51 protein-coding genes (2 of these 51 cut by a window edge) are annotated in these 57,028 nt (G+C 69.9%); 24 read left to right on the top strand and 27 right to left on the bottom strand.

Annotated elements, in window-relative coordinates; translation table 11 throughout:
- From ACFY3V_RS27690 to ACFY3V_RS27655, 8 genes are all read left to right on the top strand, one after another.
- Window positions 1-597 carry the 3' portion of a maleylpyruvate isomerase family mycothiol-dependent enzyme gene (locus ACFY3V_RS27690; protein WP_362904953.1) on the top strand. It extends 261 nt beyond the left edge of the window, so the window shows 597 of its 858 coding nt (coding positions 262-858); its start codon lies off the left edge, out of view; it ends in the stop codon at window positions 595-597.
- Window positions 598-833: 236 nt separating this feature from the next.
- Entirely contained in the window at window positions 834-3,071 is a 2,238-nt protein-coding gene (locus tag ACFY3V_RS27685; protein WP_389777604.1) for a glycoside hydrolase domain-containing protein, read from the top strand.
- Entirely contained in the window at window positions 3,068-4,342 is a 1,275-nt protein-coding gene (locus tag ACFY3V_RS27680) for a glycosyltransferase (protein WP_389777558.1), read from the top strand. The genes ACFY3V_RS27685 and ACFY3V_RS27680 overlap by 4 nt, the downstream gene beginning before the upstream one ends.
- 163 nt (window positions 4,343-4,505) lie before the next feature.
- Window positions 4,506-5,324, top strand: coding sequence for a trypsin-like peptidase domain-containing protein (locus ACFY3V_RS27675; RefSeq protein ID WP_362904949.1), 819 nt, complete (start codon window positions 4,506-4,508; stop codon window positions 5,322-5,324).
- 79 nt (window positions 5,325-5,403) lie between these two features.
- On the top strand, window positions 5,404-6,393 hold the full coding sequence (locus ACFY3V_RS27670; protein WP_389777555.1) for an AAA family ATPase: 990 nt from the start codon (window positions 5,404-5,406) through the stop codon (window positions 6,391-6,393).
- A 6-nt stretch (window positions 6,394-6,399) separates the two neighbouring features.
- Complete coding sequence (locus ACFY3V_RS27665) at window positions 6,400-7,500, top strand: DUF58 domain-containing protein (RefSeq protein WP_389777551.1); 1,101 nt, start codon at window positions 6,400-6,402, stop codon at window positions 7,498-7,500.
- Window positions 7,501-7,552: 52 nt separating this feature from the next.
- Window positions 7,553-8,503, top strand: coding sequence for a VWA domain-containing protein (locus ACFY3V_RS27660; RefSeq protein ID WP_389777548.1), 951 nt, complete (start codon window positions 7,553-7,555; stop codon window positions 8,501-8,503).
- Window positions 8,504-9,568: a VWA domain-containing protein gene (locus tag ACFY3V_RS27655; RefSeq protein ID WP_389777545.1), complete on the top strand. Its 1,065-nt coding sequence runs from the start codon at window positions 8,504-8,506 to the stop codon at window positions 9,566-9,568.
- Between the two features lie 42 nt (window positions 9,569-9,610).
- Here ACFY3V_RS27655 and ACFY3V_RS27650 read toward each other — a convergent pair whose 3' ends face one another.
- A complete protein-coding gene (locus ACFY3V_RS27650; RefSeq protein ID WP_389777542.1) occupies window positions 9,611-10,762 on the bottom strand; it encodes a saccharopine dehydrogenase NADP-binding domain-containing protein in 1,152 nt (383 codons plus the stop codon).
- A gap of 101 nt (window positions 10,763-10,863) precedes the next feature.
- On the opposite strand from ACFY3V_RS27650, the gene ACFY3V_RS27645 reads away from it, so the two are divergent.
- Window positions 10,864-11,811 carry a helix-turn-helix domain-containing protein gene (locus ACFY3V_RS27645; RefSeq protein ID WP_389777539.1) on the top strand — a complete coding sequence of 316 codons (948 nt, stop codon included), beginning with the start codon at window positions 10,864-10,866 and terminating at the stop codon, window positions 11,809-11,811.
- A 152-nt stretch (window positions 11,812-11,963) separates the two neighbouring features.
- Here the strand turns inward: ACFY3V_RS27645 and ACFY3V_RS27640 are convergent, their stop codons facing one another.
- Window positions 11,964-13,418 (bottom strand): arabinofuranosidase catalytic domain-containing protein, encoded by a 1,455-nt coding sequence (locus ACFY3V_RS27640; RefSeq protein ID WP_389777536.1) that lies wholly within the window; start codon window positions 13,416-13,418, stop codon window positions 11,964-11,966.
- Window positions 13,419-13,654: 236 nt separating this feature from the next.
- Between ACFY3V_RS27640 and ACFY3V_RS27635 the strand changes: the two genes are divergently transcribed.
- Entirely contained in the window at window positions 13,655-13,816 is a 162-nt protein-coding gene (locus tag ACFY3V_RS27635) for a hypothetical protein (RefSeq protein WP_389777533.1), read from the top strand.
- Between the two features lie 32 nt (window positions 13,817-13,848).
- On the opposite strand, the gene ACFY3V_RS27630 is transcribed toward ACFY3V_RS27635, so the two are convergent.
- Both ACFY3V_RS27630 and ACFY3V_RS27625 read right to left on the bottom strand, forming a co-directional pair.
- Window positions 13,849-14,901 (bottom strand): LacI family DNA-binding transcriptional regulator, encoded by a 1,053-nt coding sequence (locus ACFY3V_RS27630; protein ID WP_389777530.1) that lies wholly within the window; start codon window positions 14,899-14,901, stop codon window positions 13,849-13,851.
- Window positions 14,902-14,955: 54 nt separating this feature from the next.
- Entirely contained in the window at window positions 14,956-15,312 is a 357-nt protein-coding gene (locus tag ACFY3V_RS27625; protein WP_389777527.1) for a hypothetical protein, read from the bottom strand.
- A gap of 457 nt (window positions 15,313-15,769) precedes the next feature.
- Between ACFY3V_RS27625 and ACFY3V_RS27620 the strand changes: the two genes are divergently transcribed.
- Window positions 15,770-15,913 carry a hypothetical protein gene (locus ACFY3V_RS27620; RefSeq protein ID WP_362899639.1) on the top strand — a complete coding sequence of 48 codons (144 nt, stop codon included), beginning with the start codon at window positions 15,770-15,772 and terminating at the stop codon, window positions 15,911-15,913.
- Between the two features lie 125 nt (window positions 15,914-16,038).
- Window positions 16,039-18,045 carry a cellulase family glycosylhydrolase gene (locus tag ACFY3V_RS27615; RefSeq protein WP_389777524.1) on the top strand — a complete coding sequence of 669 codons (2,007 nt, stop codon included), beginning with the start codon at window positions 16,039-16,041 and terminating at the stop codon, window positions 18,043-18,045.
- A 147-nt stretch (window positions 18,046-18,192) separates the two neighbouring features.
- Here ACFY3V_RS27615 and ACFY3V_RS27610 read toward each other — a convergent pair whose 3' ends face one another.
- Window positions 18,193-18,717, bottom strand: a complete 525-nt coding sequence (locus ACFY3V_RS27610) for a hypothetical protein (RefSeq protein WP_362899635.1) — start codon at window positions 18,715-18,717, stop codon at window positions 18,193-18,195.
- 126 nt (window positions 18,718-18,843) lie between these two features.
- Between ACFY3V_RS27610 and ACFY3V_RS27605 the strand changes: the two genes are divergently transcribed.
- The gene (locus ACFY3V_RS27605; protein ID WP_362899633.1) at window positions 18,844-19,866 is read left to right on the top strand and encodes a hypothetical protein; all 1,023 of its coding nucleotides are present in this window, start codon (window positions 18,844-18,846) and stop codon (window positions 19,864-19,866) included.
- Between the two features lie 47 nt (window positions 19,867-19,913).
- Here ACFY3V_RS27605 and ACFY3V_RS27600 read toward each other — a convergent pair whose 3' ends face one another.
- On the bottom strand, window positions 19,914-21,092 hold the full coding sequence (locus tag ACFY3V_RS27600; protein ID WP_389777519.1) for an alpha/beta hydrolase family protein: 1,179 nt from the start codon (window positions 21,090-21,092) through the stop codon (window positions 19,914-19,916).
- Between the two features lie 242 nt (window positions 21,093-21,334).
- Between ACFY3V_RS27600 and ACFY3V_RS27595 the strand changes: the two genes are divergently transcribed.
- Complete coding sequence (locus ACFY3V_RS27595; protein ID WP_389777516.1) at window positions 21,335-22,093, top strand: SDR family NAD(P)-dependent oxidoreductase; 759 nt, start codon at window positions 21,335-21,337, stop codon at window positions 22,091-22,093.
- Window positions 22,094-22,235: 142 nt separating this feature from the next.
- Here the strand turns inward: ACFY3V_RS27595 and ACFY3V_RS27590 are convergent, their stop codons facing one another.
- The 4 genes from ACFY3V_RS27590 to ACFY3V_RS27575 all read right to left on the bottom strand — a co-directional run bounded on the left by ACFY3V_RS27590 (window position 22,236) and on the right by ACFY3V_RS27575 (window position 26,120).
- A complete protein-coding gene (locus ACFY3V_RS27590) occupies window positions 22,236-23,720 on the bottom strand; it encodes a DUF1996 domain-containing protein (RefSeq protein ID WP_389777513.1) in 1,485 nt (494 codons plus the stop codon).
- 446 nt (window positions 23,721-24,166) lie between these two features.
- Window positions 24,167-24,523, bottom strand: a complete 357-nt coding sequence (locus ACFY3V_RS27585; protein WP_362899625.1) for a hypothetical protein — start codon at window positions 24,521-24,523, stop codon at window positions 24,167-24,169.
- A 141-nt stretch (window positions 24,524-24,664) separates the two neighbouring features.
- Entirely contained in the window at window positions 24,665-25,186 is a 522-nt protein-coding gene (locus ACFY3V_RS27580; protein ID WP_389777508.1) for a hypothetical protein, read from the bottom strand.
- 67 nt (window positions 25,187-25,253) lie between these two features.
- Entirely contained in the window at window positions 25,254-26,120 is an 867-nt protein-coding gene (locus tag ACFY3V_RS27575; protein WP_389777505.1) for a hypothetical protein, read from the bottom strand.
- A gap of 570 nt (window positions 26,121-26,690) precedes the next feature.
- Here ACFY3V_RS27575 and ACFY3V_RS27570 point away from each other — a divergent pair.
- Window positions 26,691-28,124: an aldehyde dehydrogenase gene (locus ACFY3V_RS27570; RefSeq protein ID WP_362899555.1), complete on the top strand. Its 1,434-nt coding sequence runs from the start codon at window positions 26,691-26,693 to the stop codon at window positions 28,122-28,124.
- Window positions 28,125-28,384: 260 nt separating this feature from the next.
- On the opposite strand, the gene ACFY3V_RS27565 is transcribed toward ACFY3V_RS27570, so the two are convergent.
- The 3 genes from ACFY3V_RS27565 to ACFY3V_RS27555 all read right to left on the bottom strand — a co-directional run bounded on the left by ACFY3V_RS27565 (window position 28,385) and on the right by ACFY3V_RS27555 (window position 32,564).
- Window positions 28,385-29,572, bottom strand: a complete 1,188-nt coding sequence (locus ACFY3V_RS27565) for an acetate kinase (protein WP_362899553.1) — start codon at window positions 29,570-29,572, stop codon at window positions 28,385-28,387.
- Window positions 29,569-31,614, bottom strand: a complete 2,046-nt coding sequence (gene pta, locus ACFY3V_RS27560; RefSeq protein WP_362899551.1) for a phosphate acetyltransferase — start codon at window positions 31,612-31,614, stop codon at window positions 29,569-29,571. Before pta ends, ACFY3V_RS27565 begins: the two co-directional genes overlap by 4 nt.
- Window positions 31,615-31,787: 173 nt before the next feature.
- On the bottom strand, window positions 31,788-32,564 hold the full coding sequence (locus ACFY3V_RS27555; protein WP_389777500.1) for an alpha/beta hydrolase: 777 nt from the start codon (window positions 32,562-32,564) through the stop codon (window positions 31,788-31,790).
- Window positions 32,565-32,917: 353 nt separating this feature from the next.
- Here ACFY3V_RS27555 and typA point away from each other — a divergent pair, with 353 nt between their 5' ends.
- Both typA and ACFY3V_RS27545 read left to right on the top strand, forming a co-directional pair.
- Complete coding sequence (typA, locus tag ACFY3V_RS27550; RefSeq protein WP_350949322.1) at window positions 32,918-34,771, top strand: translational GTPase TypA; 1,854 nt, start codon at window positions 32,918-32,920, stop codon at window positions 34,769-34,771.
- A gap of 392 nt (window positions 34,772-35,163) precedes the next feature.
- Entirely contained in the window at window positions 35,164-35,697 is a 534-nt protein-coding gene (locus ACFY3V_RS27545) for a superoxide dismutase family protein (RefSeq protein ID WP_362899546.1), read from the top strand.
- Between the two features lie 403 nt (window positions 35,698-36,100).
- Here ACFY3V_RS27545 and ACFY3V_RS27540 read toward each other — a convergent pair whose 3' ends face one another.
- Together ACFY3V_RS27540 and ACFY3V_RS27535 are read right to left on the bottom strand one after the other, a co-directional pair.
- The gene (locus ACFY3V_RS27540) at window positions 36,101-37,249 is read right to left on the bottom strand and encodes a HAMP domain-containing sensor histidine kinase (RefSeq protein ID WP_362899544.1); all 1,149 of its coding nucleotides are present in this window, start codon (window positions 37,247-37,249) and stop codon (window positions 36,101-36,103) included.
- Between the two features lie 2 nt (window positions 37,250-37,251).
- On the bottom strand, window positions 37,252-37,908 hold the full coding sequence (locus tag ACFY3V_RS27535) for a response regulator transcription factor (RefSeq protein ID WP_362899542.1): 657 nt from the start codon (window positions 37,906-37,908) through the stop codon (window positions 37,252-37,254).
- A 151-nt stretch (window positions 37,909-38,059) separates the two neighbouring features.
- Between ACFY3V_RS27535 and ACFY3V_RS27530 the strand changes: the two genes are divergently transcribed.
- A complete protein-coding gene (locus ACFY3V_RS27530; RefSeq protein WP_389777494.1) occupies window positions 38,060-39,493 on the top strand; it encodes a phospholipid carrier-dependent glycosyltransferase in 1,434 nt (477 codons plus the stop codon).
- Here ACFY3V_RS27530 and ACFY3V_RS27525 read toward each other — a convergent pair.
- The 4 genes from ACFY3V_RS27525 to ACFY3V_RS27510 all read right to left on the bottom strand — a co-directional run bounded on the left by ACFY3V_RS27525 (window position 39,435) and on the right by ACFY3V_RS27510 (window position 42,380).
- A complete protein-coding gene (locus ACFY3V_RS27525) occupies window positions 39,435-39,887 on the bottom strand; it encodes a hypothetical protein (RefSeq protein WP_389777491.1) in 453 nt (150 codons plus the stop codon). The two genes, ACFY3V_RS27530 and ACFY3V_RS27525, sit on opposite strands and share 59 nt — an antisense overlap.
- The gene (locus ACFY3V_RS27520) at window positions 39,884-40,402 is read right to left on the bottom strand and encodes an RNA polymerase sigma factor (protein ID WP_389777488.1); all 519 of its coding nucleotides are present in this window, start codon (window positions 40,400-40,402) and stop codon (window positions 39,884-39,886) included. The genes ACFY3V_RS27525 and ACFY3V_RS27520 overlap by 4 nt, the downstream gene beginning before the upstream one ends.
- A gap of 91 nt (window positions 40,403-40,493) precedes the next feature.
- Complete coding sequence (locus ACFY3V_RS27515; protein ID WP_389777485.1) at window positions 40,494-41,510, bottom strand: polysaccharide deacetylase family protein; 1,017 nt, start codon at window positions 41,508-41,510, stop codon at window positions 40,494-40,496.
- A 291-nt stretch (window positions 41,511-41,801) separates the two neighbouring features.
- On the bottom strand, window positions 41,802-42,380 hold the full coding sequence (locus ACFY3V_RS27510; RefSeq protein WP_362899534.1) for an XRE family transcriptional regulator: 579 nt from the start codon (window positions 42,378-42,380) through the stop codon (window positions 41,802-41,804).
- An 85-nt stretch (window positions 42,381-42,465) separates the two neighbouring features.
- Between ACFY3V_RS27510 and ACFY3V_RS27505 the strand changes: the two genes are divergently transcribed.
- Both ACFY3V_RS27505 and ACFY3V_RS27500 read left to right on the top strand, forming a co-directional pair.
- The gene (locus ACFY3V_RS27505) at window positions 42,466-43,302 is read left to right on the top strand and encodes a DMT family transporter (protein ID WP_362899532.1); all 837 of its coding nucleotides are present in this window, start codon (window positions 42,466-42,468) and stop codon (window positions 43,300-43,302) included.
- A 59-nt stretch (window positions 43,303-43,361) separates the two neighbouring features.
- Window positions 43,362-44,300 (top strand): anti-sigma factor RsbA family regulatory protein, encoded by a 939-nt coding sequence (locus ACFY3V_RS27500; protein WP_389777480.1) that lies wholly within the window; start codon window positions 43,362-43,364, stop codon window positions 44,298-44,300.
- Between the two features lie 173 nt (window positions 44,301-44,473).
- On the opposite strand, the gene ACFY3V_RS27495 is transcribed toward ACFY3V_RS27500, so the two are convergent.
- Entirely contained in the window at window positions 44,474-45,070 is a 597-nt protein-coding gene (locus ACFY3V_RS27495) for a sigma-70 family RNA polymerase sigma factor (protein ID WP_350949333.1), read from the bottom strand.
- Between the two features lie 504 nt (window positions 45,071-45,574).
- Window positions 45,575-46,594, bottom strand: coding sequence for an ABC transporter substrate-binding protein (locus ACFY3V_RS27490; RefSeq protein WP_389777476.1), 1,020 nt, complete (start codon window positions 46,592-46,594; stop codon window positions 45,575-45,577).
- A gap of 100 nt (window positions 46,595-46,694) precedes the next feature.
- On the opposite strand from ACFY3V_RS27490, the gene ACFY3V_RS27485 reads away from it, so the two are divergent.
- Genes ACFY3V_RS27485 through ACFY3V_RS27475 form a run of 3 tightly spaced genes read left to right on the top strand, consistent with a single transcriptional unit; the run spans window position 46,695 to window position 49,614 of the window.
- A complete protein-coding gene (locus tag ACFY3V_RS27485) occupies window positions 46,695-47,747 on the top strand; it encodes a FecCD family ABC transporter permease (RefSeq protein WP_389777473.1) in 1,053 nt (350 codons plus the stop codon).
- Window positions 47,744-48,820, top strand: a complete 1,077-nt coding sequence (locus ACFY3V_RS27480) for a FecCD family ABC transporter permease (RefSeq protein ID WP_389777470.1) — start codon at window positions 47,744-47,746, stop codon at window positions 48,818-48,820. The genes ACFY3V_RS27485 and ACFY3V_RS27480 overlap by 4 nt, the downstream gene beginning before the upstream one ends.
- The gene (locus ACFY3V_RS27475; RefSeq protein WP_350949337.1) at window positions 48,817-49,614 is read left to right on the top strand and encodes an ABC transporter ATP-binding protein; all 798 of its coding nucleotides are present in this window, start codon (window positions 48,817-48,819) and stop codon (window positions 49,612-49,614) included. The genes ACFY3V_RS27480 and ACFY3V_RS27475 overlap by 4 nt, the downstream gene beginning before the upstream one ends.
- Before the next feature lie 132 nt (window positions 49,615-49,746).
- Here ACFY3V_RS27475 and ftsY read toward each other — a convergent pair whose 3' ends face one another.
- The 5 genes from ftsY to ACFY3V_RS27450 all read right to left on the bottom strand — a co-directional run bounded on the left by ftsY (window position 49,747) and on the right by ACFY3V_RS27450 (window position 53,326).
- The gene (gene ftsY, locus ACFY3V_RS27470) at window positions 49,747-50,934 is read right to left on the bottom strand and encodes a signal recognition particle-docking protein FtsY (RefSeq protein ID WP_362899522.1); all 1,188 of its coding nucleotides are present in this window, start codon (window positions 50,932-50,934) and stop codon (window positions 49,747-49,749) included.
- Window positions 50,935-51,075: 141 nt separating this feature from the next.
- On the bottom strand, window positions 51,076-51,465 hold the full coding sequence (locus ACFY3V_RS27465; RefSeq protein WP_362899520.1) for a VOC family protein: 390 nt from the start codon (window positions 51,463-51,465) through the stop codon (window positions 51,076-51,078).
- On the bottom strand, window positions 51,462-51,824 hold the full coding sequence (locus ACFY3V_RS27460) for an ArsR/SmtB family transcription factor (RefSeq protein ID WP_389777464.1): 363 nt from the start codon (window positions 51,822-51,824) through the stop codon (window positions 51,462-51,464). Before ACFY3V_RS27460 ends, ACFY3V_RS27465 begins: the two co-directional genes overlap by 4 nt.
- The gene (locus ACFY3V_RS27455) at window positions 51,811-52,245 is read right to left on the bottom strand and encodes an SRPBCC domain-containing protein (RefSeq protein ID WP_389777461.1); all 435 of its coding nucleotides are present in this window, start codon (window positions 52,243-52,245) and stop codon (window positions 51,811-51,813) included. The genes ACFY3V_RS27460 and ACFY3V_RS27455 overlap by 14 nt, the downstream gene beginning before the upstream one ends.
- Before the next feature lie 121 nt (window positions 52,246-52,366).
- Window positions 52,367-53,326, bottom strand: a complete 960-nt coding sequence (locus tag ACFY3V_RS27450; protein WP_350949342.1) for a GntR family transcriptional regulator — start codon at window positions 53,324-53,326, stop codon at window positions 52,367-52,369.
- Between the two features lie 216 nt (window positions 53,327-53,542).
- Between ACFY3V_RS27450 and ACFY3V_RS27445 the strand changes: the two genes are divergently transcribed.
- Window positions 53,543-54,910: a carotenoid oxygenase family protein gene (locus tag ACFY3V_RS27445; protein ID WP_389777456.1), complete on the top strand. Its 1,368-nt coding sequence runs from the start codon at window positions 53,543-53,545 to the stop codon at window positions 54,908-54,910.
- 201 nt (window positions 54,911-55,111) lie between these two features.
- Here ACFY3V_RS27445 and smc read toward each other — a convergent pair whose 3' ends face one another.
- Window positions 55,112-57,028: the 3' portion of a chromosome segregation protein SMC gene (gene smc, locus ACFY3V_RS27440; protein WP_389777453.1), read on the bottom strand. The gene runs 1,779 nt beyond the window's last position; 1,917 of the gene's 3,696 nt are visible here — the last part of the coding sequence; its start codon lies off the right edge, out of view — the gene reads right to left on this strand; the stop codon is at window positions 55,112-55,114.

The following is a 57,028-nucleotide window of genomic DNA, read 5'->3' as shown; positions in this document are numbered from 1 at the left end:
GGATCGTTCGATCCCGCCTCGACTCCCGACCTGTGGCTCCAGGACTCCGCGGGCCGGTCCCCCGAGCAGACGGTCGAGGCGTTCCTGAGGGTGACGGAGGACGAGTACGACAGCCTCGGTGCCCGAATCGAGAAGGGCGACGCCTCCCTGGAGCGCAACGTCGCGGGTCGCGAGACCCTGTGGTCGGTGCGGTCCCTGCATGTGCTGTGGGACACCTGGCTCCACGAGCGCGACCTGTCGCGGACCCTGCGGACGGACGGCCCGCCGGACGTCACCGTTCAGCGCCTCGCCGCCCTGTACGGCCTGCTGTTCGCCGGAGGTGTCGCCGCGCTGATCGGTGACCTCCCACAGGTGTCCTTCCAGCTCGTGGGCAGCCCCGACGGCGTGTACGAGATCTCGGGGCGTCAGGACGACGTCAGGGTGACCGCCGCGAGCGCCTCGCCCCCTGACCTCGACGGACCGTTCGAGGCGGTGATGGGGAGCCTCTCCGGGCGCGGCCCCTCCCTCGCCGAGATCGTCGGGGTCTCGAACGCCGCCGTCGAGGGCCTTTCCAAGCTGTCCACCGTCATGAGGCCCAAGGATCCCGAAGACACGTGATCCCGAGCATGCCCGGGCCGAGGTGAGAGACGCCGGTTCGCCGAGCGTGTCCCGGGCCGGGGGAAGGCGCGGGTTCGCCGAGCGGACCCGCGCACCGTCGCGGTGCTCCCGAGCGTCGCGGAAGATCACAGAAGATCACGGAAATCATCGGCCGATCCAGGTCTTTTGTGACTCCGGACACAGGATTTCACCTCACCGAAACCTACGGCGGTATCGCGTCTGGGTAGAGTCCCGCCATCCTCGACAATGTTGATCCCTTCATCGGCACAGCGGCCACCGACCTGCCTCGGGCACACGGTCTGGCCGCTACTTGGTGGTGGCCGAAACCGCAGGTGGGCAACACCCATCCGGGCGCCACGTCACCGCTGGGCATGGTGTCGGCCTGCGCCTACTCCGGCGCGTACCCGACGGGCTACGGCAGATACACCAAGAACACCGAGGGCGTCCCCGAGGAGATGTTCGAGCGGCTGCAGGCGTCCGGGTTCACCCACTTCCAGCAGTCGGGCACCGGCGCGATCCGCAAGTACTACAACTACGTCCGGGTCACCCCGATGGTGCAGCCACTGGACGCGCTGGGCGAGGCCTGGCCGCTGCACGACGAGGTGGCGGAGGCGGGCTACTACGCGGCCACCCTCGACACCGGGATCCGCTGCGAGCTCACCGTGGGCACCAAGGTCGCCGTGCACCGATACACGTTCCCCGGGCACAGCAGTGCCCGCGTGGTGGTCGACCTGTCCTGCGGCGGCCTCGCCATCGAGCACGGCCGCACCGTGCCGTTGCGGGCGCAGGTGGAGAGCATGGGCCACGGCCGGGCCCAGGGCACGGTGGCGATGGAGGGCGTCCCGCTCTCGGTGTACCTGGACGTCGACGCTCCCGGCTGGCGGCAGATGCTCTGGTACGACCGGCGGCTCATCGACGGCGGCACCCGCCTGGACTTCGACAGCATCCGGCACACCACGTTGCGTCCCTTCGGCATGCTCTTCATGGGTCCCACCGAGCCCGGGCAGACGATCGAGGTGCGGCTCGGGTTCTCGCTGCGCGGGTGCGACCAGGCGCGGGAGAACCTGGAGCGCGAGTGCGGGACCCGGCCGGCGTTCGACGTGGTGCGGTCCAAGACCAGGGTCCGCTGGGGCGACCATCTCGACCGCGTCCAGGTCGAGGGCGGCACGCCGGCCCGCCGCACCGTGTTCGCGACGGCGCTCTACCACTCGCTGATCAAGCCGTGCTTCGCCGACGACGAGAGCCCGTTCTGGCCGACCTCCGGACCGTTCGCGTTCGACGTGTGCACCATGTGGGACATCTACAAGACGCAGTTGCCGCTGCTCGCGGCCATCGTCCCCGACCGGGCCGCGCATCTGCTGGAGTCGCTGATCCGGGTCTGTGAGGAGGAGGGCAACTTCCCCATCGGCTACCGGATGGCTCGCGGCGCCGACCGGTTCTACCGCCAGGCGAGCGCGCTCGCGCACACCGCGCTGGCCGACGCCCACGCTCTCGGCCGGGCGGGCCTGGACTGGAACTGGGCGCTCGTGCACATGGTCGACGACCTGCGTCGCCTGTACGGCGAGGAGTTCTTCGAGCACGGGGTGGTGCACCCGATCACCCACACCCTCGACCTCGCCTACGGCCACCACTGCACGGCGCAGGTCGCCCGGGCGATGAACGACCGGCGCCTCGCCGACGACCTCGACGACCGCAGCCGCCGGTGGGTGAACGCCTTCGACCCGAGTACGGGACTGCTGCGCGACTCGGAGTTCTACGAGGGCGGCAAGTGGAACTACTCGTTCCGGCTGCTGCACGACATGGCCGCGAGGATCGCCCTGGCGGGCGGCGACCGGGCCTTCATCGGCATGCTGGACAGGTTCTTCGGCTTCGACGCCGCACCGGTGACACAGCCGGGGCTGCGCCCCCAGGCTGCGGAGATGGCGGCCGGATACGCCCTGAACCGGTTCGAGGGGCTGAACAACGAGCCCGACATGGAAGCGCCGTGGGCGTATCACTACGCGGGACGGCCCGACCGTACGGCCGAGGTGGTCCAGGCGGCGCTGACCTGGCAGTTCGGCACCGGCTCCGGCGGGCTGCCCGGCAACGACGACTCCGGCGGCCTGAGTTCCTGGTACGTCTGGGCGTCGCTGGGACTGTTCCCGATCGCCGGCCAGAACCTGTTCCTGATCAACGCGCCCGCGTTCTCCGGGGCCGTGCTCAAGGCCGGCGGCAACGAGTTCGTCATCGAGACCAGTGGGCACCGCGAGACGCCGATCGGTGTCGACGGCGTCGACCGTGACCCGCCGGCGCAGTACGTCCAGTCGGCGACCCTCAACGGCGAACCCATGAACGCGACGCATCTGAGCGCCGCCACCGTGCATCGGGGCGGCGTGTTGCACCTGCGGCTGGGCCCGGAACCGTCCGGGTGGGGGCGGGAGGTCCGCCCCCCGTCTCTTTCAGATCCGCCCGCCAGAACGAAGGAAGCACGATGACCAACCCCCGCCGCCGTCTCGTCATCGTTGTCAGGGCCGACCCGGTCATCTGCGGCCATTCCGGCGAGGCCCGTAACCTCGCCGAGGTGGCGCTGACCCGCGGGTTCGACGACGTACGCCTGCTGACCTGGCCGATCCCCGCGCTGCAGGCGGCCGGGCTGCCGCTCAAGCCGCTCGACCGGCTGCTGCCGTACAGCGCCGGGATCACCGTGGAGCGTCCCGAGGCGGTCGGCGACTACCGGGTGCCCGACGGGCGCCACCAGGCGGGACTCACCGGACGTCTCGTCGAACTGCTCGCCGAACCGGTGCCCACGACCTGCCTGTCCATGTATCTCGTGCCGCACACCTCGGTGGTCATGGACGCGGTCACCTCCGCGCGCGCCGCCGGGTTCGCGCCCGACGTGCACACCGTCGCGAAGGCGGTCGGCTCCGACGTGACCAACGTGATCCGGTCGTGCCTGCGGGAGGGCCGGTTCGGCGCGGCGACCGTGCTGTTCACCACGTTCCTCGCCAACGACGAGGTCGTCGCGGTCTCCGAGTACACCCGGGAGGAGATCGTCGCCTCGGCCGAGCAGGTGGACGCGCACTGCGGCACCACGTTCGCCGAGCAGTGCCGGCGTCGCGTGACCGTCAGTTATCCGCCGATCGACTCCGCCGCCTTCCTCGACCAGGATCCGGCCGACGTGGACGCCGCGCTCGCGAAACGCGGTCTGGAGCGCGACGGATACATCCTGTTCCTGTCCCGGGTGACCCAGGCGAAGGGCATCCACGACCTGATGGCCGCCTACGGCCGGATGCGCTGTCGGTCGCGGATGAAGCTGGTCGTCGCCGGCACCGGGCCCGCGCTGGAGGAGATCCGGGCGCTGGCCAAGGATGACGACCGGGTGACGATCCTCACCGATGTGGACGACAACGAGAAGCCACTGCTCATGCGCGGCTGCGCGGCCTACGTCCTGCCCACCAAGCCCGAGCCCGACTTCGTCGAGACGTTCGGCATCGCCCTCGCCGAGAAGATGCTGGCCGGAGGCGGACCGATCGTCACGACCAGGACGGGCGGGACCCTGGAGGCGGTCGGCGACACCGCCGTCATCGTCGAGCCCAGGGACATCGGCGGCCTCGCCGCGGCCGTGGACCGGGTGGTCCTGGAGATGTCCGCCGCCGAGCGCCAGGAGCTGGAACAGCGCGCCCGCACCCGCGCGATGACGTTCGACCGGGCCGCGGTGTTCGACAACCTGTTCCCCCAGAAAGCTCTCACCGTCGGCGCCCTCTGACCGTGAGGATGGAGGTGAACGCCTCCCGGTGAGGTCTGGCTCGCCGTCCGGCCGACCGTGGTGTCTTCAACAGGATCTGCCGGCCCTCCGTCCGGCCCGGTTCCCATGGAGTTCCCAGGCAGAGTTTGTAGCACTTTCGACTGAGATTAATGAGTATGGGTAGATGGAGCCCATGCCGCAGGAGACCGACGCGGCCGGGGCTCGAAAAGCCGTGGCCGGAAGGACCGGGCGGTTCGTCGTCGGAGGTGGCGCGCTCGTCGTCGTCGCGCTGCTCGCGTACTGGCTGGGAAGCGGCGGCGGGAACGGCGAGGAGGCCGCGTCCGGGCCGAGCGCGACACCGACGCCCAGCGCGACGCTCACGGTGAACGACGTCTTCAAGAGGGTCGGGCCGTCGGTGGTGGTCATCCAGGCCGATAAGTCGCTCGGCACCGGGGTGATCGCCGCCGAGGACGGCACGATCCTGACGGCGCACCACGTCGTCAAAGGCGCCTCAGGAAAAGGCGGCTCCGGCGAAGACGCCGGAAAGGTCACCGTGACGTTCGCCGACGGCACCAGGACGAAGGCCGTCGTCGCGTCGTCGAACCCCAAGCTCGACGTCGCCACCCTCAAACCCGAGAAGCTGCCCGAGATCGTCGTCCCGGCGACGCTCGGCGGCACCGCGGCCGTGGGCGCGCCCGTCGTGGCGATCGGCAATCCGCTGGGCCTCACCTACAGCGTCTCCACCGGCGTCGTATCGGGCCTGAACCGGACCGCCAAGGACGGCGGCCCGGACGGGCTCATCCAGTTCGACGCCTCCGTGAACCCCGGCAGCTCCGGCGGCCCCCTCCTCGACGCCCGCGGCCTGGTCATCGGGGTCGTCGTCTCGATCGCCGACCCGGGAAACGACGAGGCGTTCGCCGGCATCGCGTTCGCGGTGCCGATCGGTACGGCCCTGGGCGGCGGCGAAGGCGACGGGCCGCCAGGTGACGGACCCCAGATCTGACCGCGACGCCACGAGAAGGAACACCATTCGCGTCCTCCCCACACCTCAAGGCAGGGGCCTCCACGCCGGAAGGAACACGATGACCTCGACCAGGTTCTCCGAGTCGGCCCACCCGCTCGAACAGGTGCTGTTCGAGGTCAAACGCACGATCGTCGGGCAGGACGTTCTGCTGGAACGCATGGCCGTCGCGTTGATCGCCGGTGGCCACCTGCTCGTCGAAGGCGTACCCGGCCTCGCCAAGACGCTCGCGGTGAGGTCGATGGCCGCCGCGATCGCCGGCAGTTTCCAGCGCGTCCAGTTCACCCCCGACCTGGTACCGGCCGACCTCGTGGGCACGCGGGTCTACCACCAGCACTCCGGGGAGTTCAAAACCGAACTCGGCCCGGTGTTCGCGAACCTGCTGCTCGCCGACGAGATCAACCGTGCCCCCGCCAAGGTGCAGAGCGCCCTGCTGGAGGTGATGCAGGAGCACCAGGTGACGATCGGCCGCGAGACGTTCCGGGTGCCCGAGCCGTTCCTGGTCATGGCGACGGAGAACCCGATCGAGTCGGAGGGCACCTACCCGCTGCCCGAGGCGCAGGTCGACCGTTTCATGATGAAGGTGGTCGTCGACTATCCGACCCAGGTCGAGGAGCGGGCGATCGTCGAACGAGCGCTGCGCCCGCCCGAGCCGCCGCAGCCGACGGTGACGGCCGAGGACCTGATCGCGATGCGGGCCCGCGCCCAGCAGGTGTACGTCGATCTGGCGATCGTCGACTACGCGGTACGGCTCGTCTCCGTGACCCGTTCCCCGGGGATGGCCGGGCTCGGCGAGCTGGAACGGTACGTCACCCACGGCGCGAGCCCGCGGGCGTCCATCGCGCTCGTCACGGGCGCCCGGGCTCTGGCGTTCCTGCGCGGCCGCGACTACGTCCTGCCGCACGACCTGTCCGAGATCGCGCTCGACGTGCTGCGCCACCGCCTCGTGCTGTCCTACGAGGCCCTCGCGGACGACGTCGACACCGACGCGATCATCACCGCGGTGCTCGGGGCCGTCCGTGCGCCCGACGTCGTCCTGCAGAACCGCTGACCCGCCATGGCCACCGCCCCCGAGAAACTCCTGCTCCGCCTGGAGTGGAAGGTCGTCCGCAGGCTCGACGGCCGGCTCCAGGGCGCCCACCGCACCGCGCACCGCGGCTCGGGAATCGACTTCACCGGGTTGCGCGCCTACAGCGAAGGCGACGACGCCCGGCACATCGACTGGAACGTGACCGCACGGCTGGACGAGCCGCACCTGCGAGTGTTCACCGAAGACCGCGAACTGACGGTGTGGCTCGTCCTCGACCGGTCGGCGTCGATGACGGCCGGCCGACCGGGACGCGGCAAGCACGACGTACTCGCCGAACTCGCGCTCGTCCTCGCCCGGCTGTTCGGCCGGGGCGGCAACCGCGTCGGCGCCCTGCTCTTCGACACCGGGAAGCCGCGCGTCGTGCCACCCGGCACCTCCCGGCGGCACGCGCTGCGGATCGGCGCCGAACTGGAACGCACCTCCGGAGTGCGCGACGGCGCAGGACCGAAACGCACCTCCGGAGTGCGCGACGGCGCGAAATCGGAACGCACCTCCACGACGCACGGCGGCACCGGACCGGAACGTCCTCCCAAGAACGGCATCGACGCGGAACCGGAACGTCCTCCCAGGCTCGGCGTCGGCGCCACGCTGAAACGCGCCTTCAAGGTACGCGCCGACGCCGAGCCGAAACGCGCTTCCACGACCCACTCCGGCACCACCACCGACCTGGCCGAGATGCTCGACGCGGCCGGACGACTCGCGCGCCGCCGCGCGCTCATCGTCGTCCTGTCCGACTTCATCGGCGACGGCGACTGGGAGCGTTCACTCCAACGCCTGGCCCGGCGGCACGAGGTGGTCGCCCTGCGGATCGTCGACACGGCCGACGACGTACTGCCCGAGGCCGGGCTGATCGTGGTCGAGGACGCCGAGACCGGTGAGCAACTCGTCGTCGACTCCGCCGACCCGCTGCTACGGGTCCGCCTCCGCGCCGCCGTCGACGCCCGCGACGCCCGGCTCAAGGCGGGCATGCGCCGGGCGGGGGTGCCCGTCCACCGCATCGACACCGACCGCGACCTCGGCGAGGCGCTCGTCGAGGTCGTCGCCCGGACCAAGGACCGGTCGCCATGACCGGGAACCGAGAGTCCGTCAACGGACGCCCGAGACCGGCGAAGGAGGCCTCGTGACGCTGTCCTTCCCGCCGCTGCTCGCCGTCGGACTGCTCCTCACCGCGGCGCTCGCCTGGGCGGCCGTCGTCTCGGCACGCCGCAGAACGGCCGCCCTCACCGCCGCCGGGGTCGCGGTGCCCGGCGGCCGCCAGGCGTACCTCGGCGTCGGCCTGGTGATCGCCGGCGTCGGGATACTCGCGGTCGCCGCGGCCGGACCCGCGGCGATGGTGCCGGTCCCGCGGACCGCGGGCACCGTCATCCTCGCCGTCGACGTCTCCAACAGCATGGGGGCCGACGACGTCGCGCCCACCCGGCTCGCGGCCGCGCAACGGGCGGCCCGCGCGTTCGTGGCGGCGCAACCCGACAGCGTCGACATCGGAGTCGTCGCGTTCGAACGCGGTGCGCTCACCACCGCGCGGCCCGACGCCGACCACTCCGTCGCGCTCAAGGCCATCGACCGGCTGAAGGTCGTCGGTGGCACCTCGCTGGGAACGGCCATCACGGCCTCCCTGTCGGCGATCACCGGCAAACAGGTGACCGTCGGCCGCGACGGCCCCGCGCCCGACATCGGCTACTGGCCGTCCGCGACGATCGTGATGTTCTCCGACGGCCAGAACGGGGGCGGGGACGTCGAACAGGCCGCCGCGGTGGCCCAGCGGGCGGGCGTCCACATCCACACCGTCGGGGTCGGCACCACGGCCGGGGCGACGGTGAAGGTCGACGGCTACCATCTGCAGACCTCGCTTGAGGAGGACACCCTCACCCTGATCGCGCAGACAACCGGGGGCGCCTACCACCCGGCCTCCGACACCGCGCGACTCGACGGGATCGCCGACACGATCGACCTGCGGGTCACCGTCTCCGACGAACCCCTGCCCCTCGCCGGCGGGCTGATCGGGCTCGCCCTCGCCATGCTCACCGCGGGCGCGACGCTCACCGTACTCCGAACCGGACGGGTGATCTGAATGTCGTTCTCGTGGCCGTGGGCGCTGCTCTCCTTCCTCGTCATCCCGCTGATCTTCGCCGTCCGCGAGTGGGCGCGCCGCCGCCGTCGGCGGGCCGCCGTGCGCGTCACCTCCATCGCGCTCGTACGCGGCGCCCTGCCCGGCCGTACGCTCTGGACGCGGAAGATCCCCACGGCGCTGTTCGCGGTCGGGCTCGCGCTGCTCGCGGTCGGGGCCGCGCGACCGCAGGCGTCGGTCCCGGTGCCGCAGACCTCGGCGACGATCCTGCTCGCGCTCGACACCTCCGGCTCCATGTGCTCGACGGACGTCGACCCCAACCGCATCACCGCCGCGAGGAAGGCCGCCGCCGAGTTCATCGAGTCACAGCGGGGCGGGCCGCGCATCGGCCTGGTCACCTTCGCTGGCACCGCGGGCCTGCTCGTCCCACCCACCGACGACACCGACTCGCTGATCGAGGCGCTGGACGATCTCACCGTGTCCCGTGGCACCGCGATCGGGCAGGCCGTGCTCACCTCGATCGACGCGATCGCGGAGGTCGACCCGTCGGTCGCCCCCACCGGGGCGGACCCCGGCGACAGCGGGTCGGGCTACGCCGGTGCCGCGATCGTCGTACTCACCGACGGCGCCAACATCCAGGGCGTCGACCCGCAGGTCGCCGCCCAGGAGGCGGCCCTGCGCCGCGTCCGCGTCTTCACCATCGGCTTCGGCACCACGGACCCGGCCCCGATGGTCTGCGAGAACTCGCAGTTCGACGGCCGCGGCTTCGGCGGCTGGGGCGGTGGCGGCTGGGGAGGCGGCCGTGGCGGATTCGACAGGGGCCGCAACCCCCGCACCATCGACGAGCCCGCCCTCAAACAGATGGCCCAGACCACCGGCGGCTCCTACCACCGCGCCGAGAACGCCGACCAGCTCCAAAGCGCCCTCGACGCCCTCCCCGGCACCTTCACCGTCATCCGCCAACAGGTCGACACCGCCGCCGCCTTCGCCACCGGCGGCGGCCTCCTCGTCGCCGCGGCCCTCGCCCTCTCCCTCTGGTGGAACCGCCCCCGGCCTCCGACCCGCTGACCGCACCCGCACCCGCACCCGTGGCCGCAGCCGCGCGAAACCTCAGCGACGACCGTCGAGCGGGGCGTACAGCGAGAGATGCGGGGACAGGGCGCGGAGGAAGTCCGGGGCATCGAAGACCGCGCCCGCGGAGGCGACGCCCGCACTCCCAGCGCTCCCGGTGCCGCCGGTGCTCCCTCTGCCCTTGGCATCGCCGGAACTCTCAGCGCCGCCGACGCCTCCGGTACCTCCGCTGGTCCCGGCGCTGCCGACATCCCTGGTCCGGCCGCTGAGGATACGGTCGACGGCCTCCACCGCGAGCGGCGCACTGATGGCGTAGATGTCCTGACCGGCGGCGGTCACCCGGCGTTCCGTGCCGCCGGAGCGGACGAGGACGTCGACGACGAAGGTCTGCGCGGAACGGCCACGCTCGTCGACGGCGGTCGGAGCCGGGGCGTCGGGAGCGGACAGGTCCGAGGCCGCCTTGGCGGTCATGTAGGTGCGCACCTCCGGGACCGCCAGGTGGCTGGGAACGGTGACGACGTCGGCCATGGTGAACTCTCCGATCACGCTCTGGGAGCCGAGCGGAGCAGGGAAGGGCCACTCCAGGGTCGGCAGGGCGTCGTCGTGATACTCCAGCCGTCCACCGGTGAAGCGAACACGGCGACCACCTCGCCGCTGCCCCGAGACCACGCCCGAGGCGAGCGTTCCGCCGGTGGGGTGCCAGCTGCTCAGGCCGTAGGCGATGTGCGCCTCGTCCGCCGCCGTCCAGTCGCCCATCGCGGTGGTGACCAGGAGATCGCCGAGCCCGCCGAAGAAGGCCATCGCCGGGACCACCAGGGTGCCCGCGGCGCGGGCGCGCTCCGCGAAGCGCGCGAACGTGTCGACGTTCGCCTCGATCTCGGCGGCCACGTCGACATACGGAATGCCGGCGCGCAATGCCGCCTCGATGAGCGGGGCGGCGGTCGTGGCGAAGGGCCCGGCGCAGTTGATCACGGCGACCGCGCCTTTCAGCGCGCGGTCGAGCGAGGCCGGATCGTCGACCGACGCCCGCCGCGTCTCAACTCCGGGGTGGGCCTCCGCCAGCACCGTCAGCTTGTCCTGATCACGGCCGAGCAGCAGCGGGACGTACCCGCGCTCGCGCAACTCCGCGACCACGAACCGCCCGGTGTGCCCGTAGGCGCCGAACACCGCCACGTTCCGACCCATTTCCATGCCTGCTCCCCCGTACTCGAAGTGATCCACCGCCGAAATCCTGTCCTCGTCGCCCCATCGAGGCCAGTGTCTGGAATGACATGACCCGTACAATTCCCGACATGAGTTCTGTCCCGCGCTCCGTCGCGGTCGCCGCCACCGACGGGATGCTCCACTTCGAACTGGCCCTCGCCTACGAGGTCTTCGGCTCCGCCCCCGCCGCTCTGCCCGGCCCCTGGTACGACGTCCAGGTGTGCGGCACGCACGCCGTCCGGGTCGGCCGGTTCCTGCTGGAGCCGGACTGCGGTCTCGACCGGCTGGCGCACGCCGACACCGTGATCGTCCCCGCCCTGGCGGACGTCGACGAGGACCCGCCGGCCGACCTGGTCGAGGCGGTGCGCACGGCCCACGCGTCGGGCGCGCGGGTGGTCTCCCTGTGCACGGGCGCGTTCGTGCTCGCCGCCGCCGGCCTGCTGGACGGGCTGCGCGCGACCACGCACTGGGCTCACACCGAGGAACTGGCCGCGCGCTACCCCCGGGTGGAGGTCGACCCGGATGTGCTCTACGTCGACAACGGCAGCGTGCTCACATCCGCGGGCAAGGCCGCGGCGATGGACCTGTGCCTGCACCTGGTACGCCGCGACCACGGCTCCGCGATCGCCAACGTGGTCGCCCGCCGCCTGGTCGTACCGCCCCACCGGGCCGGCGGCCAGGCCCAGTTCGTCACCACACCGGTGCCCGCCCAGGACGGCCACCCCCTGGCCGAGCTGCTCACCTGGGTGATGCGGCGACTGGACCAGCCTCTCACCGTTGAGGACCTGGCCCGTCAGGCGAACATGAGCTCGCGCCACCTGGCCCGCCACTTCCGCTCGGTGGTCGGCACCACCCCGCTGCAGTGGCTGTTGACACAGCGGATCCGCCGCGCGCAGGAGCTGCTGGAGAGCACGGACGACAGCGTCGAGACCATCGCCTCGGCCGCGGGCATGGGCACGGCGACGACCCTGCGCCGCCACTTCCACCGCACGATCGGCGTACCGCCGGACGCCTACCGCCGCACGTTCCGACCGTGAGACCACTCACCGACCTCGAAACCGTCCCGGCCGCGTATTCACGACAGCGGGCGAAGGCCCGTCCCGGGGAGCCGTAGCCCTCCCAGGTGTTCGGACCTCCGCCCGAGGCGCTTCACCCGATCGCTCTCATGCGCCGAACCGGCTGGTCGGCGTCAGCTGCGCAGGGTCCATCGCTGGTTGGCCTGGCCGTTGCAGGACCAAAGGATGATCTTCGTGCCGTTCGCTGTGGCGGCGGCGTTCGCGTCGAGACACAGGCCGGACTGCACGCCGGTGACGGTGCCGTTGGCGTTGACGTTCCACTGCTGGTTGGCCTGGCCGTTGCAGTCCCAGATGATCACCTGGGTGCCGTTGGCGGTGCCCTGCCCGTAGGCGTCCAGACACTTGTTGCCGTACACCTGCAACTGCTTGCCCGAGGTGTAGGTCCAGCGCTGGTTGGTGCCGCTGCCACAGTCCCAGATCTGCGTCTGGGTGCCGTTGGCGGTGCTGGAGTTCGGCACCTCGACGCAGCGACCCGACTGGCCGCCGACGATCTGGACGTTCTGCTGCGGGTTGCCGCCGCCCGCAGGCGCGTAGCCGGCGGCGGCGATGTTGGCCTGTACGGCGTCCTCGGTGGCGGCCGTCGGATAACCGGAGGTCAACACGCCCTCGAAGAAGGTGCCGCGGGCGGAGACGCTGTTGTCGCCGCCGATACCGAGCAGGATGGCGCCCTCCTTCTTCATCGGGTGATAGCCCTGGGGGCGCGGTCCGTCGAAGTAGGTCGTCAGACCGCCCGACTGCGCGTTCCCACCCCGGATCGCCCAGTGGTTCGGCTCGCCCTTGACGATGGCCGTGACGAAGCGGTGGTTGATCGACGGGAGGTTGTTGTAGCCCGCGTTCACCCCGGAGAAGAGTCCCCACTCCATGTCGGCCATGATCCAGGGACCGGCTCCGGCCCCGTAGCCCCACTGTTTGTTGGCGCCGAAGTAGACGGTCTCCATGATGCCGCGGGCGTCGGCCTGACCGTCCGTCTGCGCGTTGCCGTAGTCGAAGCAGCACCACTGGTTGTAGTGCGTGCCGTCGACGACGGCGTAGATGCCCTCGGGCTGGTCACCGGTCGCGACGCCGTTGGTGTTGTTGTTGCGGTAGCCGGTGCCGGGCTCCACGCGGACGCCGTACGCCTTCTGGCCGCCGATGGTGATCGGGGCCGCCTTCGCGTCGGCGAGGTTGTCCCATCCGCCGGGTCCCGGGCCAGGCCAGTAGCCGGGTGGCGCCTGGGTGAGACGGTTGTTGCGGCCCGACTGGTCGTAGATGATCGTGATGACGCAGGTCGTGTTGGCGCAGAACGAGTCCTGGGTGGCGGCGTTGACGACTCCGCCTGCGCTCAGCACGCCGATGTCGCGGGTGGTGTTGTCCGAGGCGCGCCTGACCTGGTACAACGGGCCGTTGTACGCGCCGTACAGCGCCCGGGTCGTGCTGTGCGCCGCCACACACGGCGTGCCGCCCGCGGCGTAGATGTCGCATGACTGCGCCGCCGCTGCCTTGGCCGTAGCGACGCCGACCGGCCACGTCATGGCGATCAGCACGCTCGCACCGATCGCGAGCGACCTTCTCAGGGTCCCGAAAAGCATCATGCCTTCTTCTCTCGATGAAGAAATCGCGATCGGACAGCGCCGGGACGACAGGCCAGGTCGTGATGTTAGCGCTAACATAAATGGCTCGTCTGACAGCGATTCGCGACTGAAGATACTGCGGAGTACATTCAACGGATGCCCTCGCGTCAATAGGGTGGGCTGAATTTCTCGGACATCCGACCGCCGTCGACGCATTACCTGGATCTCTGCCGTGACACACCCTCACCGTCACGATGAGCCATCGTGAAACTTTCATCCGTGGCACCCGCCAGACGGTGAGCCATCTGTTCGTCAAGGGCATCGTGCGACCGTCGAGCATCGGCCACACGGTGGGCGGCACGAAGCCGGGGCATCTCGCGTTGTACGGATTCATCGCGTTCCGAAAGCGCACCTGAGCGAACAGGCTCCCGATCTCCTCTCCCGGCGGTCAGTCACCTTGGTGCGGCGGGGCGGTGCTCTCCCGGATCGTCAGCGTGGTCGCCAGTTCGAGGCCGACCTGCTGCGTTTCCTCACCGCGGCCAAGAGCGAGCGCCAGCTCGGTGGCCGTAACGGCCATCTCGGTCAGTGGCTGGTGGACGGTGGTCAGCGGAGGGTCGACGAACGCGGCGACCGGCAGATCGTCGAAGCCGACCACGCTCAGGTCTCCGGGAATCCGCAGTTCCAGCTCGCGAGCAGCCTGGTAGACCCCGAGTGCCTGAAGGTCGTTGCAGGCGAAGATCGCCGTCGGCCGCTCCCGGCCTCCCAACAACCTGATCGCGGCCTCACGGCCGTCCTCTCTCGTGAGTTCGGTACGCACGACGAGGCTGTCGTCCATCGACAGACCCGCCGTCTCCAGGGCGGAGCGGTAGCCGTCGAGCCTGGCGCGGCAGCACAGGATGCGGTCCGGGCCTGCGATCATCGCGATGCGCCTGTGGCCAAGCTCGATGAGATGCCGGGTGGCCGACCGTCCGCCGGCCCAGTTGGTCGCTCCGACGAAAGGGACGCCGTCCGGTAGTTCGGTGGTGGGGTCGAAGACCACGAACGGAATGTCCTTGGCCCGCAACTGGTTCCGCTGTTCCTCCGACAGCTGGGCCACCGTCACGACGCATGCCGGACGGCGGGCCAGGGTCTCGTCGATCGGGTGTTCCGTGGAATCCTGGCGAGGGCCGAACTCCGTCAGCACGACACCCACTCGGTGCTCACGGGCCACCCGCTCGACTCCTCGGATGATCTCCAGACCCCACATGTCCTGGAGCTCGCCGAAGACGAGCTCCATCATGTTCTTACGGTTGGTCTTTCGATAGCCGTACTCGCTGATCAGCGCCTCTACTCGGGCACGGGTGTCGGCGGAAACGCCGGCACGACCATTGATGACCTTGGAGACCGTCGGAACGGACACTCCGGCGGTCTCCGCGATGTAGGAAATGGTCACGGGACGCGTGGGGTCGCCTGCGGGGTGCTCTCCGTCGGAGACCGGGCCGCCCGCCTCGACGTACGACAACGTGGCCCCCTTCTTCGCGTTTCGTTCTCGCCCGGTGAGCCGTCGCGGGCCTGTTCACGGCGCGAGGACAACCCGTCGGGTTTCGCTTGAACGGCGCCGTGCGTCCTCGTCGAGCGACTCGTCGTCGAACCAGTCGCACCGGACGGTGTCCGCCGCGGCGTAGAGACCTGTCACACGCCCGGTGAAACCGCCTGCGACCTCCGTCGACGGGTATCTGCCGTCGAGTTCGGCCAGCACGTCGACCCCACCGTCCGCGTCTTCGATACCGAAACGGAGCCTATCGGGTTCTTTCACGGGATGCCGCTCCTCGGGCCGGGGGGCGAGGATGTCGATTCGAAGCCGGACCGGCCCAGGGGCTGTGTGACGGATGGCCGCGACGGTGCGAAGCGAGCCGACCTGTGCCCAGTGCACCAGATCCCGGCGTGGAGGATCGGCCCCCCGGGGAAGTACTCGAGGCTGGAACAGGCCAGGAAGCAGTCGTCGCCGACCCTGCGGATGCTCGGATCCGGGTGCGTACCGGAGATCACCGAGTTGACGAACGTGCCGTTGGTCCAGAGCTCCGCCACAGGATTTCGTATTTCCGCTCCCGCTCCTCATCGAATGATCGTCGGCCTGAAACATTCAGGAACCGTAGCCAGAAACTTTCTTCATCTCTAGCCCTCTCGTCGCCGTGGGCGACCCTCGCGACGGAGCATACGTGGCTCTTGGCCTGCCTCTTTGCCTTCCTCATCCAGGCAGGGTCCGCCATGTCCGATCCGAGCCTTTCATCGAGCATGTCGTCAGGGGATGGACAGCACCACTCCACTCCCTTATTTAATGTTTCCGGTCAATATGACAGAAACTTTCTCAGCAACCGGATGGAGCGCGCATGGTGGCCGCCCTCGACTCCGGCACTTCCGCCGACACCGCCACACCGCCCACCGAGGCGAGCGAGACGGCTGTCGGCGTCCTCACCGTCGCGCCGATCGCCGCCTACCCGTTCGTCCAACACCACTTCATCAAGGAGTGCTGATCGGCGCCGTCAAAGGTCGACGCGCCCGAAGGAGGACAACCGTGAAACCGCACAGGTTACGAAGAGCCCGCTCACGGATCGGCGCCGCCCTCGCCACCCTGATCGCGTTATTGACAGTCAGCACGATGACGGCTTTCAACGCCCAGGCCGCCACCGGATGCCGCGTGGAGTACACGGTCTCGTCCCAATGGCAAGGCGGGTTCACCGCCAACGTGAACGTCACCAACCTCGGCGACCCGGTCAACACCTGGCGGCTCGCCTGGACGTTCCCATCGGGACAGCAGGTCACCCAGGCGTGGAACGCGACGGTCACCTCGTCCGGGGCGCAGACAACCGCCGCGAACATGAGCTACAACGGGACCGTGGCGACCAACGCCTCGGTCTCCTTCGGCTTCAACGGTTCATGGTCCGGCAGCAACACCGCGCCCGCCACGTTCACCCTCAACGGCGTCACGTGCTCGGGAAACGTCGGCCCGTCTCCCAGCCCGACCCCTTCCTCGACCCCTTCGCCGACGCCTTCCCCCTCGCCGACCCCGCAGCCGGGGGACGCGATGGCCACCGTGGCCGCGATGCAACCCGGGTGGAACCTGGGCAACACCCTCGACGCGATTCCCGACGAGACCGCCTGGGGCAATCCGCTGACGACCCAGACCCTGCTCCGGCACGTACGGTCCCAGGGGTACAAGAGCATCCGGCTGCCGATCACCTGGAGCAACCACCACGGCCCCGCACCGGACTACACCATCGACACCGCCTGGCTGAACCGCGTCCGCCAGATCGTCGACTGGTCGCTGGCCGAGGACTTCTACGTGATGATCAATCTCCACCACGACTCATGGCAGTGGATCAACGGCTACCCGGCCGACTCCACAACCGTGATGAACCGGTACAAGGCCCTGTGGCGGCAGATCTCCGGCACCTTCCGCAACCACTCGCCGAAGCTGGTGTTCGAGAGCATCAACGAGCCGCAGTTCGCGGGCACGTCCGGAGACGATCAGGGTGACCAGGTGACGAACACCTTCAACACGGAGTTCGTTCACCTCGTGCGGCAGTCGGGCGGGGGCAACGCCACCCGGCTTCTCGTGCTGCCCACCCTGCACACCAGCGGCGAGCAGGCTCGGCTGGACGCGTTGAACACCACCATCACCGCACTGCGTGATCCCAACCTGGCCGCGACGGTCCACTTCTACGGCTGGTGGCCGTTCAGCGTCAACATCGCGGGCGGCACCCGATATGACAGCAATGTCGAACAGGACCTCGTCGGTACCTTCGACCGGGTACGGACCACGTTCGTCTCCCGCGGAATCCCCGTGATCATCGGAGAGTGGGCACTCCTCAGCTGGGATCACACCAGGCCCGGCATCATCGAGCGGGGCGAGTTCCTGAAGTATCTGGAGGCGGTCGGATATCACGCCCGGATCCGGAACCTCACCACCATGGTCTGGGACGCGGGCCAGTTCCTGAACCGCAACGAACTGAAGTGGCGCGACCAGGGCGTCTACGAGATGTTCAAGGCGAGCTGGACCACACGCTCGGGGACGGCATCCTCCGATCAGGTGTACCTGCCACGGACCGGCACGATCACCAGCCGGACGCTCACGCTCAACCCCAACGGCACCACCTTCCAGGGCCTGCGGCAGGGCGGCACCAACCTCGCCCAGGGCGCCGACTACACCGTCTCCGGCAACACCCTCACCCTCACCGCCTCAGCCCTCACCAGGCTGGCCGGAAACCGCGCCTACGGCGTGAACTCCACCATCGAGGCCCGGTTCTCCCAGGGCACGCCATGGTCGATCAGCATCATCAGCTCCGACACACCGACCCAGTCCGCCGCGAGTGGCACGACCAGCTCGTTCACCATTCCCACCCAGTTCCGCGGAGACCAGCTCGCCACGATGGAGGCCAAGTACGCCGACGGCAGCCCCGCCGGACCGGCCAACTGGACCACCTACAAGGAGTTCTGGCAGAACTTCCAGCCCGACTACAACGCGAACAGCATCATCTTGAAGCCCGAGTTCTTCGCCGAGGTCAACGACGGCCGGATCACCCTGACCTTCCACTTCTGGAGTGGAAAGCAGCTCACGTACTACATCACCAAGTCCGGAAGCACCGTGACCGGCGCCACCACCTGACAGTGGCTCCCTGACAGCGGATGGAACAGGTATCGGTACCTGTTTTCGACCTGAGATTTCCACCGGTACCGGTACCTGTTCGAATTCACTCTCCCAGAGCATCGAGACCTGATCCGTCATCGCGGCCGACCTGCGGTACGGGACCGGTCACAGCGTGGCGTCCTCCCAGTGCGGGGTATGCGATTCGACGTCCTCCGGCACGCGAATCCGCCCGTCCACGAGAACGAGTGGCGCGATCTCGGTGCTCTCGTGAAAACGCAGGTAGCCGACGAAGGATTCGACACCGTCGACAGGTGCGCCGACCGAGCACCCGCCGAGCCAGTCCAGCAGTGTCCGGAGCCGGTAGAAGTCGTCGGGGTGGAGTTCTTGGCGTACCGTCAGCGCCCAGCCGTCAGGCCGCTCTCGCGCGACCAGATCGGCGACGAGCGCGCCTCCTACCCGCCAGGCGGCGCCGCGCCGCGCGAACACCGGCTCCACCTCCGCGTCCTCCCACTCGCAGTCGGGGTCGTCGGGATCACCGAGCGGATAGGTCTCCACGTATCGGTCAGAGCCGATCGGCAGGCGCTCGGGCCGCGGCCCCTGCCCCACGTGCCACCGCAGCTCGGCGAGCTCGTCGTCGGCCACGTCAGCGCGAATGTTCACCGACAGCACGAGTTCGTAAATGTCCCCCATCGGCACACCGTACCGTCGCGACACCTTGAGAGATCGTTCTGGGAGGAGTTCACACGGGACGAGACCATCGTCCGTTATCTGTCGCGTTCACCTTGTCCGCCCCGGGAGAATCGGTAGTCTGCGGCAATGCCATTCGATCATCGATCTATTGGCGCGGCAGCGCTGACGGCGGCCGTCGCACTCACCACGGCCGCCCCCTCGGCCGCGCGGGCGCACGAAGCGCCCACGACCTCGGCGGATCGCGTCCTACGGGTCTACAACAACAACATCGAGAACCTGGTCAGGAACAACGCCGACGGCTCGTGCACCCGGGTCTCGGGTCCGGACCACCTCACCTCGATGCTGGTCGACGACAACGGCCGAACCGGCACCTCGGGCGTGCAAGCACCCGACCTCCTGATCGTGCAGCAGGTGCGCGGCACCGGGCAGGCCACCGCGTACGCCGATCAGCTCTCGGCCAAATTCGGCTATCCGGCGGGCACCTACAGGGCGATCGTGGCCTGGGACGACCCCGAGGAGTGGGGCGGCACGCACAAGTGCAGTCAGCAATCGCTCGGCGACCTGAAGAAGAAGCAGACCAACGGGATCCTCTACAACACCAGAACGTTGAGCCTCGCGTCGGGCGACATCTCGAAATACTGGAGCGCGGGCTGGCTGAAGCCGGGAACGTCCTACCGCGACGGGGCCGGCTGCACGCTGTACAAACCGCCGAGCAACGACGCGAGCAGCGCCAACGAGCACAAGTGGAAGCGCACGAGCGCCATCGCCGCGAAGTTCACCGTCAAGGCGACGGGAACACCGGTGTTCGCCGCGACCATGCACCTCCCGGAAGAGAACGGGGCGAACGCCTGCGCGGGCGCCGGCTCCGCGGGCATCGCGAAATCCGGCATCCATATCGGCGCGGACGCCACGAGCCTGATGAACGCGTCGACGATCCGCGTGATCGGGATCGACGCCAACCGCACGGGCATCGCCCCGACGACGCTCGGCGGCTTCGGCATGACCGGTTACGGCACGAAGGCGACCTCCGGCTCCAGGAAGATCGACTACCTGTTCGTCAAGGGCACCGTGCGACCGTCGAGCATCGGCCACACGGTGGGCAGCACGAAGTCGAACCATCTCGCGCTGTACGGATTCATCACGTTCTGAACGGGTGAACCCGTGGGCTCCCTTGAACTGGAGCGCAGGCGTTCACATCAGCATTTCCTGGCCGACGGCACGCAGAATTGGACCTCGGGGTAGCGCGGGGAGGGCTTGCCCAGCAGGGATTGCGGCCTGCCGCGCAAGTGCAGGTCGAGGAAGGCGGCGACGTATCTGCGGGTGATGTCCATCGAGCGGGTTCCCTTCAGGCCGCCGCCGAGGTCCACGCCGAGCTGCTGGAGCAGCATGTCGTAGTCGGTGAAGGACGGGTGCAGCGCCCCCTTCACCACCAGCCAGCGTTTCCAGCCGGTCAGGTGCTCCCAGTCACGTTTCCAGGTGCTGTCGTCCGAGGGGGCGCCCATCAACATGAACGGTCGCGCCAGTCCGCTCTTGGGGATCGGGAGGAACATGCTGCCGTCCATGTTGATCCCGGCGCGCACCCGGGAATCCTTCAGCATGGTCTCCGGGGCGGCGGCCCCTCCGATGGACTGGCCCACCATCGCGATCCGAGCCGGATTGATCAGGGCGCCGCCCTTCCACCTGGGCCGCGGACCGGTCAACTGGTCGAGTACGAAGGGAATGTCGATCGTCCGGCCCCGGATCACCTTTTGGCCGAAGTCATCGTCGTTGACGTTCTCGCAGGCGGCGCAGGTGGCGACCCGCCCGCCAGGGAAGGTGGTGGCGAAGTTCTCGTAGGTGTGGTCAATGCCGGCCACCACATACCCTCTGCTCGCCAGGTCCTCGGCCAGACCCGTGAGCGAACTGCGAGGCCAGGTGAAGCCGGGCGACAGCACCACGAGCGGCAGACTGCCCCTGCGTCCCGACGGTTCGGCGTCGGTGAAGGCGTTCGTGCGCGTCCGGCTCAGCCCTTCTGACGGTACGTTCTCCAGCTCCTTTATCCCCGAGCCCTTCAAAAGCAGCTCCGACTCCTTGGGGGTGACGTACGGCGCGCGCCGTCCAGCACGCGCTGTCGTCGGGTACCACAGGGAGACCATGAGCTCCCTGGCCTTGGCCGCGGGGACCCACGGGTCGGGACGGGAGGTGTCGGTCAGGTGCAGGGATGTCGTGCCGACCCGGTGAGGGCCGGTCGGCTTCGGGAGATACGGCGTGCCGGGTACCGCGGCAGCGGCGGGGGCCGGCGCCCAGACGATGGAGGTCGTGAGAGCGAGCAGTCCCGCGACGGCGGCCAGAAGCACGGGGCTTCTTCGCGCTGGACAGAGGTTGTCGTGTGCCATGGGGTTGATCTTGCGGTTCCGGATCGGCGCCGGCATCGACCGTGAGTCCATAACATCCTCGGCCGAACGGTTGATCTTCAGGGTTGGGGCCGTGACTGTTCGGGCCCTTGTCGCCGACGACCAGCAAACTGAAGATTCAGTAGGAATGTGCAAGGCGTCGCGAGCTTTCTTCTACCTCCGCGCACGTGGAGCTGTTGTTATTACAGCTATCGAATCCACGAAACGAAACGGATGGTTCAATCATGCGCGTCGCCATCATCACCGGAGCCAGCTCGGGCATCGGGCAGAGCGCCGCCGTCCAGCTCGCGCGGCGCGGGACAGGCGTCATCCTGACCTATCAGGGCAACGAAGCCGGAGCTTTGGACACGGTCGCGACGATCGAGAAGGACGGCGGCACGGCCGTCGCGCTCCCCCTCGATGTCGGCCGCTCCGAGACGTTCCCGGCCTTCCGCGAATCGGTGGTCGCGGCACTGCGCGACACCTGGCAGCGAGACAGCTTCGACTTCCTGGTCAACAACGCCGGTGCCGGCCACATGGCCCTGTTCGAGGACACCACCGAGGAGATTTTCGACCGGCTCACGCGCGTACTCCTCAAAGGACCGTACTTCCTGACCCAGACGCTGCTGCCGCTGATGGTCGACGGCGGCGCGATCGTCAACACCACGAGCAGTTCGTCCCAATCCTTGGGCCTGGAGCCCGGCTACTCGGCGTACGGGAGCCTGAAGGGCGGTCTTGTGGTCCTCACCCGCTACATGGCCAAGGAGTTCAGCAAGCGGGGCATCCGCGTCAACTCCGTCTCGCCCGGCGTCACCCGCACCCGCATCGGCGACGACGCGTTCGCACGTTTCCCCGAGCTGATCCCCGGCATCGCCGCCCGTACCGCCCTCGGCCGGATCGGCGAGCCGGACGACGTCGGCATGGCCATCGCGATGCTGCTCGGCGAGGAAAGCCGCTGGATCACCGCACAGGACATCGAGACCTCCGGCGGGTACAACCTCTGACGACCGGGCCGCGTCGAGCTGTGGCCCGCGGCCACCGCACGATCACGGAACGCGGGATCACCGCCAGGCGAGCGTGCCGGTGGCCCCGCGGGACGCGGGGCCACCGGCACGGCATGTCATACGAGGTGGCGGCGGGGATCGGTCAGCGACCCCAACCCGGCGTGGTGCCGCACTTGGCTTTCGCGTTGAGGCAGACCTTCACGAGCGCGCCGAGCGTCTCCGGCGTCCACGCGTTCATGAAGTCCCCGTGGATCGAGGACGGCAGGCCCGACGACAGCGCCAGGCCGTCACCGCCGAGGGAGTCGTAGCCGAGCATGAACGAGAGATTGGGGACCGCGACCGGGTAGTCGCCGGAGCACGTGCCGTTCTTGGCCGGCCCCATGTGCGACTTGTGGTCGGGCGAGTCGATGTGCTTGCCGTCCCAGCAGTCCTGGAACGTCAGCTGGTAGATCAGGTTGCCGCCCTTCGCGCAGACGGGCCAGTTGCCGTCGGCGCTACGGCCGGTCTCCGCGCTGCCGGCGCACCAGAACTGGCCGGAGGCACCCTTCGGCGTCGCCACCTGCCGCTTCGCGTCGCCCTGCACCACGCGCAGGCCAGGCGGGAACGGCACGACCTCCGACGGGTCCTTGAGCCGGGAGCCGTAGTACACGCGGAAGTTCTTCATCGGGACCGGCTTGCCGTTCTTCAGCAGGGTCGGTGCCCAGTAGGCGCTGTTGTCCCCAGGAGCGTCACAGGTCGTGGCGCTCTTGAGCAGGTCCTCCGTCGTGGTGTTCGCCGACACCTTCGGGCCGAAGAAGGTGTGCAGGTGGGAGGCGCCGACGAGGCCGGGCAGCACGATCGGGTCGTCCTTGGCCTCGTTGGCCACCGTGCAGTTGGTGTGGAACTCGGGGACCCTCACGATTCCCGCGGGGACCGCCTGGGGCGCGACCTTGTTGTAGACGTCCAGGGCCTTCTTCCACGCGGCCTGGTTCACCGGCACCCAGCCGACGGCGGGCGCGGTGGTGGTCGGGGTGGCGCTGGACGTCGGCTTGGGCGTCGCGGTGGCGGTCGGCTTCGGGGTCGAGGTGGGAGTCGGGGTCGGGTTCGTGGTGCCCGAGCCGGTGCCGAAGACCTGGAACTCCCACAGCGAGACGCCGTACCGGCCGGACCGCTTGGTCGCGTACAGCCGCACGAACCTGCCGGTGGCCGACAGGTTGATGGTCTGGACGCCGCCCTTGCCCGCCGTGGTGCTGTGCACCGTCTTCCAGGGGCCGTTACCGCCGGCGGCGGTCTGGATCTGGAACGCCGTCGCGTAGGCGTTCTCCCAGTTGATGACGATCTTCTTGATGGCGGTGGACCTGCCGAGGTCGACCGCGAGCCACTGTGGGTCGCTGAACTTGCTGCCCCAGCGGGTGCCGGCCTTGCCGTCGACGGCGGCCGCGGCCGACAGGTCACCGCGCTCCGCCGAGGAGGCGGTGGCGGTACGGCCCTGCGAGAGGGGCACCTCGGCCGCGGCGGCCGGAGAGGTGACGCTCACCATGGAGGCGCCCAGGAGGCCGACGAGAACACCGGCCAGCGACAGGCGGCGGACCTGGCGTACGACGGACCCGCGTCCGGCTCGGATGCCGCGCGAGGCGGTTGTGCTCATAGTGAATGAAGTCCTTGTCCTGTTGGGGAATCTCGGAGGGGACGTCTGGCGGCGCTCGCATGTGCCGCCACACAGGAGACCCCCAGGCCACGAGCGGACAACGAAAACTTCGGGAAAGCCCGAAACTTTTGTTGCCCGTTCCGTGCCCGGCCGGACTCGCGGGGGTCGAACTCCCTCCGGCCACAGACCGCCCCGAATGGCACGAGGAAGGTTTCGTATCGGCGCCACCATGGGCGCGGCGGTGCTCGTCTGGCAGTACGGCTACGGCCCCGCCTGATGGAGATCGTCGACAATCGGGCGCGCATCGACGAAGCCCGGAACGGGGCAAATGTGACCGGCGGCCGAGAGTCGCCGGAACCGGTGCGGCCCACCCGCACCCGAGAGTGATCGTGGGAGCCCGATAGAGGGGCACCGGCGAGGGCGAGATCAAGAAAGGCGGCCCAGGGTCACGGGCGCCCGGGCCACTTGAGGGAGCAGACATTGACGGTGCGGGTCGAGAACTTCGGGATCTGGATGAGCCTGGATCTCGGTGCGATCCGTCCGTTCGCGAGGCGCTTCACCCGGTAGGCGCCGGGCCGGCCCCGGAAGTAGTACGTGCCGTTATCGTCGCGCGCGCTGCCCGCGACCCCCGGACCCGCGACCGTGACCGACACGCCCCCCACGTGGGCACACCTGAAGACCAGCTTGAGGAGTCCGTACGGCGGTGTCGCCGCAGCCGAGGGAGGTGCGAAGCCGACGGTGGCCACGGCGAGGCTCATCGCGAGCGCGCCTACAAGGACAGGACGCCGGACAATACTGAGCATGATGATCCTTTCCTGGAGAATTCGGCCACTCTAGCCTCGTCTCCCATATGCGCACCGTGGTTCGGAAAATAGTGAAGCGTTCGCGGGGGCGGATGTCTTCGACGTACTCGGCCAAGGCCTCGGCGGCCCACTGCCAGATCGTCAGCACGGTGCGCCGCCGAGGCGGCGACCCGTTGACCGCCTTGTCGTAGCGGACGCAACAGGCCCTATAGGTGCCGAACTCACCAGCCCGAGGGTTCCGGCCGAAATCGGCCAGATCGAGCATGGCGGCCTCCCCTCGGCGTAACCCCAGCCATAAACGACCTTGAACAGGATGGCGTCGCGAAACGCGGTCAACCAGCCCTTACGACCCCGGGCACGGACCTGCACCACCCGCTCGTCGAAATGATCGAAGAACCGCTGGAGCTCAGAGCGGGTCAGCGGCCGCACCTGCGGACGGCCCTCACAGGACGAGCGATGGCGTGCGGTGTTCCACTCATGGCAGAGCTGCACCGGGTGCGTATCGAGATGCTGCTCGCACTGCTCGGCCCGCCCATAGCGCGGATCGATCGGATACTCGCAGAACAACGCCGGCTCACGCTGGTGGTTACGAACCGTCGAGTGCGCCGGTGGCCGCGGACGTGACTGCAGATGGCTGATCCAGTCCTCGATGTCGGAAGACACCACACGACCTGCCAGAACGCCGATCCGTCCGATGCAAATAGCACATCAGATGCAATATGCATCCTTTTCAGAACATCGAGATATGCACGTGGTCGATGTGGTTGGCGGTGTTGCCGCCTCGGTTGGACATCATCTTCCATCCGGCGCCCGTGCGGACGTCGTAGTACTTCTGCTGCCAGATGATGTACATGACCCCGAGGCGGTTGCCGTTGTCGATGGCCCACTGGGCGAGGCGGTTGCCGCGCGCCAGGGCGTCGGCCGCGGGGACGCTGCCGCCGGAGCTCATCATGAAGTCGCAGGCCCGGCCGCTGCCGTGTTCGCCGGGGTCGCCGGGGCGCAGGCAGCCGTAGCCGTAGGGCATCGGGAAGTTCTGCAGCACGAGGTTGCGCATGGTGACCGTACGGGGGGTGAGGCCGCCGTTGCCCGTGGGGGTCTGGAAGCCGTACTTGGCCAGGAGTCTCTCGATCCTGACCCGCTGTCGCTTGAGGTCGGCGATGTCCTTCTTGAGCTTGACGATCTTCGCGTCGGCGGACTTCTCCGCGGTCTTGGCCTTCTTGATGAGGTCCCTGACCCGGTTGAGCTGGCTGGCTCGGCGGCTGGCCAGGTGGGACATGGTGGCGGCCTGACTGAGGGCCTGGTTGGCGTCGCCCTGGAAGCTCAGCAGGCTGCCGTCGTCGAGGGCGCCGCCCATGTAGGCGGTCTGGGCGAAGCGCACGACGTCGGTCTCGGCCCTGGCCAGGGCGCGCCTGAGGCTTTTGGCGGTGGTCGTGGCCTTGCCGGCCTGGACCCGGGTCTCCTCCAGGCTCTGCACCTGACCGCGGTAACTCTTGTTGATCGCGGCGGCCTCTTGGGTAAGCCTCTTGAGTTCGGCCTCGGGGTTGGGCCTGGCGGTCCGGAGGGGCGCGGCTCCGGCGACGGCGGGCGACAGGATCATCACGGTGAGTGTTACAGCCAATGCGGCTGCGCGAGTCCGCCTCACGCTTCGCTCACCTCCGAGCACCCTCATAGACGGAGCGAAACTATAGAAGGCGATCTTGACGCTCGCCACCGGAACGAAGGAACTCGCGCACCATTGGTGAACTATATGCCCCTTTAGGGGGATTTAAAGAAGTACTGCAGGACATGCCACTCCTGTCACTCCGGTGAATCCTCGCACAGAACACACCACGCCGTCCGCACCGGGAAGAACATCACGAAGACCACCGTCGAGACCCCGCGAAGGCCATCGCCGAGACCGTCACGAAGAGCGCCCCGGGAGCGTCACGAAGAGCGCGACGAGGAGTCCGACGAGGACACGGCGAGGACCTGACGGAGACGCCACGAGGACACGGGGAGAGCGCGGGAAGGGCTCCGAAGACGTCCGGCGACTCTTGTCATCAGCGGTAGAACATGATTCGGTCTCAAACAGCGTCTCAAGCACCGGCAGGGCGCGTCGCGTCCTCCCCAGCCGATGAGACCATCCGAGAATCGCGACTCTGGCCCGCCCACCAGGAGGCAACACATCATGCGCCAGCACGACACGCTCTTCATCGGAGGCGACTGGGTGGCCCCCGCGGGAACCGGCGTCATCGACGTCGTCTCCCCTCACACCGAGGAGGTCGTCGGCCGGGTCCCCGACGGCACCCCGGCCGACATGGACCGGGCGGTGGCCGCCGCCCGCCAGGCGTTCGACCACGGCCCGTGGCCGCGGATGACGATGGCCGAGCGCGCGGCCGTCGTCGGCAGGCTCGCCGAGATCTACGCGGCCCGCCAGGGCGAGATCGCCGAGCTCATCACCCTGGAGATGGGCTCCCCGATCACCTTCTCCCAGCTGGCGCAGGCCCCGCAGCCGCTCGGCATGCTCCAGTACTACGCCGAGCTGGGCAAGACCTTCCCCGTCGAGGAGGAGCGCCCGGGAACGTTCGGCAGCGTGACCGTCCGCCGCGAGCCGGTGGGCGTGGTCGCCGCGGTGGTCCCGTGGAACGTCCCGCAGTTCGTCATCATGATCAAGCTGGCCCCGGCCCTCGTCGCGGGATGCACGGTCGTGGTCAAGCCCGCGCCCGAGACCCCGCTCGACTCCTACCTGCTGGCCGAGATGATCAAGGAGGCGGGCATCCCCGACGGCGTGGTCAACATCGTCGCCGCCGGGCGCGAGACGAGCGAGTACCTGATCTCCCACCCCGGCGTGGACAAGGTCGCCTTCACCGGCTCCACCGCCGCCGGTCGGCGCATCGCGGCGATCTGCGGCGAGCAGCTCAAGCGGTGCACCCTGGAGCTGGGCGGCAAGTCCGCGGCGATCATCCTCGACGACTGCGACCTGCCCTCCGCGATGGGCTTCCTCTCGATCGCCTCGCTGATGAACAACGGCCAGGCGTGCGTCGCCCAGACCCGCATCCTCGCCTCGCGCAACCGCTACGACGAGGTCGTGGACGCGGTCTCGGCGATGGTGCGGGGCATGCCGGTCGGCGACCCCGCCGACCCGGCCACCGGCATCGGCCCGATGGTCGCCAAGCGGCAGCAGGAGCGGGTCGAGAGCTACATCAGGATCGGCATCGACGAGGGCGCCAAGCCGGTCGTCGGCGGTCTGGAGCGCCCTTACGACCGCGGCTGGTACGTGGCGCCGACCGTCTTCGCGGGGGCCACCAACGAGATGCGCATCGCCCGCGAGGAGATCTTCGGGCCGGTCCTGGCCGTGATCCCGTACGAGGACGAGAAGGACGCGGTCCGCATCGCCAACGACAGCGACTACGGCCTGGCGGGGACGGTGTGGACCGCCGACACCGAGCGCGGCATGGACATCGCCCGCCAGGTGCGCACCGGCACCTACGGCGTGAACCTCTTCATGATCGAGAACAGCTCGCCCTTCGGCGGTTTCAAGGGCAGCGGCCTCGGCCGCGAACTGGGTCCGGAAGGGCTGTCCGCCTATCTGGAGTACAAGTCGATCGCCCGTCTGGGCTGAGGGGACCGCTCCCCGGGCGTGCCCGTACGGCGCACACCGTTCCACGGTCGCCGGGTCGGTCCGTTGACCACCCCCAGGTGTGCCCGTACGGCTCGCGACGAGTCGTACGGGCACACCGCCGGACGGCCGCCCAACGCACCCCCGCGACGCTGGGCGACCGTCCGGCCACGAGAAGTATGGCCCACGCCGGTCCCCGAACGATGATTCGGTTTCGCGCACTTCTCCCGGCGGATTCCATCCGCTGCCGTGATAGACGTCTTTCAGCCGCGAAAGGTTCGGGAAACGACGGAAAGAGTTTGGCGGGCGATCTCGAACTCCTCGTCCGTGGGGATCACCGCGACCTTCACGGCCCCGCCGTCGGCGGAGACGAGCGTGTCGCCGCGGGCGTTGCGCACCGGGTCGACGACGATGCCGAGCGCCCAGAGACCCGCGAGCGCCCGCTCCCTGACCAGGGCGGAGTTCTCCCCGACGCCGCCGGTGAAGGCGATGACGTCGACCGTGCCGAGGACGGCGTAGTAGGCGCCGACGTACTTGCGGAGCCGGTGGCAGTAGACCGAGAGGGCCAGTTCGGCGTCGGGGTCGCCCGCGGCCACCCGCTCCGTCACCGCGCGCATGTCGTTGTCCCCGCACAGGCCGAGCATGCCGCTGCGCCGGTTGAGCAGCGCGTCGATCTCGTCGAGGGACATGCCCGCCGTGCGCGCCAGGTAGAGGACCACCGCCGGGTCCAGGTCGCCGCTGCGGGTCCCCATCACGAGCCCTTCGAGCGGGGTCATGCCCATGGACGTGTCCACGCACCGCCCCGCGGACACCGCCGAGGCGCTGGCCCCGTTGCCGAGGTGCAGGACGATTACGTTGGCCTCGGGCCCGTCGGCGAGGAGTGCGGCCTGGCGCGAGACGTACGCGTGTGAGGTGCCGTGGAAGCCGTAACGCCGCACGCCCAGCCGTGCGGCCACCTCGCGGTCGATCGCGTACGTCGAGGCGGCCGGGGGGATCGTGGCGTGGAAGGCGGTGTCGAAGACGGCGACCTGCGGAAGGTCGGGGCGGAGCCGCCGGGCGACCTCGATGCCCGCCAGGTTCGCGGGGTTGTGCAGCGGCGCGAGTGGGATGAGTCGCTCGATCCCTCTCACCACCTCGTCGGTGATGAGGGTGGGCCGGGTGAAGTCCGTCCCCCCGTGCACCACCCGGTGCCCGATCGCGGTGAGTTCCGGTGAGTCGAGTCCCAGTCCTTCGGCGGCGAGCCGCTCGGCGACGGCCTTCAGCGCCGCCCGGTGGTCGGGTACCGGGGAGCCGGGCTCGCCGATGCGCTCCACCGTTCCCGAGGCGAGCCGCTCGGCGCCGGACAGGAGCCGGTACTTCAGCGAGGAGGACCCCGAGTTGAGGACGAGCACGTGGTCGGCACCCCCGTCCAGGCCGGAGACCTCGGTCGTCCGCGCGGCTCGTTCGCTCATTCGGTGACCTCCTGCGCCTGTACGGCGGTGATGGCGACGGTGCTCACGATGTCGGTGACCAGGGCTCCGCGCGACAGGTCGTTGACCGGCCTGCGCAGTCCCTGCAGGACGGGTCCGACCGCGACGGCTCCGGCCGAGCGTTGCACGGCCTTGTAGGTGTTGTTGCCGGTGTTCAGGTCCGGGAAGATCAGCACGGTCGCCCGGCCGGCGACCCGCGACCCGGGCAGCTTGGCGGCGGCGACCCTGGCGTCCACCGCCGCGTCGTACTGGATCGGCCCCTCGACCAGCAGGTCGGGTGCCCGTTCCGCGACCAGGGCGGTGGCGGCGCGGACCTTGTCGACGTCGGCACCGCTGCCCGACTCGCCGGTGGAGTAGGAGAGCATCGCGATCCTCGGCTCGACGCCGAACCGCCTCGCCGTACGGGCCGAGGAGATCGCGATGTCGGCGAGCATCTCGGCGCCGGGGTCGGGGTTGATCGCGCAGTCGCCGTAGACGAGCACCCGGTCGGCCAGGCACATGAAGAAGACCGAGGAGACGATCGAGGTGTCGGGCACCGTCTTGATGATCTGGAAGGCGGGCAGGATCGTGGCGGCCGTGGTGTGCGCGGCCCCGGAGACCATGCCGTGCACCAGGCCCCGGTGCAGCATCATCGTGCCGAAGAAGTTGACGTCGGCGACCACGTCCATCGCCGGCTCGAAGGTCATCCCCTTGTGCGCCCTCAGCGCCGCGTACTCCTCGGCGAACGACTCCCGCAGCGGCGAGGTGAGCGGGTCGACGACGGTCACCCCGGACAGGTCGAGGCCGAGGTCTCCGATCCGCCGCCGCACCACGTCCTCCCTGCCGAGGAGGGTGAGGTCGACGATGCCGCGCCGCAGGAGGATGTCGGCCGCCCGCAGGATGCGGTCCTCCTCGCCCTCTGGCAGCACGATGTGGCGCCGGTCGGCCCGCGCCCGTTCCAGCAGGGTGTGCTCGAACATCATCGGGGTGACCCGTTCCGAGCGGGTCAGTTCGATCCTGTCGGCGAGACCGGTCGCGTCCACGTGCGCCTCGAAGTGGCCGAGGGCCGTCTCGATCTTGCGGGGGTTGTCCGCGGTGAGCCGCCCCTCCAGCTCGGCGAGGGTGGTCGCCACGGTGAAGCTGTCCTGTTTGGCCGCGAGCACCGGCACGCCGGGCGCGAGGCGGGCGGTGAGCTCCATCACGGCCTCGCTGGGCCGCTCCCCCACGGTGAGGACGACCCCGGCCGGCCTCGCCGTACCGGCGGCCTCGACGGCGAGCGAGACCAGCAGCAGGTCCGCGCGGTCGCCCGGCGTGATCACGAGCGCGCCGTCGACGAGGTGCTCAAGGAAGACCGGGAGCGTGGCCCCGCCGAAGACGAAGCCGAGCACGTCGCGGAGCAGGCCGTCCTCGGCGCCCTGGATGAGCTCGGCGTCCACGGCCCGCATGACCTGTCCGACGGTCGGCGCCGACAGTGAGGGGTGCTCCGGTACGGCGTAGTGGGGCACCGGCAGGTCGCACTCGATGACCGTGCCCTCGGGCACCCGGTTGGCGATCACCGCGAGCACGGTGCAGCCCAGGTCGGAGAAGACCTGGTAGCCGGTGCGCATCTCCGTCGCGATCTCCTCGGCGTCGTCGCCGTGCGCGCCCACCACCACGATCACCGGGGCGCCGAACTCGGCGGCGAGGCGGGCGTTGAAGGCGAGCTCGCGCGGCAGGTCGTCGGTGTCGAAGAAGCTGCCGAGCACCAGCATGGCGTCGCACTCGCGCTCCAGGGTGTGGAAGCGGGCGACCAGGCGGCCGATGAGCTCCTCGGCGCCCCGCTCCGCGTAGATCTCCGCGGCCTCCTCGGCGCTCACCCCGGTCGCCGAGGCCGCGGGGCGGTATCTGGCCCGGAGCAGCTCCATCACCCGGTCCTCACCGCCACCGGTGATCGGCCGGAACACTCCCGTGCGGTCGGCCCGCCCGCTCAGCAGCTCCATCATGCCGAGCTCGACGATCTGCCTGCCGTCTCCCCGCCCAAGACCCGCAACGTAGATGCTTCGCATGCGTCCTGTTCCGTCCCCTCGCCGCCGCCTCGCCGCTGCCCGTGCCGCCGCCTCGGGCCGGTGTCCGTACCGCTGCCTGGGCCACTACCCGCGGCCGTCGCCGCTGCCCGCCGCCGTCACGTCACCTTCGTCACGTCACCTTTGCCGCGTCGCCTTCGCCATACGGTCAATCTTCACGAGGATAGACATTCCGGAGGGCCGGAACGGGTCGCGACCCACCTCCCGACGCGACGGACCAGATCCGGTGTGGCCGCCGTCTCCGCGTGGCCGAAGCCGGGCTCGATCCACAGCTCCTTCGGCTCGTTCGCGGCCTCGTAGATCTGGTGCGCGTGGTCGAGGGGGAAGAACCGGTCCGCGTCGCCGTGCACGACCAGGAGCGGCACCGGTGAGATCTTCGCCGCCGCCTCGTACGGCGCCAGCGGGAGCGGGTCCCACACGCCCTTCATGATCCGGGTGCGCTTGCCGAGCCGCGCGGCGAGCCGCCCGGCCGGCCTCTCGATCGCCCAGTGCACCTGGCGCATCGGCCTGGTCCCCCGGTAGTACCACCGGGCGGGCGCGCTCACCGACACCACCGCCTCCACGCCGCCCAGCACCCCCGCGTGCCGTACGGCGACCGCACCGCCCATGGAGAACCCGACGGTCACCACCCTGCGGTAGCCGATCGCCCGCGCGTGCCGTACCGCCGCCTCCATGTCGAAGATCTCCCTGTCTCCCACGGTCGACATACCTGCGGAACGGCCGTGTCCCCTGAAGTCGAACGCCACCACCCCGCCGAACCCGCTGAGCACGTGGGCGATACGGCGCGTGGCGCGTTCCCTGAACGATCCGGTGAAGCCGTGGGCGAGGACGATCCCGAGATCGTCCTCGCCGCGTGAGGGGGTGTGGGCGGCGTCTATCCGCAGGTTGTCCCGGGTTCTGAGCATCGCGGGAAACGAGGGTGCGAGAGGCATGGATCCGAGCTTAGGCAGTGCCGGTCGCCCGGTCGCGCCCCGCCCGTCCCCCTTCTTCGTCCCCCTTCTTCCGTCCCCCTTACTTCCGTGCCCCGTTCACAGCCGGTCCGCCTCGCTCACCTCCGACCGCGCACCGGACACCCCCGGCCCGGTCGCGAACCCGCCGCGGCAAGGCCGAAACCGCGATCCGCGCTACCTCCCGCCGCCCTCCGCCGGAGGGCTGGAGGGTGTCTCGCGGGCGAATTGACGCACTTCATATGCCGGACGCGTGAGAGCGATTGTCCGGATCAACTAAAATGGGAGGGCCGCACAGTCCGCGGTCAGCCTCCACGATCACAGAGTGAGACTCCATCATGCCTTTGAACAGCCGCGACGACCTGCGGAACATCGCGATCATCGCGCACGTCGACCACGGCAAGACCACTCTCGTGGATGCCATGCTCTGGCAGTCGGGCGCCTTCCGCGTCAACCAGGACGTGGACGACCGCGTCATGGACTCCAACGACCTTGAGCGCGAGAAGGGGATCACCATTCTCGCGAAGAACACCGCCGTCAAGCACGGCGGCATGACGCTCAACATCATCGACACCCCCGGCCACGCCGACTTCGGCGGTGAGGTCGAGCGGGGCCTGTCCATGGTCGACGGTGTCGTGCTGCTGGTCGACGCCTCCGAGGGGCCGCTGCCGCAGACCCGGTTCGTGCTGCGCAAGGCGTTCGCCGCCAAGATGCCGGTCATCCTGTGCATCAACAAGGTCGACCGCCCCGACGCCCGGATCAAGGAGGTCGTGGACGAGGTCTACGAGCTCTTCATCGACCTGGACGCCACCGAGGAGCAGATCGACTTCCCGATCGTCTACGCCTCGGCCAAGGCCGGGCGCGCCTCGCTCAACCGTCCCGAGGACGCGGCGATGCCGGACTCCGAGGACCTGGAGCCGCTGTTCGAGGTCATCAAGAACACGATCCCGGCCCCGGTGTACGACCCGACGGCCCCGCTGCAGGCGCACGTCACCAACCTCGACGCCTCCTCCTACCTGGGCAGGATCGCGCTCTGCCGCATCCACCAGGGCACCATCAAGAAGGGCCAGCAGGTCGCCTGGTGCCGCACCGACGGCAGCATCCAGCGGGTGAAGATCACCGAGCTGCTGATGACCGACGCGCTGGAGCGCAAGCCCGCCGAGGAGGCGGGGCCCGGCGACATCATCGCGATCGCCGGCATCCCGGACATCATGATCGGTGAGACCCTCGCCGACCCCGACGACCCGCGCCCGCTCCCCCTCATCACGGTCGACGAGCCCGCGATCTCCATGACCATCGGCACCAACACCTCTCCGCTGGTCGGCAGGGTGAAGGGCTCCAAGGTCACCGCCCGCATGGTCAAGGACCGGCTCGACAAGGAGCTCGTCGGCAACGTGTCGCTGCGCGTCCTGCCGACCGACCGCCCCGACGCGTGGGAGGTGCAGGGCCGTGGTGAGCTCGCGCTCGCCATCCTGGTCGAGCAGATGCGCCGCGAGGGCTACGAGCTCACCGTCGGCAAGCCGCAGGTCGTCACCAAGCTCGTCGACGGCAAGGTCCACGAGCCGGTCGAGCGGGTGACCATCGACTGCCCTGAGGAATATCTCGGGGCGATCACGCAGCTGCTCGCCGTCCGCAAGGGCCGCATGGAGCACATGACCAACCACGGCACCGGCTGGATCCGCATGGAGTTCGTGGTCCCGGCCCGCGGCCTGATCGGTTTCCGCACCGAGTTCCTCACCGAGACCCGCGGCACCGGCATCGTGAACCACGTCTTCGAGGACTACGAGCCGTGGTTCGGCGAGCTGCGCACCCGCAACAACGGCTCGCTCGTCGCCGACCGGCCGGGCCCGGTGACCCCGTTCGCCATGCTGAACCTGCAGGAGCGCGGTGTCCTGTTCGTCCAGCCGACCACCGAGGTCTACGAGGGCATGATCATCGGTGAGAACTCGCGCTCCGACGACATGGACGTGAACATCACCAAGGAGAAGAAGCTCACCAACATGCGCTCCTCGACGAGCGACACGACGGAGACGCTGATCCCGCCGCGTCAGCTCTCGCTGGAGCAGGCGCTGGAGTTCATCCGCGAGGACGAGTGCGTGGAGATCACGCCGGAGAACGTGCGCATCCGCAAGGTCGTCCTCGACGCCTCGACCCGCGCCCGCACCACCGCCCGCGCCAAGCGCGCCAACTGATCCTCACCACCCCCGTCCCGCCGGGCATCTCCGGCGGGACGGGGGTGGTCTCGTCTCGTACGACTTTCCCGTCACGCTCGCCCGGCGTGGCCTCGGGCGGTACGCCTCCGTACGGCCCGGTCGCGCGTCGGACGGCCTCGCACGGCACGGCTTTGCCCGTTGAGACGGCGTGGTGCCCCCGGTTCCCGCCCTCACCTGGGGTAGGAAGCCTGTACCGGTCTCCCCGCCGTCTCGGGGAGCCCGGGACTCGTACGGGGGGATGTCTCATGCTTCACAGAACCTGTTTCGCCCTGGCCGTCGCGCTCGGGACGACGGTGCCGGCTCCGGCCGCCCAGGCGATATCACAGATGTCGCAGATGCCACACACATCACATATGTCGCAGATTTCACCGATGTCGTCGCCGGGGCCCCAGTCGTCGGCCAAGGCCGTCGTCAAGAACACCGCGGGGAAGAACGTCGGTTCCCTGAGCATCGTCGAGCAGCCGGACGGCAAGTCCAAGCTGACGATCACCGTCGGCGGCCTGCAGGCCGGATACCACGGCTTCCACGTTCACGCGAAGGGCGTCTGCGACCCGAAGTCGATCGACCCGGTCACCGGCAGCCCCTTCGCCAGCGCGGGCCCGCACTTCACCATCCCACCGGTCAAGCACAGCCACCACTCCGGTGACCTGCCCAACCTCCTCGTCGCCACCGACGGCACCGGTGCGGCGACCGTCGTGACCGACCGGTTCAGGGTGGGACAGCTCTTCGACGGCGACGGCAGCGCCGTCGTCATCCACGCCCTGCCGGACAACCACTCCAACATTCCCGACCGCTACAGTCACCCGGCCGACCCGACCCCCGGCACCGGCCCGGACGCGGAAACCCTCAAGGCGGGAGACTCCGGCGGGCGCATCGCCTGCGGTGTGATCACCGGGAACCAGTGACTCCCAACCGCCTTCCAAGAGCGGCCGGGCAGGATTCCCCGTAGAAAGGGGGGATCACCATGCAGGTCCTGACCGGCCGGATGCACCTGGCCCTGCTGCTCGCGTGGGTGGCCTTCGCCACGCTCGTGACACTGCTCACCTGACGTCTTCGTCCGGTACGGCTCCGGTGGGGAGAAGGAGCCATACCGGACCCACCCGAATCGGGCCGCCAAAGGCCCCGGGGATGACTCCCCACGCCAGGGAACCGGTCGCCCCAGCCGAGCACCGGTCAGCTGATCCGGCCGAGAACCCCCCATGCCAGAGAACCGATCGCCCCAGCCGAGCACCGGTCGGCCGATCCGGCCGAGGACTCCCCGTGCCGGGGAACCGGTCGCGGAATCGCGCCCGATACGACGACCGGGCGTCAGGGACTCTCGCGCGGCAGCTCGACGGCGACCGTCAGACCGCCCTCCTCCCGGGAGCTCGCGGTCACGGTGCCGCCGTGGGCCTCGGCGACGACCCGCACGATCGACAACCCCAGACCGCTGCCGCGCTCGGAGCGCAGCCGGTCGCCGTGCAGCCGCCGGAACGGCTCGAAGATCGTCTCGATCTCGTAGTGCGGCACCGGCAACCCGGTGTTGGCCACCACCAGCTCCACCCGGTCGGCGCGAGAGCGGGTGGAGACCCACACCTCGCCGTCGGCGTGGTTGTGCCGGATCGCGTTCTCCACGAGGTTCTGCACGAGCCTCTCGACCAGCACCGGCTCACCGGCGGTCGGCGCGGGGTCCAGCAGCCGGTGGATGGCCACCTCGCGTTCTCCCGCCTCCTTGCCCGCCAGGTCGAGCACGTGCTCGACCACGTCGGTCAGGTCGAAGGGACGGCGGTCGAGGACCGCCTGCTCGCCCTCGGTCAGGGCGAGCAGACCGTCGATCAGCCGCTCGTGGCGGGCGTTGACCAGCAGCAGGGACTCGCCGAGCCGCTTGACGTCCTCCGTCGCGTCGGGCCGCCTGACCGCCACGTCCACGAGGGTGCGGTTGATGGTGAGCGGGGTGCGCAGCTCGTGGGAGGCGTTGGCGACGAAGCGCCGCTGACCGTCGAAGGAGCGGGCGAGACGGCCGACGATGGTGTCGACGATGTCGGCGAGTTCCTTGACCTCGCCGTCGCGGCCGGCGTAGGTGATGCGGCCGCTGAGGTCATGGCTCTGGGCGATGTGCCGCGCGCTCGCGGTGACCTCCCTCACAGGGCGGAGCGCCCAGGTCGCGGCCCGCCAGCCGATCACCGTCGCGAGCCCGGCACTCACGAACACCGCGAGGCCGCCCAGGGTGAGGACCTTGTTGATCGTGTCGGCCTGGTAGACGCGCCTCACCTGCGCGACGCGCTGCTCCGCCACCCGGTACTCGGAATGCTGGGGTCCGTAGTAGGACCCCGCGACCCGGATGTACTCGGGATGGCGCAACCCGTCGCGGGGCTCCAGGCTCTGCCGTACGAGGAAGGCGAGTCCCCCGACCAGCATGACGCCGACGTAGAGGGTCACCGTGCCGCAGATGACGGCGAGCCGGAAACGAACGCTCATCCTCATGGAATCCGGTATCCCACTCCCGTGACGGTCTCGATGACCGGCGGGTCGCCGATCTTCCGGCGCAACTTCATCATCGTCGTTCTCACCGTGTTGGTGAACGGGTCGGTGTGCTCGTCCCACACCTTCTCCAGGAGCGTCTCGCTGGAGACCACCGCCCCTGCGGCGCGCAGCAGTTCGGCCAGCACGCCGAACTCCTTGCGGGCGAGCGGCACGTAGCGGCCGTCGCGGAACACCTGCCGGTGCGCCCGGTCCAGGCTGATGCCGGCCCGCACCAGCACCGGCGGGTCGGCGGGGCGCACCCGGCGGCCCAGTGCGTGGACGCGGGCCGTCAGCTCCTCGAAGGCGAACGGCTTGGGCAGGTAGTCGTCGGCGCCCAGGGCGAGTCCCTCCACCCTGCAGCGCACGTCGCCCGCCGCGGTGAGCATGATGATCCGCACCTCGCCACCCTCGGCGACCACGGTCCTGCACACGTCGTCGCCGTGCAGGCCGGGCAGGTCCCGGTCGAGGACGAGCACGTCGTAGGCGTGCAGCCGTAGCCGTTCCAGCGCCGCCTCCCCGTCGTAGGCGACGTCGACGGCGAGCGCCTCCCCGCGCAGCCCTTCCGCGATCGAGTCGGCGAGCATTCTCTCGTCCTCGACGACCAAAACCCGCACAGTGTGCCTCCCCCTGGGCCGAATCGCGCCAGCGTGCCACAGGTCGCATAACGCGGGCATAACCGGATTCGGTGACGTCAAGGTTATCGATCACTCGCTGGACTGCTCCCACCGTGCCGGAATTCTCCGGCCCTGAATCGGGGGAACATCCATGCTCGCCTCACCCGGCGGCGTCACGACCGTACCCACAGCGCCAGGACCGAGCGCGCCGGGTAACCGCCTCCTCGGCGGTCACCTGCCGTTCGCCGTCGCGATCGCGTCGGCGGCGGGGCTCCGCGTCCTCGTCATGCTCGGCTACGACACCGCCCAGCTCTACTGGTACGACTCCTTCACCTATCTCAACACCGCGGTCCACCTGGAGCCGTCGGGCGCGTTCCATCCGGCCGGGTACTCCTTCCTGCTCAGGCTGCTGCTGCCCTTCCACAGCGTCGTGCTCGTCGCGGGCCTGCAGCACCTGATGGGCCTGGGCACGGCACTGATGATCTATCTGGTGCTGCGCCGTCACGCGCTCCCCGGGTGGGGTGCGGCGCTGGCCACCCTGCCCCTGCTGTTCAACCCCGCGTTCCTGCGGCTCGAACACGCCGTGCTCTCCGACACCCAGCTCATCTTCCTCATCACCGCGGCTCTCACGGTCCTGATGTGGCGGGCGAGGCCCTCGGCGCGGGCGGCCGCCGTGGCGGGTCTGCTGCTGGCGCTGGCCGGGCTCACCCGCACGGTCGCGGTGCCGCTGCTCGGTCTGGTCCTGCTCCACCTGCTCCTGCGGCGGGCCGGTTGGAAGCGGGTGGTGGCGCTGGCCGCCGCCGGACTGCTGCCGCTCGCCGCCTACGCGGGCTGGTACCAGCAGCACCACGGGCGGTTCGCGCTGAGCGGCTCCGACGGCGTGGCGCTGTGGGCGCGCACGATGACGTTCGCCGACTGCTCGGTGATCAGACCACCGGTGAGAGAGGCGGTGCTCTGCCCGAACGGCACGGTGGTCGACGCCGCCTCCGAATACGTCTGGGCCGCCGACGCCTCGCTCAACAGGTTGCCGGGAGGCCGGTTCGCCCACAACGACCTGGCCAGGTCCTTCGCGCTGCGCGCCATCGCCGCGCAGCCGTTCGACTATCTCCGCGAGGTCGTCCGCGACACCTCGCTCACCTTCGCCGCGACCCCGGTGCGCCATCCCCTGCGGGTCTCCCCCGCCCTCACGTTCCCCGTCGGCTCCTGGCCGCTGCCCGCCTTCCCGCTCATCGACCAGGTGCGCCGGGAGTACGACGGCGACATCCGGGGGATGTCGTCGGTCGAGCCCTACGGGAGCCTTCTCGGCGCCTATCACTACCCCGGGGTCCTGCACGGCCCGCTGCTCGGCGCGCTCCTGCTGCTGGGCGGCGCCGGAGCCGTCGGGCGGCGGCGCGCGGCCCTGCTGCCATGGGCCGCGGCCGTCTTCCTGCTTCTCGCCCCGGTCGCCGTGCTCGACTTCGACCACCGCTACGTGCTGCCGTCGGTCCCGATGGCCTGCCTCGCCGCGGCTCTCGCCGCGGCGGGCCTCAGCCGCCGAGTTCGCGCTTACGTCGCAGCAGGGCGGCGCGGTCGGCGCGGGCCCTGAGCAGGACGGCCACCGCGAGCACGGTCAGCGTCGCGGCGACGGCGACCCCCGCCATGCCCGTCCAGGTGCCCTTCGCGACGGCGACCGCGGCCGTTCCCGCCGTCAGCAGGCCCGTCGCGGCCACCGCCAGCCAGGCGGCGATCATCCGGTCGAGGGCGAACAGCGGGGTCCTGCGGCTCAGTGCCCAGGCCCCGTAACCGGCCCAGGCCAGGCCGAGCGCGACCAGCGCGCCGAAGGCGAGGTGCGTACGGCCGGGCAGGGCGGGCTCGGTGGCCCACAGCAGGCCGACGAACAGCGCCCCGCCCAGGCCGCCGAGCAGCGCCACGACGTTGGCGATCCGGCGGCGCAGCGACAACGGGCCGGACAGCCTGGCGATCATGTCATCGGGGTTCATCGGTATCCCTCCTCCGTGAGCTGTTCGCGCAGCATGCGCCGCGCGCGGGACAGGCGTGACTTGACCGTGCCGACGGGGACGGCGCAGACCTGCGCGCAGTCCTCCAGGGAGAGGTCCTGCAGGTAGAACAGCACGAGGATCTCCCGCTCCCTGACCGGCAGGCCGGCCAGACCCGCGAGCAGGTCGGCGCTCTCCACGAGGGCGTCGGCGGGATCGGCGGACGCCCGTTCCTCCTCCAGCGGGATCTCGGGCCTGGCGTACTCCTCGCGGAGCCTGTCGGCCACCGCGCGCCTCGCGATCGTGAACAGCCAGGGCGCGAACCTGCCCGGCTCCTTCAGGCGCGGCAGCCCGCGCACCACGGCCACCCAGACCTCCTGAGCCACGTCGTCGGCCCGCGAGGGTCCCAGCATGCGCCGTACGTAGTTCCACACCGGATCGTGCCAGGCCCTCACCAGCTCCGCGAACGCCTCACGCTCGCCGAGCCGGCACCGGACCACCAGCAGTTCGTCAGTCACCCTGCCTCCTCGCCCTGGACAGTCGGGAAACGGGTGCGAAAGGTTCACGCCTCTTCCGCCGGGCCTTCCACCGAGTTTCCTCCCCGGCGCGTCATCCCTCCCTTCGCGGGACTCTCCCGCGCCTTTCCCCCCTTTCTTCGCCGGACTCCCCCAGGAGCCTTCCGCCCCTTTCCTCACCGGCCTCCTCGTCGGCGGTGCGGTCGTCCCGGCCCGTGTAGTACTTCCTCCCCGGCCTGGGGCGTCCGCCGTACAACTCGGACAGCGTCACGAACCTGTAGCCCTTGGCGGCGAGTTCGTCCAGCATCCGGGGGACGGCCTGGATCGTGGAGAGGTGGATGTCGTGCATCAGCACGATGGAACCCGGCTCGGCCTGGGCCGCGCGCCGGGCGATGACCGCGGGGTCGTGGTCACGCCAGTCGAGCGTGTCGACGTCCCACATGATCTGGGCGAGCCCCAGATAGCGGCTCTCGGTGGCGACCCGGGTGTCGGTCAACCCGTACGGCGGGCGCATGAGGATCATCGCGACCCCGGTCGCCTGCTTGACGAGCCACTGGGTACGCCCCAGTTCCTCCCTGATCCCGGCCTGTGACAGCAGGGGCAGTTGCGGGTGGTCCCAGGTGTGGTTGCCCAGCTCGTGTCCCTCGGCCACCATCCTGCGCAGGGTTTTCTCGCCGTCTCCCAGGGCCATGCGTCCGACGACGAAGAAGGTCGCCTTGGCCCGGTGCCTGGCGAGGATGTCGAGCAGGGACTCGGTGTAGGTCCCCGGCCCGTCGTCGAAGGTGAGCGCCACGCACCTGCTTCGCTCGCAGTCGATGCGGCGCGCCCGGGGAGAGACGGGGAGGTCCTCCCACGCCCAGTGCCGCCGTGCCGCGCCGGGTCCGAGCCCGGGGACGGTGGCGGGTTTCTCCGGCCCCGCGGGTCCCGTGGGGGCGGGAGAGGTCACGGTCGCCCGTTCCACCGAACCCACCATGGTGACCGGGGAGGTGCATCCCCAGAGCGCGAGCAGCGACGCCACCGGCACGATCCACACCCGCCATACCCGCATGCTTCCCCCCGAAAGCATCGCGGGGACGGCGAGCAGCCCGGCGGGGTCCCCCCGCAAGATCATGACCGGGTATTCCACCAGGATGAGGCATCGACCGCCGGTTACCCGTACCGACGCGCCACTTCACGCCACATCCGGAGAGATACGCATCTGGTGGCCGTCTCATCCGATGGGACCGGTTAGAGCTTCAAAGTGCCCAAGACAGGCGGACCACGCATATGCGGGCGGCCATGACATGGCGCGGCACGCGCCCGCCGGGCCTCGGAAACGCCGCCCGGGGCGTGGATCGGTCGTCCGGAGTCTCAGCAGGGTCGGGCCTGGCCGGCCGCCGGGCGGGCCGGTCCGCTCGACGACTCAGGAGCGGTCGGGCGTCTCGCGGGGTTCGGTCACCACCATCATGAACCGCAGGGGGGTGTCCTCCTCGTTGGCGTACCGGTGCGGGCGGTCGGCGCTGAACACGACCGCGTCGCCCGTCTCCGCGATGTGGCTCTTGCCGTACACCGAGAGGGTGAGCCGCCCTTCGAGGACGGTCAGCATCTCGCGCGTGCCCGGGGGGTGGGCGTCGCCGTCGTGGTGGTCGCCGGGGGCGAGCCGCCAGTCCCACAGCTCCAGGATGGCGGGCGCGTCGGTGCCGACCAGCAGGCGCGCGGTGCTGGAGACGCCGTGCGGGAAGGTGACGACGTCGGCGCCGCTGACCACCCGGACCACGGGGGTGTCGGAGACCTCCACCATTCGCGCGACCGTCACCCCGAGCGCGTCGGCGATGCGGGTGAGCGTGCTGATGCTCGGGTTGGTTCTGCCCTGCTCGACCTGGACGAGCATGCCCCGGCTCACTCCCGAGCGCGCGGCGAGCTCGTCGAGGGTCATCTGCCGGTGCGCCCGCTGTGCCCGCACGTTGTTGGCGACCGCGGCGGTGATCGTCTCTGGATCCATGAGTTCAGTGTAGTGAACCCGATTTGCACTCTATTGCACTACATATATTGTACTTTCAGTACACTCCATTGAACCGAGGTGGCCTGTGACGGCTGTGGTGCTGGCGACGACCTGCGCGGTGGTGTACGGCGCCGCCGACTTCCTCGGCGGGTTGGCCACCCGCAGATCACGGGTACTCGCGGTAGTGCTCCTCTCCCAGATCGCCGGGCTCGCCCTGATCGCCGCGCTGCTGCCGTTCCTGCCCGAGCGCCCCACGCCCGCGGCCCTCGCCTGGGGCGCGGCCTCCGGCCTCTGCGGCACGGCGGGGGTCGTGCTGTTCTACCGGGCGCTGGCGGGCGGCGTGATGTCGGTCGTGGCGCCGATCACCGCGACGTTCTCCGCGGCGCTGCCCGTGCTGTTCGGGCTCGCCGTCGGGGAGCGCCCCGAGCCGGTCGCGCTGGCCGGGGTGGTCCTCGCGCTGCTCGCGGTCCTGCTGGTGAGCCGCGGCTCGTCGGGCGGGGAGACAAGCGGAGGATACGGCCCGATCCTCGCCTCGCTCGCCGCGGGCGCGGGTTTCGGCGGGTTCTTCATCATCATCGCCCAGGCTCCGGCGGACAGCGGCATGTGGCCGCTCTTCGGGGCCCGCCTGATCTCGATCACCTTCATCGCCCTGTCGGCCCTCGCCGTCGGCCGCCTCTCGCGTCCCGGCCCCGGCACGCTGCCCGTCATCATCGCGGCCGGAGCGCTCGACATGGTCGCCAACGTGCTCTTCGTGCTCGCCCAGCAGCGCGGGATGCTCAGCCTCGTCGCCGTCCTGGTCTCGCTCTACCCCGCGAGCACCCTGGTGCTCGCCCGCCGTTTCCTGGGAGAGCGGCTCAACACGGTCCAGGCGGTGGGGATCGGATTCACCCTCGCCGCGGTCGCGCTGATCGCGTCCGGTTGACACGATGTCGCGAACTGACTCTGTTGTGTTGAAGCCGGGCGCTTGTTACGGTCATCCCCGTGCAGCCCGAGCGGGCGTTCCTCGACTCCGGCGGGCCGTTCGCGCACACGGCTGTCGCGTACGGTTCCGACTCCGGCCTTCTTGGACTCCTCCAGCCCCTGATCGCCGGCGCCCTCCGCGAGGGCCGGCGGGTCCTGGTCGTCACGGGCGAGCGCGCACTCGACCTGGTCGGTGACGCCTTCGGTGCCGACACCCGCCTCATCGACCGCCGCCCCGCCGAGGAGTGGTACACCCACCCGACGCGGACCCTCGCCGCCTTCCACGACTACGTCCGGCAGCGAGAGCGGCCGCTGGTCATCGGGGAGCCGGTGTGGTCGGGCTGGACCGAGCGGCAGGTTCGTGAGTGGATCCGCTACGAGTCGGTGCTCAACGCCGCGTTCGCCGGGGTCCCGGTCAGCATGTGGTGCCTGTACGACGAGACGCGGGCGCTCGATCATGTCCTCCGCACCCACCCCACGGAGCTGACCGGCGCGGGCCTGCGAAGAAGTGATCGCTATGTCCCCCCGGAGCGGTTCACCCTGCCGGGAGACGACCTCCCCCTCCCCGACGCGCCGCCGTCCGCGGTGGTCACCCACTTCACCCTGGACGAGCTGGGACGGCTGCGCGCGCTCGTCACCGACCACGCGAGCCGGGCCGGTCTGGGACGCGATCTGATCTCCTCACTCGTGCTGAGCGTCTCGGAGATGGCGGCCAACAGCGTGGAGCACGGGGCGGGACACGGCCGAGCGTCCATCTGGACGGCCGGCGGGGAGATCGTGTGCGAGATCGCCGACTCCGGCGGCGGTGACCTGGACGTCCCGCTGCCCGGCTACCTCCCGCCCGAGCCGGGGTCACCACGCGGCTACGGGCTCTGGATCAGCCGCCAGCTCTGCGACCTGGTGCAGGTGCGCGGCGTGGGCGGGGAGCTGAGGGTGAGACTCCACATCACGCTGGATTGACCGCTTCTTCGCCGACAGACCCGGACAGGCGGGACGCACGGGAACACAGGGACTCACCGGCCCCTCGGACGCGCGACGACGGCCCATCCCCGGACACACGTACGGCCCGCCCTCGTGGGATGCGGGCCGTACGTGACGTCGAAAGGCGGGAAGGACCGGGAGCGGAGAGGCCGTCAGGCGGCCTGGACCTCCTCGGACACCCGGAGACCGGCCTCCTCGCGGGCGTAGTCCTCGAGCATCGTGCGAAGCTGGCGCCGGCCCCGGTGGAGGCGGGACATGACCGTGCCGATGGGGGTGCCCATCCGCTCGGCGATCTCCTTGTAGGCGAAGCCCTCCACGTCGGCCAGGTAAACGGCCACCCGGAAGTCCTCGGGCAGGGAGCGCAGGGCGTTCATGACCGCGCTGTCGGGCAGCTGCTCCAGCGCCTCGGTCTCGGCGGACTTGAGACCGCTGGACATGTGGGACTCGGCGGCGGCGAGCTGCCAGTCCTCGATCTCCTCGGTGGCAGAGAGCTTGGGCGAGCGCTGCTTCTTGCGGTAGTCGTTGATGAAGTTGTTGGTCAGGATGCGGTGCAGCCACGCCTTGAGGTTGGTGCCCTCGCGGAACTGGTGGTAGGAGGTGAACGCCTTGGTGACGGTCTCCTGAACCAGGTCCTCGGCGTCGGCGGTGTTACGGGTCAGACGCATCGCGGATGCGTAGAGCTGACTGGTGACCGGCACGACATCGCGTTCGAACCAGTCCTGGCGCTGCTCTTCCGTCATCGTGATCATTGGACCCCCCTCGCGCTTTCCCCCCAATTACCGTCCGGCAAAGTGGTGACGCACCCCTTCTGACGGCGTATCCGATGCTCGCAGGCACCTCGTAAGGAGGCCGTTAAAAGCTCTACGTGGTCAGGGGATTGATCTTTGGCTGTGCCGATGGCGGGTGCGACACGCTCTACAGCCGGACAAGTCTCAGTATCGTAACATCGTTCTCCCGATTCGGTAGGAGATGTGTCTATCATCACATAACCCCAGGTAGCAGCCCATTTCGGGTGGGGGGAAACGTCGATCGCCACGACCCGGGAAGCCACCCCCGCCGGACGGCCGAGGCCGACCGGCGGGGCGAGGCCCGCACCCCGAGAAACTCCGACACCCATCTCCACGCCTCCCCGCTTCCCGCGCATTGGGGACTTAATCTCCCTCTAAGAGACGGATCGACACGCCCCCAGGTTCACCCGAACGCCCCCGTCTCGGCTCGCGGGCCCGCCACCGGTCACGGCGCCGGGCGGGAGGTCAGACGGCCCTCGCCGGGTCGACCTCGAAGAACGTCGCCAGGTCGTCGAGGATGGAGTGCGCTCCCTGGATGCCGACGGCGCTCATCCAGGTGGCGTCGCTGACGTCGTGCTTGACGCCCTTGAGCCTGCCCCAGAGCGGGTTGGCCTCGAACTTCTCCTTCACCGGCTTCACCGCCGGGTCCTGGTAGGCCGCGACGAAGATGTGCTCGGCGTCGAGCTGGGAGATGTTCTCCTGGCTGATCGGAACCATGATGGTGTCGGTCACGGTCGGCTGGTCCTCGGGGCGCGGGAAGCCGACGTCCTTCAGCACCAGTCCCGAGTAGGAGTTCTCCACGTACAGGCGGACGGTCGGCTCGCCCGCGAAGCGGACGACGGAGACGGTGGGCAACTCGCCGTCCTTGGCCTTGATGGACTCGCCGATCTTGGCGGCGCGGTCCCGATACTCGGTGAGCCTGCGCTCGGCGAGATCCTCCTTGCCCAGGGCCTCGCCCACGAGCTTGAGGTTCTCCTGCCAGATCGCCCCCGTGGTCTCGCTGAAGACCGTCGGCGCGATCTGTGCCAGCTTGTCGTACAGCGCCTCGTGGCGGACCTTGGCGGAGATGATCAGGTCGGGCTTGAGCGCGACGATCCGCTCCAGGCTCGGCTGCTCCAGGGTCCCGACCGACGTGGCCTCCTTGGCGTGACCGAGGACCGGGGCGAGATAGCCGGGCAGCTTGTCATCGATGCCCCGGTAGCTGGTGAACCCCACGACGTCGGTCTCCAGGGTCAGCACCGCGTCGACGAAGCTCTGGTCGAGGGCGACGACCCGCTTGGGCCGGGCCGGGATCTCGGTCTCCCCCATGACGTGTTTCACCGTCCGGGGGTAGGCCGCCGCGTCGCTCGCCTCGGGAGCCGCGGACGCGCCCGCGGCTCCCGAGGTCTCCCCCGCACTCCCCGAGGTGGTCGAACCACAGGCGGCGAGACCACCGGACAGCACCACTCCCGCCACTCCGAGGGCCAGGACGCGCAACGCTCTCATCTTCATCGTTTCCTTCGTCAAATTAAGGTCAGCCTTATTTAGCTTAGCCATACCTAAACTGGCATACTCGTACCGGCTCGGGCAAGAAAGGGGAGGTCAGGTGATCAACGCGGTCGCTGTCGCAAGGCCCGCCCCCCTCGCGGGGCCGAGGAAAACCCGTCGGCGACGCCTGCTCGTCCTCGCCGTATCGTTCGCCGTCCTCACGGCCGCGGTCGTGCTGAGCCTCGCCGTCGGCGCCAAACCGGTGCCTCCCGCCGACGTCTGGCACGCGCTCACCGGCCCCACCGGCACCGAGAACGACATCGTCGTGCGGTCGCTGCGGATCCCCAGGACCGCCATCGGCGTCATGGCCGGGATCGCCCTCGGTGTCGCGGGCGCCCTCATGCAGGGCCACACCCGCAACCCGCTCGCCGATCCCGGGCTGCTCGGCGTCACCCAGGGCGCCGCGTTCGCGATGGTCCTCAGCATCATCGTGCTGGGCGTCACCAGCCCGTACGGCTACATCTGGTTCGGTCTCGCCGGAGCCCTCGTCGCCAGCGCGGCGGTCTTCGCCCTCGGCATGGCCGGCGGCAGAGGCGGCCCCACCCCGGTGACCCTCGCCCTCGCGGGCACCGCGGTCAGCGCGTTCCTGTACGGGCTCACCTCGGCGCTCGTCCTCCTGGACGAGCAGGCCATGGACGTCTTCCGCTTCTGGCAGGCGGGCTCCATAGCGGCCAGGGGGGCCGACGTGGCCTGGCAGGTGCTCCCGTTCGTCGCCGCCGGCCTGCTCCTCGCCCTGTTCAACGCGCCCGGCCTCAACGCCCTCTCCCTGGGCGAGGACGTCGCCCGTGCGCTCGGGCAGAACATCACCCTCACCCGTGCCGTCGGCATCGCCGCCATCACCCTGCTCAGCGGCGCCTCCGTGGCGGCCTGCGGCTCGCTCGCCTTCATCGGCCTGATCGTGCCGCACCTCACCCGGCCGCTCTCCGGCCCCGACCACCGCTGGCTGCTGCCGTACTCGGGCCTGGCGGGCGCCGCCGCCCTGCTCCTCGCCGACGTGATCGGCCGCGTGGTGGCCTTCCCCGGTGAGCTGGAGGTGGGCGTGGTCCTCGCCCTCGCCGGGGCGCCGTTCTTCATCGTCCTGGTACGACGCAGGAAGCCGGTGCGGCTGTGACCGTCTCCACCGCCCCCTCCCTGAGAAGGCGCGCCCTGCGCGTCGGACCCGCCTCCTGGCCGCTCCGACCGCGCTCCGTCGTCGCGGCGCTCGTCCTGCTGGCGATGACGGCGCTGTTCATGGCGCTCAGCATGCGGCTCGGCGACATCCCGATGAGCGTTCTCGACGTCCTTCACGCGATCACCGCCGACGGCCCGGACCATTTCGTGATCATGGAGCTCAGGCTCCCCCGCGCGCTCACCGGCGCCCTCGTCGGCGCCGCGCTCGCCCTCGCCGGGGCGATCACCCAGGCCGTCGCCCGCAACCCGCTGGCCAGCCCCGACATCCTGGGCGTCACCACCGGCGCGAGCGTGACCGTGGTCGCGGTCATCGTGGCGGCGGGAAACACCTGGGGCGGCACCAGCGGCGCCCTCGCCGAGGTGGGCATCCCCCTCGTCGCCCTGCTGGGCGGGCTGGCCGGAGCGCTGGCGGTCTACGCGCTGGCCTGGCGCGACGGCCTGGACGGCTACCGGCTCGTCCTGATCGGCATCGGGGTCTCGGCGATCTGCACCAACCTCAAGTACTGGCTGCTCACCGTCGGCGACGTCAACGACAGCAGCCGGGCCATGGTCTGGATCAGCGGCTCACTGCACGGCCGGGGATGGGAGCACGTGGTGCCGGTCGCGCTCGCGCTCGCCCTCCTCGTCCCGGCGACACTGCTCGGCACCCGCTCGCTCGGCGCGCTGCGCTTCGGTGACGACACCGTGACCGGCCTGGGCGTACGGATGAACCTCGCGAGGGGGGTGATGATCCTCGCGGCCGTGCTGCTCGCGGCGACGGCGACCGCCTCGGCCGGGCCGATCGCGTTCGTCGCCCTCGCCGCCCCGCAGATCGCACTGCGCCTGGCCGGAGTGGCACAGCCCCCGCTCGTCGTCTCCGCCCTGATGGGCGCGGTCCTCACCACCGGCGCCGACCTGGTCGCCAGGACCGCGTTCACCCCCGTCGAACTGCCGGTGGGCGTGGTCACCGCGGTCCTCGGCGCCCCCTACCTGATCTATCTCCTCGTCCGTGTGCGCAGAAAGGCCCGCCAGTGAGACTGCAAGCCGTCGACGTCAGGCTGGGGTACGGGGACCGCGTCGTCGTCGACGGTCTCGACCTCGGGATCGAGGCCGGGACGGTGACCACGATCATCGGGCCGAACGGATGCGGCAAGTCCACGCTGCTGCGCGCCATGGGACGGCTGCTCAGGCCGTCGGGCGGCGAGGTGCTGCTCGACGGCAAGCGCATCGACAAGATGCCCTCCAGGGAGGTCGCGAGGATCCTGGGCGTGCTGCCGCAGGCCCCCTCGGCTCCCGAGGGACTGACCGTCGCCGACCTGGTCGCGAGGGGACGGCACCCGCACCAGACCTGGTACCGCCAGTGGTCCTCCGACGACGAGTCCGCGGTCGGCGAGGCCCTCGCCATGACCGGACTGCTCGATCTGGGCGAGCGGCCGCTGGACGAGCTGTCCGGCGGGCAGCGGCAGCGGGCGTGGATCTCCATGGCCCTCGCCCAGGGCACCGACCTGCTGCTGCTCGACGAGCCGACGACCTTCCTCGACCTGGCCCACCAGATCGAGGTGCTGGAGCTGGTACGCAGGCTCCACGGAGAGCTGGGCCGCACCGTGGTGATGGTCCTGCACGACCTGAACCTCGCCGCCCGCTACGCCGACCGCCTGGTCGCGATGCGGGACGGCAGGGTCGTCGCCGCGGGCCCTCCGGCCGAGGTGCTCACCGAGACCCTGCTGGCGGAGGTCTTCGAGCTGGACGCCAAGGTCATCGAGGACCCGGTGACCGGCACCCCGCTCGTCGTCCCCATCGGCACCCTGCCGCAGCACCCCCCGCGCTGACCCGGTCCTCCGTCCGGGAACGGCTCTGGGAAAACGGCCCGGACGCCACGCGCCGTCCGGGCGACACCGGGGAGTACCCCCGGCCCGTGGCGGCTCGGGGCCTCGCGAGGCTACGGCCCGCGGCAGTGGGACTCACTCTCCGAGGAGCGTGTCCACGAAGACCTCGGGGTCGAACGGGGCCAGGTCGTCGGGTCCCTCACCGAGGCCGACCAGCTTGACCGGGACCCCCAGCTCGCGCTGGACGGAGATGATGATGCCGCCCTTGGCGGTGCCGTCGAGCTTGGTCAGGGCGATGCCGGTGATGTTGACGACCTCGGCGAACACCTGCGCCTGACGCATGCCGTTCTGACCCGTGGTGGCGTCGAGGACGAGCAGGACCTCGTCGACCGTGGCCTTCTTCTCGATGACGCGCTTGACCTTGCCGAGCTCGTCCATCAGACCGGTCTTGGTGTGCAGCCGCCCCGCGGTGTCGACGATCACCACGTCGGCCTTCTCCGCGATGCCCTCGGCGACGGCGTCGAAGGCCACGGAGGCGGGGTCGCCGCCCTCGGGCCCGCGTACGACCGCGGCTCCGACACGGTTCCCCCAGGTCTGCAGCTGGTCGGCGGCGGCGGCGCGGAAGGTGTCGGCGGCGCCCAGCACGACCTTGCCTCCGTCGCCGATGAGGACGCGCGCCAGCTTGCCGGTGGTGGTGGTCTTGCCGGTGCCGTTCACACCGACCACGAGGACCACCGCGGGACGCTCGCCGTGCGGCGTGACGTGCAGCGTGCGGTCCATGTCGACGCCGATCTGGACGAGCAGCTGCTCCCTGAGCAGAGCCCGCGCCTCCTGCGGCGTCCGGCTTCCCAGCACCTTCACCCGGGTGCGCAACTCGTCGACCATCGCCCGGGTCGGCGCCACGCCGACGTCGGCGGTGATCAGGGTCTCCTCGATCTCGTCCCAGGTGTCGTCGTCGAGACGGTCGCGGGAGAGCAGCTCGAGGAGCCCCTTGCCCAGCGTGCTCTGCGACCTGGCCAGCCGGGCGCGGAGCCGTGCCATCCGTCCCGCCGACGGCGGAGGAATCTCGATCACCGGCGCGACGACGGTGACCTCCGGCTCGACCGGCCTGGCGGGCGGCGGCACGGTGGTCGTCGCCGTGTCGTCGTCCACGACCGAGCCCCGGCCGGGGGCCTTCGTCTCCTCGGGGATCGACGGCGCCTCCGGCGGCCGGACCGGCGGCGGCGCGGTCTTACCCCCTGACCTGAACAGCAGGAGCATGCCGCCGGCCGCCAGCAGGGCGATGACGACGATGATCGCGATTATGCCGAGATAGGCTTCCACAAGACCACAGTTTTCCAGACGCCCCGGGATGCTCCGACACCCCGGTGCTCGTGGACGTGGTCGAGGCATCGAAGCTTGAGCGACTCGGGAGGCCGGGAGCCGGGCTTCGCCTGTCGGGGGCGTGCCGGCCTCAGCGGGGCGTCAGGATCGGCCGGACTCCGCGAGCAGATGCACGACACCGGCCGGGTTCTTGATCCAGTGGGTTCTGGAGTCGAGGTTCTCCAGGGGCTCCACCTCGTCACACGGGTGGATGCCGATGCCGGCCAGCTTTCTCGTCGCCGCGTCCAGGTCGTCGGTGTGGAGTTGCAGCCACAGGTCGGGCCGACTGTAGTTGTCGACGCAGTCGAGCCACAGCGTGTTGGCACCGAACCGCACCGAATGGGTTCTCGAGACGGTCGGAGCGTAGGGGACGTCGTCCTCTTTGACGTCGAAGCCCAGAGTGTCGCGGTAGAAAGCCACCGTGACCTCGTACTGCGCCTTGGGGATCTTCATGGCGATGTTCAGGCCGGCTGTGAATTCGGGCTTGCTCATTCTTGCGGGACTCCTTGGTTCGTGGCGGTGGTGTCCAGTGCGCGTTCCAGCGCGACCAGCCGGTCATCCCACCTGTGGGCGAGCCTGGCCAGCCACACCTGGGCCGTGTGAATGGCGGCTGGTTCCAGCCGGTAGGGATGGCGACGGCCGGTCGGTTCGCCGGAGCTGATCAGGCCCGCTTCGGCGAGCTGGCCGAGATGCTTGGCGATCGCCTGGCGGCTGACCGGCAACCGCCGCGCCAGATCGGTGACGGTCGCGGGACCCGCCCGGGCGAGCTCCTCCAGCAGCGCCCGCCGCGTCGGATCGGTGAGTGCCGCGAACACCGCGACGGCCTGCCGTTCCGCGTCAGGCGGCCGCATCGAGGTAGGTCTCCAGGTCGACGAGCTCCGAGTCCCATCCTTGGCTGTTGGCCTTGTGAGCGGATCGGGCCACATCGTCGGCGGCCTGGGTGAACCCGCTCTCCACAAGGCGTAGCCGAGTGCCGTCCGGTACCGGCTCCAGGGTGAAGTCCACGAGTGTCCGAGGTGTGCCGTGCCCCGGCAGGCCCTCGATGGCCCACCTGAAGGCGAAACGGTGCGGTGGGTCGACCACGGCGATCGTGGCGACGGATTCCTGGTCGAGGTCGTCCCAACGGAAGAACGCTCGCCCGCCGGGCCGCAGATCTATCTCCGCCGCCGAGCCGAACCATCGTGAGAGCCCTTCCGCGGTGGTCAGCGCGGCCCACACCCGCTCGACGGGGTGTCGCAGTATCACCACACGTTCGATCTCGTCCGGAACCATACCCCTCCTTCGCAATCTGTAGGTTGCCATTAAATGGCAACCTACAGGTTGCGATCGTTGCCCGCAAGCTACCTCCGCCCTCAAGGGGCGGTTCAACGCCGGGGCCGCGCGGAGCGCGTTCCTACGACAGGCGCTGCCGGCCGATCAGCACGGCGACCCCGTCCAACAGGATTCGCAGGCCGCTCTCGAAGAACCCGGTCAGGTCGAAGGTCGCGGGCGCCACGTGCGCGGGGAGGGCGCCGGAGGGCAGGCCGGCACGGAACCTCGGCAGGTAGGCCGAATACCACTCCCCGGTGGACAGGCCCGTATGCCGCTCCGATTCGGCCTGCGGCTCCAGGTTCGTGGCCGTCCCCCGGACGTAGTTGGACACCGCCCACCACACGAGCCTGCCGGCATCCGGCTCGATCCCCAGTTCGCGCACGACGCCCATCCCCCAGTCCCCGTATCTGAGCATGTTGGGCATGGGCTGCGGGTGGGTGAGCGAGACGAGCCGGGGCAGCCAGGGATGCCGTAGGTAGAGTCGCCACTGCAGGCGGGCCGCGAGTTCCAGTCGCGCTCGCCAGCCCGCCGGAGGTGTCGCCGGAAGCTCCAGCTCGCCGAACGCGGTGTCGACCATGAGAGCGGCCAACTCCTCCTTGCCGCGCACGTACCCGTACAGCGACATGGTGGGGATGCCGAGCGCGGTCGCGACGCTGCGGATGGACACCGCGTCGAACCCCTGGGCATCCGCGATGGCGATCGCCGTACGGACCATCCGCTCCCGCCTGTCGTCGTGGACGGTCGCAGAGGCGGGCCGTCGCCTTTCCTTCCGTTGCGGGGCGCCCGGCACGCGGGAGGGCGGAAACGAGCCGGGCGCGGGCTCCGCCACGACGGTGCCGACGCGGGAGATGGCCACCACCACTCCCTCCTGCCGCAGCGTGTTCAGCGCCTTGGCGGCAGTCGCGGGGGCCACCCCCCACTGCTCGGCAACCTGCCTGGTGGAGGGAACGCGGTCGCCTGCACGCAGCTCGCCGGCCTCGACGCGCCGCTTGATCTCACTGACGATCCGCAGGTACGGCGGCGCAGCGCCGGGCCGGTTCACGATCGATCGTCTCCTCACGCCGGAAGCGGCTGCTGTCCTAGTACAGAAAATGCGGTCATCCCCCGCGAAGAACGCCGTCACCTGCCTGGTGGAGGCGGTGAGGGCGATGAATTGTGTCCTAGTACAGGATCGATCGCCACCCATTGAACCGCTGATGCCCGCCTATACGCAGGGTACCGTCCCGGTCGTACGCCGTACCAACGGGAGGAAAGAACCATGCAGGACGCCACCAAAGACCGGCGCAACCGCTACTTCGAAGGCCACTTCGCCCCTGTCAAGGAGGAGGTCACCGTCTACGACCTGCCCGTGACCGGCCGTCTGCCCGCAGACCTGGAAGGCCGCTACCTCCGGATAGGGCCCAACCCGCTGGGCGTGGAAGATCCCGCCACCCACTTCTACGCCTTCGGCGCCGGCATGGTGCACGGCGTCCGCATCCGGGACGGCCGCGCCGAGTGGTACCGCAACCGCTGGGTCCGCTCGGCGGAGATCGCCGACGCCCTGGACAGGCTGCAGCGCGGGGAGGAGCCTCCCGCGTTCCTGCCTCCGTCCCCGAACGTCCACGTGATCGGCCACGCCGGCCGCACACTCGCCCTCGTCGAGGCCGGCGGGCTCCCTCACGAGCTCGGCTACGAGCTGGACACGATCGGGGCGTGCCCGATGGCCGCCACGCCCGAGGGCTCCAGCGCCAACGCGCACTCCAAGGTGGATCCGCGCACCGGTGACCTGCACTCCCTGGCCTATGCGATCGGACGGCCGTTCGCGCAGTACATCGTCACCGACCCCGCCGGCACGGTCACCCGTGTGACGGACATTCCACTGTCCGGTGAGACCCCGTTCCTGCACGACTTCGCGCTGTCGGAGAACTACGTCATCGTGTTCGACATCCCGCTGACGTTCAGCATGACAGCGATGCTGTTCCGATGGGATCCCGAGCACCAGGCGCGCGTCGGCGTGCTCCCCAGGACGGGCGGTGACATCCGCTGGCTGCCGGTCGAGTCCTTCTATGTCAGCCACATACTCAACGCCTACGACGACGGCTCCACGATCACGGTCGACCTGATCAGATCCGAAGGGCCGGTCGACGTCGCCGATCCGGGCGCGATCTCGCCCACGCTCGACCGCTGGACCATCGATCCGGCAAGCGGCAGGGTGGACCAGCGCCGCATCGACGACCGGGCTCAGGACTTCCCCCGTGTGAACGACGCGTTCGCCTCGCGCCCGCACCGCTACGGCTACTCCGCGGTGAGCCCGATCTACGGCGTGCCGTTCACACCTGACGGCCCGCACCCCGACGAGGCGTTCACCAACGCACTCGTCAAGCACGACCTGCGGCGTGGCACGACGGAGGTGCACGGTTTCGCACGCGACGCCGCCGTCGGGGAAGCGGCGTTCGTCGCCAACCCGTCCGGTCGCGGCGAGGAGGACGACGGCTACCTGATGGCCTATGTCGCCGATCCCGAGCGAGGCGCCTCCGACCTGGTGATCCTGTCGGCCCAGGACTTCACGGGACCGCCCGTGGCCCGCATCCACCTGCCCGTGCGCGTCCCGCTCGGCTTCCACGGAAACTGGATCCCCGACGCCTGAAACCGAGCGGCGAACGCCTCGGTGAGTTCGCGCTGAGCCGGAGTACGCGAACCATGCTGGCAAGCCCAAGCCGGCCCGCCGGGGAGCGTCGTGGGCCGCCCGCCGCCGAACGGCACGACTGGATCCGCCAACCGTCGATAACGCTACAAATCCATACGATCACACTGCGGCATCACGGGCACAGGCTCGCGAACCGCACTCTCAGACGGACTCGTGTTCCCTCAGGCGCTGGCTGATGACCTGGGTGACGCCGTCCCCGCGCATCGACACCCCGTACAGCGCGTCGGCGATCTCCATGGTGCGCTTCTGGTGGGTGATGATGATGATCTGCGAGGTCTGCCTGAGCTCCTCGAAGAGGGTGAGCAGGCGCTGGGTGTTGGTGTCGTCCAGCGCGGCCTCGACCTCGTCCATCACGTAGAACGGCGAGGGACGCGCCTTGAAGATGGACACGAGGAACGCCACCGCCGTCAGCGACCGCTCGCCGCCCGACAGCAGCGACAGCCGCTTCACCTTCTTGCCCGGCGGCCTCGCCTCGACCTCGACGCCGGTGGTGAGCATGTTCTCCGGATCGGTGAGCAGCAGCCTGCCCTCACCGCCGGGGAACACCCGCGTGAAGATCGTCTCGAACTCACGGGCCACGTCCGCGAAGGCGGCGCCGAAGACCTGCTCGACCCGGTCGTCGACCTCCTTGACCACGAGCAACAGGTCGCGGCGGGTCTTCTTGAGATCCTCCAGCTGCGAGGTGAGGAACGAGTGCCGCTCCTCGAGCGCCGCGAACTCCTCAAGCGCGAGCGGGTTGACCTTGCCGAGCTGGGACATCTGGCGGTCGGCCGCCCTGGCTCGCTTGAGCTGCTCGTCGCGGTCGTAGGGAACGGGGTCGCCGTCGGCCGTCGGAACCGGCTCGCCGGGGCCGTACTCGGCGATGAGGGTGTCGGCCTCGACGCCGTACTCCTCCACCGCCCGCCCCTCCAGCTGCTCCAGGCGGAGCCGCTGCTCGGTGCGGGCCACCTCGCTGCCGTGCGCCCGGTTGACCAGTTTGTCCAGCTCGCCGGAAAGCTCCCTGACCCGGATCCGCACAGCCTTGAGCGAGGCGTCGATCTGCCCGCGCGCGAGCTCCGCCTCGTCGCGCTCGCCCGCGGCGGCCTCCAGCGAGGTCTCCAGCGCACGCAGCGCCAGCTCGGCGCCCCGGACGACCGCCTGGGCCGTCCCTGCCTGCCTGCGCCGCCACTCGCGGCGCTCGGCCGCCCTGGAGCGCTCCTCGCGCTCACGCTCGGCGGCGCGCGTCAGCTCCTCGGCCCTGCCCTCGATGCCCCTGACCCGCTCCTCCGCCGTCCGCACCGCGAGGCGGACCTCCATCTCGTCCTGCCTCGCCGTCGCGCAGATCTCGGCGAGCTCGTCGCGGAGGTCGGTGCTGGGCTCGGTCTCCAGCTCCTCGGCACCGTCGGCCGCGGCGAGCCGCTCCTCCAGCTCCGCGAGACCCGCCGCGTCGCGGTCGCGCGCCTCCTCGGCGGCCCGTACGCCCCCGGCCAGGCGTTCGCACTCGTCGCGGGCCGCCTTGGCGGCGGCGCCCAGCTGGGCGAGCCGCCTCGCCACCGCGGCGACCTTCTGGTCCGCCTCGCGCTGCCTCGCCCTCACCCGGTCCAGCGCGGCCTGCGCCGCGTTCACCCCCGCCTGCGCGTTCTGCACGCCCGTCTGCGCTTCGGCAACCCGCGCCTGTGCGGCCTCGACCGCGAGCTGCGCCTCCGCCTCGGCCTCCGCGGTCTCCTCCAGCTCCGTTCCCGCCAGCTCGGCGGCGACCCTGGCCCGGGCGAGGTCCGCGGCGGCCTCGTCGAGGGCGGCCCGCATCTGGAGCGCGGAGGTACCGCCCCCGGAGCCGCCGCGGGCGATGTGGGATCCCAGGAGATCACCGGCGCGGGTGACGGCCCGCAGCTCGGGACCCTGCTCGACCGCCTTGCTCGCGGTCGCGAGGTCGTCCACGACCAGAACGCCCGCGAGCAGGTGGGCGGCGGCGGCCCGCAGCTCGGAGGAGACCGTGACCAGGTCGATCGCCCACTCGGCTCCGGTCACCGGCACCGGCCCCGGCGAGCCCGACGGGGCCTCCCCCACCCCGCCGGAGGC

The organism is Streptosporangium sp. NPDC000095, from assembly GCF_042899335.1.
GTDB lineage: Bacteria > Actinomycetota > Actinomycetes > Streptosporangiales > Streptosporangiaceae > Streptosporangium.
This window is presented reverse-complemented; position numbering and strand designations above follow the sequence as displayed.

Coding starts and splice junctions, on each gene's coding strand:
- ACFY3V_RS27525 (WP_389777491.1), bottom strand. CDS start 39,887: ATGAACCCCGATGACATGATCGCCAGGCTGTCCGGCCCGTTGTCGCTG.
- ACFY3V_RS27510 (WP_362899534.1), bottom strand. CDS start 42,380: ATGGATCCAGAGACGATCACCGCCGCGGTCGCCAACAACGTGCGGGCA.
- ACFY3V_RS27455 (WP_389777461.1), bottom strand. CDS start 52,245: ATGGTTCCGGACGAGATCGAACGTGTGGTGATACTGCGACACCCCGTC.
- ACFY3V_RS27555 (WP_389777500.1), bottom strand. CDS start 32,564: ATGCCTCTCGCACCCTCGTTTCCCGCGATGCTCAGAACCCGGGACAAC.
- ACFY3V_RS27530 (WP_389777494.1), top strand. CDS start 38,060: ATGCTCGCCTCACCCGGCGGCGTCACGACCGTACCCACAGCGCCAGGA.
- ACFY3V_RS27460 (WP_389777464.1), bottom strand. CDS start 51,824: ATGCGGCCGCCTGACGCGGAACGGCAGGCCGTCGCGGTGTTCGCGGCA.
- ACFY3V_RS27465 (WP_362899520.1), bottom strand. CDS start 51,465: ATGAGCAAGCCCGAATTCACAGCCGGCCTGAACATCGCCATGAAGATC.
- ACFY3V_RS27610 (WP_362899635.1), bottom strand. CDS start 18,717: ATGGGGGACATTTACGAACTCGTGCTGTCGGTGAACATTCGCGCTGAC.
- ACFY3V_RS27645 (WP_389777539.1), top strand. CDS start 10,864: ATGAGTTCTGTCCCGCGCTCCGTCGCGGTCGCCGCCACCGACGGGATG.
- ACFY3V_RS27635 (WP_389777533.1), top strand. CDS start 13,655: ATGAGCCATCGTGAAACTTTCATCCGTGGCACCCGCCAGACGGTGAGC.
- ACFY3V_RS27670 (WP_389777555.1), top strand. CDS start 5,404: ATGACCTCGACCAGGTTCTCCGAGTCGGCCCACCCGCTCGAACAGGTG.
- ACFY3V_RS27640 (WP_389777536.1), bottom strand. CDS start 13,418: ATGCTTTTCGGGACCCTGAGAAGGTCGCTCGCGATCGGTGCGAGCGTG.
- ACFY3V_RS27515 (WP_389777485.1), bottom strand. CDS start 41,510: ATGATCTTGCGGGGGGACCCCGCCGGGCTGCTCGCCGTCCCCGCGATG.
- ACFY3V_RS27615 (WP_389777524.1), top strand. CDS start 16,039: ATGACGGCTTTCAACGCCCAGGCCGCCACCGGATGCCGCGTGGAGTAC.
- ACFY3V_RS27575 (WP_389777505.1), bottom strand. CDS start 26,120: ATGATCCTGTCGCCCGCCGTCGCCGGAGCCGCGCCCCTCCGGACCGCC.
- ACFY3V_RS27650 (WP_389777542.1), bottom strand. CDS start 10,762: ATGGAAATGGGTCGGAACGTGGCGGTGTTCGGCGCCTACGGGCACACC.
- ACFY3V_RS27495 (WP_350949333.1), bottom strand. CDS start 45,070: ATGATCACGATGACGGAAGAGCAGCGCCAGGACTGGTTCGAACGCGAT.
- ACFY3V_RS27600 (WP_389777519.1), bottom strand. CDS start 21,092: ATGGCACACGACAACCTCTGTCCAGCGCGAAGAAGCCCCGTGCTTCTG.
- ACFY3V_RS27665 (WP_389777551.1), top strand. CDS start 6,400: ATGGCCACCGCCCCCGAGAAACTCCTGCTCCGCCTGGAGTGGAAGGTC.
- typA (WP_350949322.1), top strand. CDS start 32,918: ATGCCTTTGAACAGCCGCGACGACCTGCGGAACATCGCGATCATCGCG.
- ACFY3V_RS27605 (WP_362899633.1), top strand. CDS start 18,844: ATGCCATTCGATCATCGATCTATTGGCGCGGCAGCGCTGACGGCGGCC.
- ACFY3V_RS27595 (WP_389777516.1), top strand. CDS start 21,335: ATGCGCGTCGCCATCATCACCGGAGCCAGCTCGGGCATCGGGCAGAGC.
- ACFY3V_RS27585 (WP_362899625.1), bottom strand. CDS start 24,523: ATGCTCAGTATTGTCCGGCGTCCTGTCCTTGTAGGCGCGCTCGCGATG.
- ACFY3V_RS27590 (WP_389777513.1), bottom strand. CDS start 23,720: ATGAGCACAACCGCCTCGCGCGGCATCCGAGCCGGACGCGGGTCCGTC.
- ACFY3V_RS27545 (WP_362899546.1), top strand. CDS start 35,164: ATGTCGTCGCCGGGGCCCCAGTCGTCGGCCAAGGCCGTCGTCAAGAAC.
- ACFY3V_RS27570 (WP_362899555.1), top strand. CDS start 26,691: ATGCGCCAGCACGACACGCTCTTCATCGGAGGCGACTGGGTGGCCCCC.
- pta (WP_362899551.1), bottom strand. CDS start 31,614: ATGCGAAGCATCTACGTTGCGGGTCTTGGGCGGGGAGACGGCAGGCAG.
- ACFY3V_RS27620 (WP_362899639.1), top strand. CDS start 15,770: ATGGTGGCCGCCCTCGACTCCGGCACTTCCGCCGACACCGCCACACCG.
- ACFY3V_RS27565 (WP_362899553.1), bottom strand. CDS start 29,572: ATGAGCGAACGAGCCGCGCGGACGACCGAGGTCTCCGGCCTGGACGGG.
- ACFY3V_RS27490 (WP_389777476.1), bottom strand. CDS start 46,594: ATGAGAGCGTTGCGCGTCCTGGCCCTCGGAGTGGCGGGAGTGGTGCTG.
- ACFY3V_RS27675 (WP_362904949.1), top strand. CDS start 4,506: ATGGAGCCCATGCCGCAGGAGACCGACGCGGCCGGGGCTCGAAAAGCC.
- ACFY3V_RS27445 (WP_389777456.1), top strand. CDS start 53,543: ATGCAGGACGCCACCAAAGACCGGCGCAACCGCTACTTCGAAGGCCAC.
- ACFY3V_RS27680 (WP_389777558.1), top strand. CDS start 3,068: ATGACCAACCCCCGCCGCCGTCTCGTCATCGTTGTCAGGGCCGACCCG.
- ACFY3V_RS27540 (WP_362899544.1), bottom strand. CDS start 37,249: ATGAGCGTTCGTTTCCGGCTCGCCGTCATCTGCGGCACGGTGACCCTC.
- ACFY3V_RS27655 (WP_389777545.1), top strand. CDS start 8,504: ATGTCGTTCTCGTGGCCGTGGGCGCTGCTCTCCTTCCTCGTCATCCCG.